The 56506-nt window shown below is 57.3% G+C and carries 57 protein-coding genes, 5 tRNA genes, 2 pseudogenes and 2 riboswitches (2 of these 66 only partly in view); of the genes and pseudogenes, 6 read left to right on the plus strand and 58 right to left on the minus strand.

The genetic code is table 11. The annotated features are described in order from the left end of the window. The 22 genes from HMPREF9334_RS07325 to motA form a co-directional block, all read right to left on the minus strand. A protein-coding gene (locus HMPREF9334_RS07325) for a FliO/MopB family protein (protein ID WP_006692843.1) crosses the window boundary here: on the minus strand, positions 1–365 show its 5' portion. 148 nt of this gene lie to the left of the window's left edge; only the first 365 of its 513 coding nucleotides appear in the window; its start codon is at positions 363–365; its stop codon lies off the left edge, out of view. Next, positions 365–727 (minus strand): response regulator, encoded by a 363-nt coding sequence (locus HMPREF9334_RS07330; RefSeq protein ID WP_006692844.1) that lies wholly within the window; start codon positions 725–727, stop codon positions 365–367. The genes HMPREF9334_RS07325 and HMPREF9334_RS07330 overlap by 1 nt, the downstream gene beginning before the upstream one ends. Before the next feature lie 160 nt (positions 728–887). Beyond that, positions 888–2105: a flagellar motor switch phosphatase FliY gene (gene fliY / locus HMPREF9334_RS07335; protein WP_006692845.1), complete on the minus strand. Its 1218-nt coding sequence runs from the start codon at positions 2103–2105 to the stop codon at positions 888–890. Beyond that, on the minus strand, positions 2098–3099 hold the full coding sequence (gene fliM, locus HMPREF9334_RS07340; protein WP_006692846.1) for a flagellar motor switch protein FliM: 1002 nt from the start codon (positions 3097–3099) through the stop codon (positions 2098–2100). The genes fliY and fliM overlap by 8 nt, the downstream gene beginning before the upstream one ends. A gap of 39 nt (positions 3100–3138) precedes the next feature. Further along, the gene (locus HMPREF9334_RS07345; protein ID WP_006692847.1) at positions 3139–3663 is read right to left on the minus strand and encodes a flagellar basal body-associated FliL family protein; all 525 of its coding nucleotides are present in this window, start codon (positions 3661–3663) and stop codon (positions 3139–3141) included. Positions 3664–3782: 119 nt separating this feature from the next. Then, a complete protein-coding gene (locus HMPREF9334_RS07350; protein ID WP_006692848.1) occupies positions 3783–3983 on the minus strand; it encodes a flagellar FlbD family protein in 201 nt (66 codons plus the stop codon). 153 nt (positions 3984–4136) lie between these two features. Beyond that, on the minus strand, positions 4137–4868 hold the full coding sequence (recO, locus tag HMPREF9334_RS07355; protein WP_006692849.1) for a DNA repair protein RecO: 732 nt from the start codon (positions 4866–4868) through the stop codon (positions 4137–4139). After that, the gene (locus tag HMPREF9334_RS07360) at positions 4869–5525 is read right to left on the minus strand and encodes a DUF502 domain-containing protein (RefSeq protein WP_156792926.1); all 657 of its coding nucleotides are present in this window, start codon (positions 5523–5525) and stop codon (positions 4869–4871) included. 34 nt (positions 5526–5559) lie between these two features. After that, a complete protein-coding gene (era, locus tag HMPREF9334_RS07365) occupies positions 5560–6456 on the minus strand; it encodes a GTPase Era (RefSeq protein ID WP_006692851.1) in 897 nt (298 codons plus the stop codon). Then, positions 6453–6914, minus strand: a complete 462-nt coding sequence (ybeY, locus tag HMPREF9334_RS07370) for an rRNA maturation RNase YbeY (RefSeq protein WP_006692852.1) — start codon at positions 6912–6914, stop codon at positions 6453–6455. Before ybeY ends, era begins: the two co-directional genes overlap by 4 nt. Further along, the gene (locus tag HMPREF9334_RS07375) at positions 6904–7884 is read right to left on the minus strand and encodes a PhoH family protein (RefSeq protein WP_006692853.1); all 981 of its coding nucleotides are present in this window, start codon (positions 7882–7884) and stop codon (positions 6904–6906) included. Before HMPREF9334_RS07375 ends, ybeY begins: the two co-directional genes overlap by 11 nt. A gap of 20 nt (positions 7885–7904) precedes the next feature. After that, positions 7905–8534, minus strand: a complete 630-nt coding sequence (locus tag HMPREF9334_RS07380) for a hypothetical protein (protein WP_006692854.1) — start codon at positions 8532–8534, stop codon at positions 7905–7907. Next, the gene (locus HMPREF9334_RS07385) at positions 8531–9436 is read right to left on the minus strand and encodes a DMT family transporter (RefSeq protein WP_006692855.1); all 906 of its coding nucleotides are present in this window, start codon (positions 9434–9436) and stop codon (positions 8531–8533) included. The genes HMPREF9334_RS07380 and HMPREF9334_RS07385 overlap by 4 nt, the downstream gene beginning before the upstream one ends. After that, a complete protein-coding gene (gene glmM, locus HMPREF9334_RS07390) occupies positions 9436–10791 on the minus strand; it encodes a phosphoglucosamine mutase (protein ID WP_006692856.1) in 1356 nt (451 codons plus the stop codon). Before glmM ends, HMPREF9334_RS07385 begins: the two co-directional genes overlap by 1 nt. A 40-nt stretch (positions 10792–10831) precedes the next feature. After that, positions 10832–12430: an NAD(P)/FAD-dependent oxidoreductase gene (locus HMPREF9334_RS07395; protein ID WP_006692857.1), complete on the minus strand. Its 1599-nt coding sequence runs from the start codon at positions 12428–12430 to the stop codon at positions 10832–10834. After that, positions 12427–13359, minus strand: coding sequence for a CdaR family protein (locus HMPREF9334_RS07400; protein ID WP_006692858.1), 933 nt, complete (start codon positions 13357–13359; stop codon positions 12427–12429). The genes HMPREF9334_RS07395 and HMPREF9334_RS07400 overlap by 4 nt, the downstream gene beginning before the upstream one ends. Further along, complete coding sequence (cdaA, locus tag HMPREF9334_RS07405; protein ID WP_039957413.1) at positions 13356–14195, minus strand: diadenylate cyclase CdaA; 840 nt, start codon at positions 14193–14195, stop codon at positions 13356–13358. Before cdaA ends, HMPREF9334_RS07400 begins: the two co-directional genes overlap by 4 nt. Before the next feature lie 214 nt (positions 14196–14409). Continuing rightward, positions 14410–15435, minus strand: a complete 1026-nt coding sequence (locus HMPREF9334_RS07410; protein WP_039957415.1) for a branched-chain amino acid aminotransferase — start codon at positions 15433–15435, stop codon at positions 14410–14412. Between the two features lie 89 nt (positions 15436–15524). Further along, entirely contained in the window at positions 15525–17081 is a 1557-nt protein-coding gene (locus HMPREF9334_RS07415; RefSeq protein WP_006692861.1) for a bifunctional ADP-dependent NAD(P)H-hydrate dehydratase/NAD(P)H-hydrate epimerase, read from the minus strand. Beyond that, complete coding sequence (acpS, locus tag HMPREF9334_RS07420) at positions 17078–17455, minus strand: holo-ACP synthase (protein WP_006692862.1); 378 nt, start codon at positions 17453–17455, stop codon at positions 17078–17080. The genes HMPREF9334_RS07415 and acpS overlap by 4 nt, the downstream gene beginning before the upstream one ends. 78 nt (positions 17456–17533) lie before the next feature. After that, positions 17534–18454: a flagellar motor protein MotB gene (locus HMPREF9334_RS07425; protein ID WP_006692863.1), complete on the minus strand. Its 921-nt coding sequence runs from the start codon at positions 18452–18454 to the stop codon at positions 17534–17536. A gap of 1 nt (position 18455) precedes the next feature. Further along, positions 18456–19253, minus strand: coding sequence for a flagellar motor stator protein MotA (gene motA / locus HMPREF9334_RS07430; protein ID WP_006692864.1), 798 nt, complete (start codon positions 19251–19253; stop codon positions 18456–18458). A 223-nt stretch (positions 19254–19476) separates the two neighbouring features. Between motA and HMPREF9334_RS07435 the strand changes: the two genes are divergently transcribed. Next, on the plus strand, positions 19477–20373 hold the full coding sequence (locus tag HMPREF9334_RS07435) for a LysR family transcriptional regulator (RefSeq protein WP_006692865.1): 897 nt from the start codon (positions 19477–19479) through the stop codon (positions 20371–20373). 60 nt (positions 20374–20433) lie between these two features. On the opposite strand, the gene HMPREF9334_RS07440 is transcribed toward HMPREF9334_RS07435, so the two are convergent. The 10 genes and pseudogenes from HMPREF9334_RS07440 to HMPREF9334_RS07480 all read right to left on the minus strand — a co-directional run bounded on the left by HMPREF9334_RS07440 (position 20434) and on the right by HMPREF9334_RS07480 (position 31810). After that, positions 20434–21777, minus strand: a complete 1344-nt coding sequence (locus HMPREF9334_RS07440; protein WP_006692866.1) for an anaerobic C4-dicarboxylate transporter — start codon at positions 21775–21777, stop codon at positions 20434–20436. Between the two features lie 182 nt (positions 21778–21959). Next, positions 21960–23996, minus strand: coding sequence for a flagellar hook-basal body complex protein (locus HMPREF9334_RS07445; RefSeq protein ID WP_006692867.1), 2037 nt, complete (start codon positions 23994–23996; stop codon positions 21960–21962). Positions 23997–24168: 172 nt separating this feature from the next. Continuing rightward, positions 24169–24546, minus strand: coding sequence for a TIGR02530 family flagellar biosynthesis protein (locus tag HMPREF9334_RS07450; protein ID WP_039957417.1), 378 nt, complete (start codon positions 24544–24546; stop codon positions 24169–24171). 84 nt (positions 24547–24630) lie between these two features. Next, positions 24631–24778, minus strand: a pseudogene (locus HMPREF9334_RS12835) (secretion protein HlyD); the annotation flags it as partial. Positions 24779–24801: 23 nt separating this feature from the next. Further along, entirely contained in the window at positions 24802–25605 is an 804-nt protein-coding gene (locus HMPREF9334_RS07455; RefSeq protein WP_006692869.1) for a class I SAM-dependent methyltransferase, read from the minus strand. Beyond that, complete coding sequence (mutL, locus tag HMPREF9334_RS07460; protein WP_006692870.1) at positions 25602–27479, minus strand: DNA mismatch repair endonuclease MutL; 1878 nt, start codon at positions 27477–27479, stop codon at positions 25602–25604. Before mutL ends, HMPREF9334_RS07455 begins: the two co-directional genes overlap by 4 nt. After that, positions 27476–30070, minus strand: a complete 2595-nt coding sequence (mutS, locus tag HMPREF9334_RS07465) for a DNA mismatch repair protein MutS (RefSeq protein WP_006692871.1) — start codon at positions 30068–30070, stop codon at positions 27476–27478. The genes mutL and mutS overlap by 4 nt, the downstream gene beginning before the upstream one ends. A 195-nt stretch (positions 30071–30265) precedes the next feature. Further along, positions 30266–31579: a tRNA (N6-isopentenyl adenosine(37)-C2)-methylthiotransferase MiaB gene (miaB, locus tag HMPREF9334_RS07470; RefSeq protein WP_006692872.1), complete on the minus strand. Its 1314-nt coding sequence runs from the start codon at positions 31577–31579 to the stop codon at positions 30266–30268. 76 nt (positions 31580–31655) lie between these two features. After that, positions 31656–31729, minus strand: a tRNA-Cys gene (locus HMPREF9334_RS07475). Between the two features lie 6 nt (positions 31730–31735). Next, positions 31736–31810, minus strand: a tRNA-Gly gene (locus HMPREF9334_RS07480). Between the two features lie 166 nt (positions 31811–31976). On the opposite strand from HMPREF9334_RS07480, the gene brnQ reads away from it, so the two are divergent. Then, positions 31977–33380, plus strand: a complete 1404-nt coding sequence (gene brnQ / locus HMPREF9334_RS07485; RefSeq protein WP_211204850.1) for a branched-chain amino acid transport system II carrier protein — start codon at positions 31977–31979, stop codon at positions 33378–33380. Between the two features lie 41 nt (positions 33381–33421). Here the strand turns inward: brnQ and HMPREF9334_RS07490 are convergent, their stop codons facing one another. The 5 genes from HMPREF9334_RS07490 to codY form a co-directional block, all read right to left on the minus strand. Continuing rightward, positions 33422–34033: a DedA family protein gene (locus HMPREF9334_RS07490; protein WP_006692874.1), complete on the minus strand. Its 612-nt coding sequence runs from the start codon at positions 34031–34033 to the stop codon at positions 33422–33424. 85 nt (positions 34034–34118) lie between these two features. Beyond that, positions 34119–34194 (minus strand) — tRNA-Phe (locus HMPREF9334_RS07495). Between the two features lie 11 nt (positions 34195–34205). Further along, positions 34206–34282, minus strand: a tRNA-Asp gene (locus HMPREF9334_RS07500). 5 nt (positions 34283–34287) lie between these two features. Beyond that, positions 34288–34362 (minus strand) — tRNA-Glu (locus tag HMPREF9334_RS07505). A 145-nt stretch (positions 34363–34507) separates the two neighbouring features. Beyond that, on the minus strand, positions 34508–35335 hold the full coding sequence (codY, locus tag HMPREF9334_RS07510) for a GTP-sensing pleiotropic transcriptional regulator CodY (protein ID WP_006692875.1): 828 nt from the start codon (positions 35333–35335) through the stop codon (positions 34508–34510). Positions 35336–35623: 288 nt separating this feature from the next. Here codY and rpmB point away from each other — a divergent pair, with 288 nt between their 5' ends. After that, positions 35624–35815, plus strand: a complete 192-nt coding sequence (gene rpmB, locus HMPREF9334_RS07515; protein WP_006307492.1) for a 50S ribosomal protein L28 — start codon at positions 35624–35626, stop codon at positions 35813–35815. A 64-nt stretch (positions 35816–35879) separates the two neighbouring features. Beyond that, the gene (locus HMPREF9334_RS07520; RefSeq protein ID WP_006692876.1) at positions 35880–36428 is read left to right on the plus strand and encodes a beta-class carbonic anhydrase; all 549 of its coding nucleotides are present in this window, start codon (positions 35880–35882) and stop codon (positions 36426–36428) included. Between the two features lie 50 nt (positions 36429–36478). Here HMPREF9334_RS07520 and HMPREF9334_RS07525 read toward each other — a convergent pair whose 3' ends face one another. The 13 genes from HMPREF9334_RS07525 to HMPREF9334_RS07590 all read right to left on the minus strand — a co-directional run bounded on the left by HMPREF9334_RS07525 (position 36479) and on the right by HMPREF9334_RS07590 (position 48715). Next, a complete protein-coding gene (locus HMPREF9334_RS07525) occupies positions 36479–37204 on the minus strand; it encodes a M48 family metallopeptidase (RefSeq protein ID WP_039957420.1) in 726 nt (241 codons plus the stop codon). Beyond that, the gene (gene hslO, locus HMPREF9334_RS07530) at positions 37201–38106 is read right to left on the minus strand and encodes an Hsp33 family molecular chaperone HslO (RefSeq protein WP_006692878.1); all 906 of its coding nucleotides are present in this window, start codon (positions 38104–38106) and stop codon (positions 37201–37203) included. The genes HMPREF9334_RS07525 and hslO overlap by 4 nt, the downstream gene beginning before the upstream one ends. An 8-nt stretch (positions 38107–38114) precedes the next feature. Further along, complete coding sequence (gene yfcE, locus HMPREF9334_RS07535) at positions 38115–38678, minus strand: phosphodiesterase (RefSeq protein ID WP_006692879.1); 564 nt, start codon at positions 38676–38678, stop codon at positions 38115–38117. A 4-nt stretch (positions 38679–38682) separates the two neighbouring features. Continuing rightward, positions 38683–39147, minus strand: coding sequence for a 6,7-dimethyl-8-ribityllumazine synthase (gene ribH / locus HMPREF9334_RS07540; protein ID WP_006692880.1), 465 nt, complete (start codon positions 39145–39147; stop codon positions 38683–38685). Between the two features lie 12 nt (positions 39148–39159). Continuing rightward, positions 39160–39777 carry a DJ-1/PfpI family protein gene (locus HMPREF9334_RS07545; protein ID WP_006692881.1) on the minus strand — a complete coding sequence of 206 codons (618 nt, stop codon included), beginning with the start codon at positions 39775–39777 and terminating at the stop codon, positions 39160–39162. 17 nt (positions 39778–39794) lie between these two features. Next, positions 39795–41009 (minus strand): bifunctional 3,4-dihydroxy-2-butanone-4-phosphate synthase/GTP cyclohydrolase II, encoded by a 1215-nt coding sequence (locus HMPREF9334_RS07550; RefSeq protein ID WP_006692882.1) that lies wholly within the window; start codon positions 41007–41009, stop codon positions 39795–39797. A gap of 70 nt (positions 41010–41079) precedes the next feature. Further along, positions 41080–41715 (minus strand): riboflavin synthase, encoded by a 636-nt coding sequence (locus tag HMPREF9334_RS07555; protein ID WP_006692883.1) that lies wholly within the window; start codon positions 41713–41715, stop codon positions 41080–41082. 9 nt (positions 41716–41724) lie between these two features. Then, entirely contained in the window at positions 41725–42828 is a 1104-nt protein-coding gene (gene ribD / locus HMPREF9334_RS07560; RefSeq protein ID WP_006692884.1) for a bifunctional diaminohydroxyphosphoribosylaminopyrimidine deaminase/5-amino-6-(5-phosphoribosylamino)uracil reductase RibD, read from the minus strand. A gap of 310 nt (positions 42829–43138) precedes the next feature. Continuing rightward, positions 43139–43279, minus strand: a riboswitch (FMN riboswitch). 37 nt (positions 43280–43316) lie between these two features. After that, positions 43317–43703: a dihydroxyacetone kinase phosphoryl donor subunit DhaM gene (gene dhaM, locus HMPREF9334_RS07565; RefSeq protein ID WP_006692885.1), complete on the minus strand. Its 387-nt coding sequence runs from the start codon at positions 43701–43703 to the stop codon at positions 43317–43319. Between the two features lies 1 nt (position 43704). After that, positions 43705–44376 carry a TerC family protein gene (locus HMPREF9334_RS07570; RefSeq protein ID WP_006692886.1) on the minus strand — a complete coding sequence of 224 codons (672 nt, stop codon included), beginning with the start codon at positions 44374–44376 and terminating at the stop codon, positions 43705–43707. A gap of 9 nt (positions 44377–44385) precedes the next feature. After that, positions 44386–46335 (minus strand): molecular chaperone HtpG, encoded by a 1950-nt coding sequence (gene htpG / locus HMPREF9334_RS07575; protein WP_006692887.1) that lies wholly within the window; start codon positions 46333–46335, stop codon positions 44386–44388. A gap of 106 nt (positions 46336–46441) precedes the next feature. Then, positions 46442–47485: a CgeB family protein gene (locus HMPREF9334_RS12885; RefSeq protein WP_006692888.1), complete on the minus strand. Its 1044-nt coding sequence runs from the start codon at positions 47483–47485 to the stop codon at positions 46442–46444. Between the two features lie 51 nt (positions 47486–47536). Next, a complete protein-coding gene (locus tag HMPREF9334_RS07590) occupies positions 47537–48715 on the minus strand; it encodes a glycosyltransferase (RefSeq protein WP_006692889.1) in 1179 nt (392 codons plus the stop codon). Between the two features lie 187 nt (positions 48716–48902). Between HMPREF9334_RS07590 and HMPREF9334_RS07595 the strand changes: the two genes are divergently transcribed. Both HMPREF9334_RS07595 and HMPREF9334_RS07600 read left to right on the plus strand, forming a co-directional pair. After that, entirely contained in the window at positions 48903–49619 is a 717-nt protein-coding gene (locus tag HMPREF9334_RS07595) for an SIMPL domain-containing protein (protein ID WP_006692890.1), read from the plus strand. Beyond that, positions 49606–50742 carry an acyltransferase gene (locus tag HMPREF9334_RS07600; RefSeq protein ID WP_006692891.1) on the plus strand — a complete coding sequence of 379 codons (1137 nt, stop codon included), beginning with the start codon at positions 49606–49608 and terminating at the stop codon, positions 50740–50742. Before HMPREF9334_RS07595 ends, HMPREF9334_RS07600 begins: the two co-directional genes overlap by 14 nt. A gap of 77 nt (positions 50743–50819) precedes the next feature. On the opposite strand, the gene metK is transcribed toward HMPREF9334_RS07600, so the two are convergent. From metK to dapF, 8 genes and pseudogenes are all read right to left on the minus strand, one after another. Further along, positions 50820–52004 carry a methionine adenosyltransferase gene (metK, locus tag HMPREF9334_RS07605; RefSeq protein WP_006692892.1) on the minus strand — a complete coding sequence of 395 codons (1185 nt, stop codon included), beginning with the start codon at positions 52002–52004 and terminating at the stop codon, positions 50820–50822. Between the two features lie 254 nt (positions 52005–52258). Beyond that, positions 52259–52368: riboswitch (SAM riboswitch) on the minus strand. 69 nt (positions 52369–52437) lie between these two features. Continuing rightward, positions 52438–52563, minus strand: a pseudogene (locus HMPREF9334_RS12615) (secretion protein HlyD). Between the two features lie 39 nt (positions 52564–52602). Further along, a complete protein-coding gene (gene coaBC / locus HMPREF9334_RS07610) occupies positions 52603–53892 on the minus strand; it encodes a bifunctional phosphopantothenoylcysteine decarboxylase/phosphopantothenate--cysteine ligase CoaBC (RefSeq protein WP_006692893.1) in 1290 nt (429 codons plus the stop codon). 1 nt (position 53893) lies between these two features. Then, the gene (rpoZ, locus tag HMPREF9334_RS07615) at positions 53894–54124 is read right to left on the minus strand and encodes a DNA-directed RNA polymerase subunit omega (RefSeq protein ID WP_006692894.1); all 231 of its coding nucleotides are present in this window, start codon (positions 54122–54124) and stop codon (positions 53894–53896) included. A 17-nt stretch (positions 54125–54141) separates the two neighbouring features. Then, positions 54142–54735 (minus strand): guanylate kinase, encoded by a 594-nt coding sequence (gene gmk, locus HMPREF9334_RS07620; RefSeq protein ID WP_006692895.1) that lies wholly within the window; start codon positions 54733–54735, stop codon positions 54142–54144. After that, on the minus strand, positions 54732–54980 hold the full coding sequence (locus HMPREF9334_RS07625; protein WP_006692896.1) for a DUF370 domain-containing protein: 249 nt from the start codon (positions 54978–54980) through the stop codon (positions 54732–54734). The genes gmk and HMPREF9334_RS07625 overlap by 4 nt, the downstream gene beginning before the upstream one ends. A 3-nt stretch (positions 54981–54983) precedes the next feature. After that, positions 54984–55865 carry a YicC/YloC family endoribonuclease gene (locus tag HMPREF9334_RS07630; RefSeq protein ID WP_006692897.1) on the minus strand — a complete coding sequence of 294 codons (882 nt, stop codon included), beginning with the start codon at positions 55863–55865 and terminating at the stop codon, positions 54984–54986. Continuing rightward, positions 55862–56506, minus strand: partial view of a diaminopimelate epimerase gene (gene dapF, locus HMPREF9334_RS07635; RefSeq protein ID WP_006692898.1) — the 3' portion only. The gene runs 195 nt beyond the window's last position; the window shows 645 of its 840 coding nt (coding positions 196–840); its start codon lies off the right edge, out of view; it ends in the stop codon at positions 55862–55864. Before dapF ends, HMPREF9334_RS07630 begins: the two co-directional genes overlap by 4 nt.

Here is a 56506-nt window from a genome sequence, read left to right on the forward strand (position 1 = left end):
GTATCCGTCACGCCGAGTACAAAGACACGCTCGAAAAGCTCCACCACACAGACCGAACGGTTCGGTCCGAGCGGCAGCTGCAGATAGACCTGACCGCCCCGTGCCGCGAGACGCTGCATGGATTGTTTGCCAAAGGCGCGTGCCACAATATACGCGAGCAAGACGACAAATGCAAAGACAGCAAAAAGGCTGACCACGTATGCGACCGTCGACCACCATGACACGGCCGACGGGCGCGGGTCAGCCTCTTCATATCCGGCTAAGTATCCGCCGCCCGTCTCACCTGCGGCAGACACATCCCCCATGCACACGAAAAGAAGGAAGCATCCCAGCAGCAAGGACAGAGAAAATATTCGTCCGTTCATCAGCCGACGGCTTTGCGAATGGCCTCCAGCACGCGATCCGCCTGGAACGGCTTCACGATGAAATCACGTGCACCTGCCTGAATCGCCTCAATGACCATCGCCTGCTGTCCCATCGCACTGCACATAACAACCTTGGCAGCGGGATCGACTTTCTTGATCTCCTTCACAGCGGTGATACCGTCCATCTCGGGCATTGTAATATCCATCGTCACGAGATCCGGCTTGAGTTCCTGGTACTTCTCCAGCGCCTTCATGCCGTTCTCAGCCTCACCAACGATTTCATAACCGTTCTTCGACAGGATGTCCTTCACCATCATTCGCATAAATGCTGCATCATCAACGACCAGAACGCGAGTTGCCATTTTCTCATCTCTCCTTAAATCCGTCAGAACATCCCTCATCCAAAGGGTGCGAATCAGGCACATAAAGAGTATGTGCTTTTTTTCGTTACTCATTATAACGAAAAGTCCCCTTTATGACAAGGATTTTCTACACTACTCCCAAAAGTTCCATTACCTTCCGTTACTGGAGGCGTGCAGCACGCTCCAGCGGGCTGACAATCTCCGTAATGCGAACGCCGAAGTTCTCGTCGATGACGACAACTTCTCCCTTCGCCAAATACTTGCCGTTGACCATGATGTCCACGGGTTCTCCGGCGAGCTTATCCAGTTCCACGATAGACCCCTTCGTCAGGTCGAGAATGTCCTTGATCGACTTCTTCGTGCGACCAAGTTCCACGTTGACCTGAAGGGGGACATCGAGAATAAGACCGATATTGGCATCGTTGACCTGTACCGGAGAAGAACTCAGCGGCGTAAACTGTGCCGACTGTACCGGTACATTGGATGCGACATGTGGCTGCATAGGCGGTGCTCCATATCCATAGTTTGCAGGTGCAGCAGCTGCAGCCGGAGGCGCAGCCGGTGCCGATGCCGGCGCGGGTGCGGCGGCAGGCGGCGGCGCAGCAGCAGCCGCCACGACAGCTTCTTCCTCGTTGTCGACATCCGCTGACTGATTCATCAGCGCATCGACCATATCCCTTGCGACATCGAGCGGTAGGAGCTGCATGATCTCGCTGTCAATGAGACCATCCACTTCCATGCGGAACGATGCCTGAATGATCGGATCTGCTTTATCGAGGAGTTTAGAGACAACTTCCTCTGTCCCGAGGTCAACCAGAGTGACAGCAGGCGGAGTAATATCCACCTTTTTGTTGAACATTGAGGAAAGCGAGGTTGCAACACTGCCCATCATCTGGTTCATGCACTCGCTGACCGCACTCATGTGGAGCTCGTTCAGCTCCGTGTCGGGATTGGTACCATCGTTGCCCATCATCAGATCGGCGATAATTGCTGCATCCTTTGCCTGGATACAGAGGACATTGTTGCCCTCGATCCCAATGCTGTAGCCGACTTCGACCACGAGGAATGGTATGGGATATTTTTCTTTAAGCGCACGCAGATTCGACACCGAGACGGTTGGGGTCGTGATCGACACCTTGCGCCCGAGAAGGACGGACAGCGTCGTCGCCGCACCGCCCATCGAGATATTGCCGATTTCGCCGAGCGCGTCGCGCTCCAGATCAGTAATACCGGCATCACCGGCAGGAGACGAATCGTCTGCAGCAGCAGCGTCGGCAGGAGACGATTCGCCCGCAGCTTCCTCAGCAGGAGGGTCACTCGATGCTCCCCCGTTCAGGAGGGCATCGATCTCCTCCTGCGAGATCATTTCATCACTCATTCGCGTCGTCATCTCCTTCTATAATGCCGGATATTTGCACAGCCATGCGCTTTCCGGAGGTTCCCGGATGTGCGCGGAACTTTGCGTTTGTGCCGACGTAACAGATTAGTTCATCCTTCGTCAGCGTATCGAGCTGGAGCACATCACCGAATCCAAGTGTGAGAAATTCGTGGATTGTGATATTGACCGAACCGAGCTCCACCTTGAACGGCACATGTGTGCGTTCGATCTTGCGCTGAAGCTCCGCCACTTGCTCGGGCGAACTCTCCTTATCTACGGAGGATGCCACCCAGAACGAGGTGGTCAGCTTCGACATGACCGGCTCAAGCACCAGATACGGGATACAGATGTTCATCATGCCGTCCACATCCCCAAGCTTGACATGGATTGTGACGAGCACAACCATGTCGCTGGGCGGAACGATCTGTGCAAACTGCGGATTCGTTTCCATCGTCTCGAAGTTCGGACGGAACTCCACCACATTGCTCCATGCTTCCCTGAAATAATTTGTCACCGTATCAATGAAACGGCGCATAACCGCCGTCTCAATATCCGTCAGCGCACGCGACTTGATGCCGGATTTCCCTTCTCCGCCAAAGACGCGGTCGACGTAGGCAAACGCCAGACCCGTGCCGACCTCAATGATGATATTCCCCTTCAGCGGCGGCAGCGCAAGGATGCCAATCACCGAGGGATTCCCCATGGACTGGACAAACTCCTGATAGGTCACCTGCTCGACCGACATCACCTCGATCTCGACCATCGTACGCAGACTCGCCGACAGATACGTATTTAAGAGACGCGAAAAGCTCTCATGCAGCATGAAGAGCGTTCGAATCTGATCCTTGGAGAATCTATCCGGGCGCTTGAAGTCATAGACCTTGACCTTGCGTTCCTCTTCTTCCGCCTTGACTTCCTCGGCGGAAACCGAGCCATCCGAAAGAGCCGAAAGCAGCTTATCTATTTCGGATTGAGACAGTACGTCCTCAGCCAAGACTCTTCCCCCTTCCCACTATGCAGTGATTCATCTTACTTACTGCAGCAGGAAGCTCGTGATGTAAACATCATAAACAGAGCCCTGACCCAGGCGCTCGTTGAGCGCATCCTTCAGCTGCTTCTTGAGCGCATCCTGGTTGGATGCGTCGAATTCCTCGAGCGGTGCGGCACGCAGGAACTGCATCGTCGTATCGAGGATCTTCGTCTCTGCAACGGAGCCGACCTTGCCGTCCACCACGTTGTCAGACTTGCCCGGATTCAGTTCGAGGACGATGCCCGCCTTCAGGAACTTGCCCGCACGACCACCGCCAACATTGACGAGGATACCTTCCTTTGGATCACCGAGCTTATAGAACACGCCGGGGTCATGATTTGCCCTGCCCCCGCCTCCATCTTCAGCGTGTGAAGGCGTTTCCGCCTGCGAGAAGATGTAGTACGAGATTCCGCCGGCTGCTGCCACCGCGACCAGAACCGCCACAACAACCACCACAATCATCATGAGCATAGGTGATTTCTGCTTGGGCTGCTCCACCGCCGCCTGTTCTTCCTTTTCCTCCGCCATGAGTTATTTCCCTCCCTAAAAATGACCACGAAGCCGCAGCGGCTCCACACACAGGCACTCCCTTGCCATGTAGAGGAACACCGTCCTCCCATTATACCAAAGGAATGGAATTTCGCCAACTAATTTTGATGAAGCGCACGGCGATACTTGATCGTGCGCCGCACAATCTCCTCCATTGGTTCCTCGACGATCAGTTTTTTCCCATTGGTAAGTGTCACCACGGTATCCGGTGTCTCCTCAATGCTCTCGATGATCTCTGCGTTGAGAACGAACTCCCCCCGTTTGTTCGTCTTGGAGTTGAACTTCGTCAGCATGATCATGACAGGCTTCCCCTCCGTTCCCTTTCCGTCTTTCTCAATGCGCAGAAAAAATCATGCGCACATTACTACCTGATATTATTTCGCCGTCGTCATCACTTTTCCTTTTTTTCGGGACTATTTTTTTCATCATATCTTAAATATTTCACAAAAAATTTATCCAAGCTGAGATAAAAAGGCAAGGGAGCGCAGCGGCTGACCGGCGAGTTCCTGTATATGCGCGAGCACGAGCGCCTCTGCAGCCATCAGTGTTCCGCCGCGCAGCTGCATGGGTACGGGGTGTGCCCAGTCGAGCTGTTCGAGTGCGACGAGGAGCAGCCGCAGCTCCTCCGAAAAATCTGTGGCATCTTCCGTACAGCAGTCCGCACAGAGAGCTCCGCCCTCGCGTGTGTGAAAAAAGGCATCGCCCGTGATCTTTGCGCCGCAGTGAAGACAGTTTGCGTAACTCTGTCCGAGCCCCGCCGCCGCGAGTGTCTGGAGTACGGCGGCGAGTGCTGTCACGCGCGGGTTACGCGTCTCGAACGCCGTGAGGATCGCCGCGAGTTTGTGAAAAAACACTTCATCCGCAACGCCCTCGGGCAGCAGCGCACGGATTACCTCTGCAACAAACGTCGCGTATGCGAGTGCCGTGAGATCAAGCGAGAGCTTTGCATGGTGCGCACGTACGCTTGCTGTCTTGACTGTCTCCAGACGCGCCCCCTCGGCGAGCTGCAGATCAGCGTGCACGAACATCTGCATCGCGCCTGCGAGGGGGCTGCGCGGACGACGACAACCGAACGCGGCGGCGCGCAGGAGTCCGCGCTCACGCGTGAAGATCGTCATGACCTTATCCGCCTCACCCCAGCTGCGCGTGCCGAGTACGATGCCCTCCGCCGCATAGAGAGCCATCTACACCTCCGTCCCCCGCCGCTCCTCGGCAGGCTGAATATCGGCAGAAGCCTTTTTCTGCGGCGGCTTCTTTTTCACCTCGTCAAGCGGCATCACCGCCCCCGCCGTCAGCATATACTGCAGAGCCTCCTCCTTTGGGATGTCGATCGTCACAGCATCCTCCTCCCGGACGAGCAGCGTCGTCCCCGAGGTCATGTTGAGACTCCACGGAACAAAAACACAGATGTAGCCGCCGCCCATCGCCTCCTGAAAGCGCGGCGGCAGATCCGCCATCACAAAGCCGAGCGCACGCCCGCCCTGATAGGGTATATGGACGACGCGCTTGAAGTTGCTGCTCGAGTCGAGCACCGCCTCCGAGAGACGCTTGACGCTCGTATAGATGAACTTCACGAACGGGATCGTCCCGATCAGCGTCTCGCCGAGCGAGATGATCTTTGCAAGTGCCCAGTTTGTCGATGCCCAGCCGACAGCGTAGATCACAAGGATGAGCGTAATGATGCCCATGCCGGGGAAATAAAAGGGCAGATACTGCCCGAGCACACCTTCGGTAAACCGCAGCGTCCACTCGATGACGAACAGCGTGATGATGACGGGCACGAGGACGAGCAGCCCATTGACAAAGCGGCGTGACATACGATTAAGCTCACGCTGATACATCCGATCAAATGTCGGTGTCATGACCGCTGTTTCTTCAATCGGTTTCATAGAACCCAAACTCCCGCAGGGCAGTTGCCCGATTACGCCAATCCTTGCGCGTCTTGACCCAGAGGTCGAGGTAGACCTTTGACCCGAGCAGTGTCTCCACATCGGTACGCGCCTGTGCGCCGATTGTCCGCAGGAGCGCACCTTTTGTGCCGATGACAATTCCCTTCTGCGATTCACGTTCGACATAGATCACAGCACGGATGTAGACATCGCCCTTTTGCCGTGTTGTCATCTCCTCAATATCGACCGCGACCGCATGCGGGATCTCATCGCGCGTCAGTGCGAGCACCTTCTCGCGCACAAGCTCGGCAACGATCAGCCGCTCCGGCTGATCCGTCACCATGTCGGCAGGGTAGTACTGCGGTCCCTCGGGCAAATGAGCTTTGATCTCCGCGAGCAGCCCGTCCAGATTTTCCCTCTCACGCGCCGAGATGGGCACAATTCCTGCAAACTGATACGCCTTCGCATAGCTTGCAATAATCGGCAGTGTCTGCGCACGCGGGATACAGTCCACCTTGTTCACCGCGAGCAAGACGGGCACGCGGACATTTGCGAGCTGTTTCAGAATGTACTGCTCGCCCGCTCCCATCTTCTCCGTCACATCCACGACAAAGACAATGACATCGACACCGTGAAGTGCCCCCTCCGTTGCCTTCGCCATATAGGCACCGAGCTTGTGCTTCGGTTTGTGTACGCCAGGCGTATCAAGGAAGATAACCTGCGCATCCTCCTCCGTCAGAATGCAGAGGATACGGCTGCGCGTTGTCTGCGGCTTGTCGCTCATAATGGCGATCTTCTGCCCGATGAGCGCATTGATTAAAGTAGATTTGCCGACATTCGGCCGCCCGATCACGGCGGCGAATCCGGATTTATGTGCATTCATCGTGCGATCCCAAGCTCCTCCATAACATGACGCTGCTCCTCCTCCATCTCCTGCCGTTCCGCCTCCTCCATATGGTCATAACCGAGGAGGTGCAGCATCCCATGTACTGTGAGAAAGGAGAGTTCGCGCAGCGGACTGTGCCCGTACTCCTCCGCCTGTGCCGCCACATGATCAAGCGAGATGACGAGGTCGCCGAGCACATCATGCCCCTGCGCCCCGACGATCTCCGGCTCCTCGCTCTCGGTGAGAGCAAAGGAGAGCACATCCGTTGGGCGGTCGACAGCACGGTAGATACGGTTCAGTTCATGAATATGCGCATCGTCCGTCAGCGTCACACTCACCTCGGCATCTTCTGCGCCGTAGAGCCGCCCGACTGTTTCGATGGCACGGCGTACGGCTGTGATGTCCGCGTCAGATACCGCGAGCATCTCCGGCTCCCGGCGAATCTCAATCTCCATGTGTGCGCCCCCGCTTCTTCTCCCATGCACCGTACGCCTCGACAATGCGCGTCACGACCTCGTGACGGATGATATCGACCGGCTCGAGCCGTACGATGCCAACGCCCTTCACACCGCGCAGGATCTGAGACGCCTGCTTCAGCCCCGACACCGTACTGCGCGGCAGGTCGACCTGCTCAAGGTCGCCCGTCACCACCATGCGCGAGCCGAAGCCAAGGCGCGTGAGGAACATCTTCATCTGTGCGCCCGTCGTATTCTGTGCTTCGTCGAGGATGATGAAGGCATCCTCGAGCGTGCGCCCGCGGATATAGGCGAGCGGCGCAACCTCGATGAGCTGGCGGCTCATCATCTTCTGATAGGCTTCCGCGCCGAGGATGTCTTGCAGGGCATCGTAGAGCGGGCGCAGATACGGGTTGATCTTCTCCGTGAGATCGCCGGGCAGGAATCCCAGATGCTCGCCCGCCTCGACGGCGGGCCTCGTGAGGATGATGCGGCTGACCTCGCGGTTGCGGAGTGCCGCGACCGCCATCACGACCGCAAGGTACGTCTTTCCCGTGCCCGCAGGACCGACACCCAACGTCACGGCATTGCGGCGAATCTTGGCGAGGTAGTCGCGCTGTCCGAGCGTCTTGGCACGCACTTCCCTGCCCTTTGCCGTCACGAGCAGCACCTCGGCAAAGAGTGCGTGCAGCTCTTCCACCTTCCCCGCGCGGACAAGCTGTGCTCCGTAGGTCACCTCATGCGTCGTCAGCTTTGCCCCCTGCCGCTGATAGAAGAGGAGTTCCTGCACGAGTGTCCGCACGTCGGCGACATCCGCCTCCGCCCCCGTCACGGAAAGCGCCGTTCCACGGCCAACCATGCGGCAGGAAAAAACCTCCTGCATACATTGGAGCAGCGCATCGCGCTCCCCGAGCAGGGCAGCCGCCTCGTGCATATCCCGAAACTCAATCGTATCCGTCATCTCCTGCAAGAACAAACCTCCTGTCTCTGTCAGATAAAGTATTCAATCGTATCGTCCGCCGTGCGCCGCGTACGTACGTCAAAGAGAACGACTGCCTCACGGTTTTCCACCGCTCCGAGGGCGTAGATCTCACGCGTCTCGCGGTTAAAGCAGTCAAACGGTACAATGCGGTTGTAGCTGTGCGGATGGGCACAGGTCACGCCGATGCCTGCACGCACAAACTCCGGCTCTGCCTCCGCGAGATAGTAGGGATCGAAGAGGTAGATATGATCCTTCGAGGTACCCGTCAGGAGCGCATAGTGCTCCACCTCGTAGAAAAGCCGCACGACCGCGACGCCGCCGCGCACAAGTGCATCGTTGATATGGCTGTGCGTTCCGATGTGCACGGCGCGTCCCGCAAGATACTGACAGGTGAGCGGAAACTGTGTTGCACGCGAAAAGCCTTCGAGCCAGTTCGCGGGATACATCATCGCCATGCGCGACGTGCCCGCCTTGCACGGCGCTCCATCCATCCCGTAGCAGTCCAGCGTATAGAGCATGACGCTGCGAACGATCTCGGGCGGCACCTCTTGCCGCGGAAAGAGATAACTCACCGCATTCAGCAGCGCCGTTGGACCGCAGTCATACTCCGACATCTGATAGCGCAGGGGGATCTTCATGTGCAGCCCCATTTCCTTAAAAGATTCGGTGTCAGAATTGCCGCAATAACGAGCATAATTCCGACCATCTGCAGAGCAACGAAATGCGTGTCAAAGATGAGCCACGCAAAGAACACACTTGCCACGGGCTCAATCGTCGCCGTGATCGCCGTCTCCTCTGGGCTCAGCCAGCGCAGCCCCGCATTGAACGCAAAGAACGCAACCACCGTCCCCAGCACGATAATGACGAGGAGATCAAGCCATGTCCCCGCCGTAAAAAACGAGTCAACGCTGAAAATCACCTGCGTCACAGGCAGCAGGGAAATCCCGCCCATCAGCATACAGACAGCGAGCAGAAAGAAGCGGTCAAAGAGCCGCAGGAGATGCACCGGATAGACCATCGCAAAGACAAAGACAATCGCCGAGACGAGGCTCCACACAATGCACGCCATCGGTACAGAAAGCCGCGCGATATCGCCGCCCGTGACGAGGAGGAATACCCCCGCGACCGCGACGACAACCGTCCCCGCTTCCGCTGCCGACGGCAGCCGCCGCCATCGCACAGCAAGATAGAGGATCATCATCGCGGGGCTCGTGTATGTGATAACCGTCGTCGCCGCCGCATCGCCCGCCGCAATCCCCTCAAAGTAGGAATACTGCACGAACATAATGCCGAGGATGCCATGAATCGCGAGCTGAAGAAGAATGCGCGGATTGCGGCGCACAGACCGTAATCCACGTCTGAGCCCCCCGCTCCACCACGCAAGCATAAAGAAAAGGCTGCTTGAGAGGAAAAGACGCACCTGCGTCAGCTCGATCGGAATGTGATCGGACAGTGTGTAAAAATGCTGTGCCGCCGTACCGCTCGCTGCCCACGCCGTCCCGGCGAGCAGAACAAAGAGAACGGCGGAGAGATGTGACATTATGCCTCACCCTGCTCCCGTTTGACAACCTCCACAATCGCCCCGCAGACCTCCTCGAGCTGTGTATGATCGCTGCCCTCCGCCATCACGCGAATGAGCGGCTCCGTACCCGAGGGGCGTACGAGTACGCGTCCGTCGCTCCCGAGGATGCGCTCCCCCTCGGCAATGGCGGCGCGGATGGCGGTATTTTCCGCCCAGCCCTCCTTCGTCTTGACACGCACGTTGACGAGCAGCTGCGGATAGGTTGTCATCATCGCATTCAGCTCCGACGCCTTCTTCCCGCTGCGGGAGAGCGCCGCAAGCACCTGCAGTGCCGTGATAAGCCCGTCGCCCGTCGTTGCGTACTCGGCAAAGATGATGTGCCCCGACTGCTCGCCGCCGATCGTATAGCCGTTTGCACGCATGGACTCGAGGACATAGCGGTCCCCGACTGCCGTCACCTCAACGCGTCCGCCAAGCTCTGCGATCGCCTTGTGGAATCCGATGTTCGCCATCACCGTTGTCACAACGGTTTTGTGCGGCAGCCGTCCCGCATGGATCATCTCGGAGGCGCAGGCGACGAGGATGTGGTCGCCGTCGATCAGCTCACCTTTTTCATCGAGGCAGAGACAGCGGTCGGCATCCCCGTCATGTGCGATGCCGATGTCCGCACCGCGCTCGAGTACCGTACGGCGCAGCGAGTCCAAATGTGTCGAGCCACAGCCGTCGTTGATATTCACACCATTCGGCAGTGCATGGATCACCTTCACCTCTGCGCCGAGACGGCGGAGCACTTTCGGCATCGCCTCATAGGCGGCACCGTTCGCGCAGTCGAGCACAATCTTCATCCCGTCGAACCGCTCCCGGCAGGTGCTCACCACATAGTCGATATACTGGTTGAGGAGATCGTCTCGATACTCCACGACCCCAATGTCCTTGCCCGTCGGGCGCGCGGCATCGTCATTCGTTTGGAGGCGACGCACGAGTATTTCGAGCTCATCTTCCACCGCATCGGGCAGCTTGTAGCCGTCCCCGCCAAAAAACTTGATCCCATTGTCCGGAAATGGATTGTGCGAAGCGGAGATCACAATGCCCGCCTGCATGCGGTGTTCGCGCGCAAGATACGCGACCGCAGGGGTTGGAACAACGCCCGCAAGGATCGCAATGCCGCCCGCCGAGCAAATTCCCGCCGTCAGTGCCGCCTCGAACATCTCGCCCGAGATACGCGTGTCACGTCCGATCAGAATGCGCGGGCGCACCTCCGACTGTGCACCGAAGTAAAGCGTCGCCGCACGTCCGAGATGATATGCCAGCTCTGCTGTCAGCTCCGTATTTGCCTCACCGCGTACGCCATCCGTACCAAAAAGTCTCATCATGAACAGCCCCCTGCTTATTGTATCGTATTATCTCTATAATCTACTTGATATTATCCAAAAATGCAAGTGCCGCTTTCAGCCCGTCGAGTGCCGCGCTCATAATGCCGCCCGCATACCCCGCGCCCTCGCCGATCGGGTACAGCCCGGCTGCCGAGACCGACTCCATCGTCGCGCCGTCGCGTACGATACGGCACGGTGCAGATGAACGCGACTCCACACCCGTCATCGGCACATCTGCTGCACCAAAGCCGGGCACGCGCTCCTCCCAGAACCGGAGTGCACGCGCGAGCGGTTCCGTACACATCTCCGGCAGCACTGTGCGCAGATCGGCAGTGTGCACGCCGGGCGCATACGTCGGCGTGACGGCAAAGTCGCGCGCCCCCGTTTTCCCCGTGAGGAAATCCCCGACGGACTGCACAGGTGCACGATAGTTGCCGCCGCCCGCACGAAATGCACGCTCCTCCATCGCACGCTGAAACGCGATGCCGCCAAGCACCGATCCGCCCCAGTCTGCGGGGCTTACCTGCACGAGCAAAGCACTGTTCGCCACACCCGAGTTTCGCTGATAGTTGCTCATCCCGTTCGTCACGAGGCGCCCCACCTCCGATGCCGCCGCGACCACCATCCCACCGGGGCACATACAGAACGAGTAGACACCGCGCCCGCCCGCCTCGTCGCGGTACGTCATCGCGTAGTCCGCGACGGGCAGATGCGGACTGCCCGCCGCTGCGCCGTACCGCATACGGTCGATGAATGTCTGCATATGCTCGATGCGCACGCCGACCGCAAACGCCTTGGCCTCCATATGGACATCAGCTGCCTCCAACATCGCATAGGTGTCACGTGCCGAGTGTCCAATCCCCAGAAATACGGCGGAGGCGGGAATGCGCTCCGCATCGTTCACCACGACCGCAGCAATCCGCCCCGCGTGCAGCTCCACGCCCGTCACCCGTGCGCCGAAGCGCACCTCGCCGCCCATGCGCTTGATCTCCGTGCGCAGATTCTTCACCACGCTCCGCAGGATGTCCGTACCGATGTGCGGCTTCTGCAGAGAACGGATCTCCTCGGGTGCGCCCGCCGCAACAAACGCCTCGATGATCTCGTGCATACGCGGATCGCTGCTGCGCGCCGTCAGCTTCCCGTCCGAAAACGTCCCTGCACCGCCCTCGCCGAACTGCACATTCGACGCAGGATCAAGCACGCCCGTCTGCCAAAAGCGCGCGACATCCGCCGTGCGCCGATCCACATCCTGTCCGCGCTCCAGGACAAGCGGCGCGAGCCCTGCACGCGCAAGTACCCATGCAGCGAAGATCCCCGCAGGGCCGAACCCCACCACCACGGGGCGATATACGGGTGCACTGCCAACGAGGGAGATCTCCATCGGCACATATTCCTGCGCGGCTGAGACATCCTTGTCCCGCCGAAATTGTGCCAGTACCGCATGTTCCTTTTTGAGTGCGACATCCAACACATAGACCCAGACAATCGGCGCACCGTTTCTGCGCCGCGCATCCAGTGCCTTATGAACAACAAACACCCCGTGCACAGCACAGGGTGATGTCTTGAGCCGTTCCGCCGCGAGTTCCGCGAACGGTCGCACTGTATCGTAGGGAACACGCAGATTTTTTATGCGAATCATGGCATTGCCCCCACCTTGATCTCCACCGTTACATGGGGATTTGTCACCGTCACGCCCTCGGGCAGTTGGAGACGCACCTCCCGCTTCTCCGTCGCCCGCACGTCTGCGAGCGAAAACTCCTCCGTCCCGATCACACTGATCTTGCTGATTACATCTTCCGTGCCCGCAATCTCGATGCGCGCAGGTGTCACCGTCACGCCCTCGAGCTTCAGATTCGGCGCAAGGTCACTGCGCGGATGCGGCTGCACCTCAACCACCTTGCGTGTAAGACCGCGCGCCAACTTCACCGTCACCGCGGTCGAAGACGGTACGAGTGTGACCCCCGCTACCTCACGCCCATCGGTGTTCAACGCGACGAGCGTCACCTGCGCGACATCGTCACGCGACTGCCCACTCAGATTGATATGTCCCGCGACGTGCACAACCTGGTCCACCAGGCTGCGCGGTCCCTGTACCTTCACCGCCTCGTCTTCCGGTATGACCTTATCCACCGTATACCCTGTCGCCGGTGTGCCGCTGATTGTCAACGATGCTTTCAGCGTCTTTTCGACCATGCGGTCAAGGTTGATCATTATTTTATCGGGAGAAATATTCACCAACTCAAAGCCATACGGAATCGAAGTCTCAACCGTATACGCCCGTTCTCCCTCCACGAAGTCCGCAAGGTTCACGCGCGCATGAAAATCCGAGGCATCCGCCGAAACGAAGAGAGAGCGCGGCCCGCGTACGCGGATCGTCACCTTATCCGTATCGCTGCCAAGCTGATACCCCTCCGGGGCATTCTCAATTGTCACCGGCACCTGATAGCTGCCGTCAATCGCGGGATTCTGATCGTTCATCACATAGAGCCAGAGTACAACAGCCACAATGAGTGCGGCAATCTTAATCGGCAGATTATGCTGTACCATGCCCCGAAGGCTTGTCATCATTTCTTCCTCCAGCTCCGAACGAGTTCCCAAATGGATGAGCGTGAACTGTATGCAAATGCGGGCGATAGAATATGGGTCAGCTGATCGCCGTCCAGATGACGGTGAATGCGCCCGTTCTCCGCAATCGAGATCGTTCCCGTCTCCTCACTTACCACAACAACCAGCGCATCGCACTGCTCCGAAAGCCCGATCGCCGCACGGTGACGTGTGCCGAGCTCCGTCGAGAGGCTGCGGTTCTCCGTCAGCGGCAGGAGACAGCCCGCAGCAATCAAGCGCTTGCCGCGAATGACCGCCGCGCCGTCATGCAGCGGCGTATTCGGAATGAACACATTCATGAGGAAGTCCGACGTGATGAGTCCATCGATCTGAATTCCCGTTGCACTGATATCGTTGAGCCCCATGTCGCGCTCGATGACAAGCAGCGCACCAATCTTGTTCGCTGAGAGGATCTTCACTGCACTGCGGATCTCGCGAATCGTGCTCTGTGCCTCCTCGTCGTCGAGAAGACCGCCTGCACGGAAAAACCGCCCCTGCCCGAGATGCTCGAGCGCACGCCGCAGCTCCGGCTGGAACACAATCGGCAATGCAACAAAGAGCAGTGTCACGGACTTTTGGAGCAGCCATGAGATCACATGCAGTTCAAAGTAACTCGCAACCACCGTGATGCCAAGGAGCACGAGAATGCCCTTTACGAGCGTGATCGCACGCGTATCCTCGAGCATGACGTAGACGCGATAGAGCAAAAAAGCCACAATCAGGATATCAACAATGTCGAGCAGCGTAATGGTCGACAGGATGCCGCGAAACTGTGTCGGCATCGTAAAATCAAGCGGCATAAGAACCCCCATGGAAACGATTCCCTTACGTCTTTTCCCTCATACATCCCCAGCGGCAATGCACGCGCAATACCGTCATATATATTTGTTTTCTCTCTGAATATCGAAAATCCTTGTGACCTCCCCCACCCTTTCAAAAAAAATTTCGCCCCCTCGACGAAAGTCTTCCAAATGTACTGGAAATGCCTTCGTAAAGGAAGCGAAATTGGAAGCATCAGCAGATCTTACGAATCCAGCCCTCAGGTGCCTCGACCGTTCCGAGCTGAATGCCGCGCAGCGTGTCATAGAGCTTTTGGAGAACGGGTCCCATATGCTCCATCCCGCTCGGCAGTATGACGACTTGATCGCCGTGCGCCACCGAACCGACAGGCGAGATCACCGCAGCGGTTCCACACAGACCGCACTCGGCAAACTCCGCAAGCTCCGCAAACGGAACAGGACGCTCCTCCACCTTCATTCCGAGAATATGCTCTGCAATGTAGATCAGGGAACGGCGTGTGATCGACGGAAGAATCGATCCCGACTTCGGTGTCACAATCGTTCCGTCCTTCGTCACAAACAGGAAATTCGCGCCGCCCGTCTCCTCGACATGGGTGCGCGTCGCCGCATCGAGGAACATATTTTCATCGAAGCCCGCCGCGTGTGCCGTCATATAGGCATGCAGGCTCATCGCATAGTTCAGCCCCGCCTTGATGTGCCCCGTACCATGCGGTGCCGCACGGTCGAAGTCGCTCACGCAGAGCCGCACAGGCTTTGCACCGCCCTTGAAGTAGGGTCCGACGGGCGTGGCAAAGAGACGGAACTGATACGCATCCGCCGGCTTTACCCCGATCACCTCACCCGTCGCGAAGATCAGCGGACGCAGGTAGAGCGACGCATCCGAGCCGTACGGCGGAACGTAGTCCCGATTCGCCGCAACCACCGCGTCCACCGCCTCGAGGAAACGCTCCTGCGGGAACGAAGGCATCTCAAGATACGCCGCCGAGTGATACATGCGCTCCGCGTTGAGATCGGGGCGGAACGTCACAATATCACCGTTCACCGTCTCATACGCCTTCAGCCCCTCAAAGACCTCCTGGCAGTAGTGCAGAATGCCGGCGCACTCACTGAGCGTCACCGTCGCGTCGGATGTCAGTCCGCCTGCGTCCCATGTGCCGTCCGCATAGTTCGCCACATAGCGCTCGGGCAATGCACGATAGCCAAACCCCAGATTTCCCCAATCAATATCCGCCTTTGCCATAATATGCCCTCTTTTCAAATACAGATTTTCCCTATCATAGTACGATGGAGGGATGTTGTCAATGTCACGAGGGAGGTTCGACGGCAAAGTCATACCGGTATATTGACCAGCTCCCCCAATGCCTGCGGCAAACGACGTAAAATATCCCCTGCCAAAAGCCCGTTGCCGTGCGCCTCATATGCGAGATCACCTGCACGGCCGTGCGCATAGACCCCGACGAGCGGTGTCATCCCGCTCTCCATCTGCCGCATCAGCCCCGTGATCGCACCCGCGAGCACATCGCCCGCGCCCGCTGTCGCCATCCCCGCATTGCCGACCGTCGTAAAGAACGCATCCCCGTCGGGGTAGACCACAATCGTACACGCACTCTTGACGACAAAGACCGCCTGATGCTCCTTCGCCGCCGCACGCGCCATGTTCAGCAGATCGCCCGCCGCCTCGTCCGCCGTCTTGCCGAGCAGTCCTGCGAATTCCCCGAGATGCGGCGTGAGGATCGGCACTTGCGGCAGATCGCGCAGCGCGTCAAGATGGCTGCGGAATGCATAGATCGCATCCGCATCCATCACGAGTGGTGCCTTTACATCGGCGGCAAAGAGACGAACGAACTCACTCGTCTGCGCCGTCCGTCCGATCCCTGGGCCGATCAGCACTGCATCTGCATTTGCCGCGAGGGAGAGCACAGTCTCAAGAGCCTTGATTCCACCGAAATATCCCGTTCCCTCATCGGGTACGGGAACGACCATCGCCTCGGTCATCTTCGCCGCGAGCACAGGATAGAGCTTTTCGGGAACGGCAAGTGTCACCAGCCCCGCACCGATTCTGAGTGCAGCCTCCGCCGCGAGAGCTGCCGCGCCTGTCATGCCAAGTGAGCCCGCAACCACAAGAACGCGTCCGCACGTTCCCTTGTGTGCATCGTGCGCGCGTGCCGGCAGCAGTTTTGCCGCCGCCTCTCGTGTGATGAGCGACTGACGCAGTTCCTCGCCCTCCAGCAGCGCATGGGGGATTCCGATATCGTCAACCAGCAGTTCACCGGCGGCATTTGCACCCGCTCCGATGAGATGCCCCACCTTCGGCAATCCAAGCGCGAGTGTTCGCACCGCATTCACAGCACACGACGAGATGCGCCCCGTATCTGCCTCCACACCGCTCGGAATATCAATCGCCATCACAGGCTTTCCCGCAGCATTGATCTCTCCGACGAGACGCACAATCGGCTCACGCAGTTCTCCATGCACACCCGTTCCGAGCAGCCCATCTACAATACCATCCGCAAACCGCAGCGACACGCGCAGGCGATCCCAGTCGCGATCACTCACGAGAGGTCGTATTTCTACGCCCATTGCGTGCAGCGCATCGTGCATCGCACGCGCCGCATCACCGAGACGATTCACCTCTCCCGTGAAGAACAGCTTCACCCGCGCCCCCATATTCATGAGATGGCGCGCTGCGGCAAAAGCATCTCCGCCGTTGTTGCCGCCGCCGGCAAAGACAGCAAACACCTTGCCGCCCGCCCCGCCAAGCATCTCTGCCGCTTCCTCCGCCGAGCGGCGTCCCGCGTTCTCCATCAGAGCAAGTGCGGGTAATCCGTATGTCTCCGTCACACAAGCATCAATCTGTCGCATATCCTCTGCAAACGATATCTTCATCGCTGACCCTCCAAAATACAATAGGCGAGCGCATAGTCGCGCTCATGGCTGAGTGTGATCCATACGTTGGTCACCCCCATCTCAGCCGCACGTACGGCAAAATATCCACCGAGATGCACCTTTGGTGCGCCGAGCACATCGGGCAGAATCTCCACATCCTGCATCGTGCCGTCACGCAACCCTGTCCCGAAAGCCTTGAGAACTGCCTCCTTACCCGCAAAGCGCGCGGCAAGACTTGCAGTCCCCCCCCTTCCTCTGCTCTTGGCATAGGCACGCTCCCGCACCGTATAGACGCGCTGCAAAAAGCGTTCGTTCAAAATCGCACGCGCTACGCGCGGGATATGGATGATATCGCTGCCGATGCCCAGAATCATAATGCCTCCTGTCAATGACAGAAAAAGGAGCCATTGCCCCCGCAATAGCCCCTTCCAATTCCTTTTTCTCTTAGCAAATCAGCGCTGCAGCGGCGCAGGTACAAGCCCCGGCGTATTCGGGGTTGGACGCACAGACGCGCCCATCTCAGGCGTACCCGTCGGTGCAGCGGGTGCACTCGCCTTCGGCATCGTCGCTGACGATGCGTTCGCGCTCGTCTTCACCTGCCCGTCGGACGCACTGATCGTGTCATCCTGGCTGAACCGCATACTGCGTGCAATAAACACCTCAACACGGCGGTTCTGCGCACGCCCCTCCTCCGTGTCGTTCGATGCAATCGGACGGTACTCGCTGTATCCAAGTGCGCTGAACCGCGCGGGGTTCAGCGACGGCTGTACCCCCATCAGCCCGCGCATCAGATTCACCGCACGCGAGGAACTGAGCTCCCAGTTCGACGGGAACTGCGCCGTCGAGATCGGCACATTATCCGTGTGCCCCGAGATCGTCACACGCTCCGGCAGAGATGCGAGCAACCCCGCGATGACGGGCACAATCTGCTCTGCCTGTCCCTGCAGTGCCGCAGAGCCGGAGGCAAAGAGTGCCTTCTCCTTCAGGCGGATCATCAGGCCCTCTTCGGAGAGCTCTGTCGACACCTGATCTTGGAGATTGTTCTCCTTGATATACTGTTCGAGCTTTTCCTGTGCCTCACGCAGGTTCTCATTCTCCTGCATATAGGCAGAATTCGTACTGTCAGCCGAGGTCGTCGGTGTGTTGGGCATCGACGTGGAGGGCCCCATTCCCGAGAAGAACGAGGGACCGCCCATGTTGAACGCCGCCGTAAACGCCTGCGCAAGTGCCTGCATCTTCGAGGAGTCCGTCTGTGACATCGCAAAGAGTGCGATAAAGAGCGCGAGCAGCAGCGTCATCAGATCGGAGTAAGGCAGGAGCCAAGCCTCGCCCGCTTCCTCTTCATGCGGTTTCGCATGTTTTTTACGCGCCATATCAGCCCTCTCCCTTCAGTGCCTCACGCTCCGTCTGCGGGATAAAGACCATGAGCTTCGCCTCAATCGCCGTCGGGGAATCACCCGCTTGGAGAGAGAGAATCCCCTCGATAATCATGCGCTTCTGGCTGACCTCCTGCTCGGACATGATCTTGAGCTTGTTCGCGAACGGCATCCAGAGAACGTATCCCGTAAAGATACCGAGAATCGTTGCAACGAATGCAGCCGCGATCGAGTGGCCGAGCTTATCGATATCGTTCAGGTTGCCCAGTGCCGCGATCAGACCGACAACCGCGCCCAGAACGCCCAGTGTCGGCGCATATGTACCCGCCTGTGTAAACATCGAGCGCCCCTCGGCGTGACGCTCCTGCATGATCGCCAGCTCTGCGTCCAGCACATCGCCGACGAAATCCGGGTCCATTCCATCGATGACCATGCCCAACCCCGTGCGGAAGAACGGATCCTGAATCTCCTGCGCCTTGCTTTCAAGTGCGAGAATTCCCTCACGGCGCGCGATCTGTGACAGCTCGATGAACTGCTGCACGAGCTGCCCCTTCTCCTGCAGCTGTGGGACTCGACAGGTTTTCTTGATCAGGTTGACGAAGTTCCCCAGCTGCTCCATACGGAATCCGATGAACAGACACGAGAACGTACCGCCAATGATGATCAGGAACGCCGCAGGATTATTGAGCGCCGTCAGCGGTGCCCCCTTCAGGATCATACCAACAAAGATCGAGATAACCCCCATGATAAGCCCGATAACCGTTGATTTTTCCAAAACAAAAGCCCCCCAATCCATTTCTCTCGATCAATGGACGCATACATATCTGATCCGTCAGACACACATCCACATCTTCCTATATTATTCCATAACTCCCCGAAAAATCCTACCTCTTTTTGAAAAAAACTCTTAAAAAGATACAAAAAATTTTTCAATAAATTTATATTATCCTATCATATATTCATCGAAAATATGATATAATAGAGAGCGCATAAAGAAAAGTTATTAGGAGGATGGTCACATGGAACTACGGCAGTTGGAATATTTCCAGATGGCGAGCCGGCTCAAAAACATTACGCGTGCCGCCGAACGCCTCCGCGTCTCACAGCCCAACATCACCGTTGCCATCAAGAAACTCGAGGGCGAGCTGGGCATTCAGCTCTTTGACCGCAGCCAGAAACAGCTCTCCCTCACCCCCGAGGGCGCAGTCTTTCTCGGACGTGTCGAGATTGCCCTGCGCAGCATACAGGATGCCGTGCTTGAGGTCAACGACTACAAGCAGCTGCAGAAGGGCACGATCAAGATTGGTATTCCGCCGATGATGGGCGCGTACCTCTTTCCAAAGATCTTCTCGAGCTTTCAGCGGCGCTACTCACATCTCGATGTCTATCTGCACGAGGAGGGTTCCGTCGCGATCCGCGAACAGCTTGAGCGCGACGAACTCGACTTTGGCATCATCATCATCCCGGAGAGCTCGCCGAACCTTCAGCTTCTCCCCATGGCACGCAGTCAGATCGTCTGCTGCGTGCCCGAGGACAGCGACCTCGCCGCACGCAAGGCGATCACCTTGCAGGACGTTGAGGCGCACAGTCTCATCATGCTCAAGGAGGGCTCATTCCTGCGTCAAATGATGCTGCAGAAGATGAAGACAGCAAGTGTCACGCCGAACATCGTACTCGAGTCGAATCAGGTCGTCACCATCATGGGGCTCGTCGCGAGCGGCGTCGGCATCGCCTTCCTGCTCGACATGATTGTGCGCGACACACCGGGCATCCGTGCGATCCCCCTTGCAACCCCCGTCTACGTCGACGTCGGACTCGCGTGGAAGCGCGACCGCTACATCTCACGCGCCGCTCAGTCCTTCATCGAGTTCAGCAAGGACATCCTCAGCCACCAACCCGATCATACCATACTCTGAGAGCACAAAAAAAGGATTGCCGCATTTTTGCAGCAATCCTTTTTGCATACAATCAATCGCTCAGAAAATCAAATGTGCGATGAGATAGCCTACACAGCAGCCAGAACTGACACCGATAAGCCCTGGAATCATGAACGAATGATTCAGAATGTACTTGCCGATGCGCGTCGTACCCGAGCGGTCAAAACCGATGCACGCGAGGTCGGAGGGGTACGTCGGCAGGAAGAAGTATCCGTAGCACGCCGAGATGAACGAGAGCACGAGGATCGGGTCCATTCCAACATTCAGTGCCATCGGCACCACGATTGCGATCGCCGCTCCCTGCGAGTTCACGAGCTTCGATGTGAGGAACGCGAGCACTGCGTACGCCCACGGATAGTTCTGCACGGCAGAGCCGAGGAATTCCTTGAGGAAGCCCATGTGGTTCATAAAGTAGGTGTCTGCCATCCACGCCACACCGTAGACGGAGACGAGTGCAACCACACCCGAGCGGAAGACCTGTGAGTTGCCAACATCCTTTGCCTTGACCTTGCACGCGAGCAGAATCGTCGCACCCACAAGCAGCATGACCATCTGGATCACGACCACCATTGAGATCGCCTTCGGTGCAGCATCCGGCTTCGGCGGGAACTTCGGCAGCAGTTCGGGGAAGTTGCCGAGTACTGCGATTGCAATGATACCGACAAAGAAGATATACATTGCACGGTAGTACTCTGTCGGGAGCTCCTTATCCATGAGACTTTCGGTATCACCGTAAACATACTTTTTGTTCTCGGGGTCGCGAATGAACTCTTGGAAACGCTCATCCTGCTCGAGATCCTTGCCGCGTCGATAGCTCCACAGTGCCGCAAAGAAAACACCGAGTCCTGTCGCCGGAATCGACACAGACAGCACTTGAAACACGGAGAATTCATGCCCCGAGACCGAGAGAAACGCGACCATCGAAACAACCGCAACCGACACCGGCGAAGCACAGATGCCCATCTGCGAAGCAACGGACGAAACCGCCATCGGACGCTCAGGACGGATGCCCTGCTTGATCGCGATGTCGTAGATGATCGGGAACATGGTGTAGACAACATGCCCCGTACCGCAGAGCACCGTGAGGAACCACGTCGTCAGCGGTGCGAGGATCGTGACGTGCCTGGGATTGTTCCGCAGGAACTTCTCCGCATACTTCAGCATGACCGTGAGGCCGCCCGACGTCTGCAGGAAGCCCGCGCAGGTCACAACCGCAAGGATGATGAGCATGACATCGATCGGCGGCTTGCCCGGCTGATAGCCGAAGACGAACGTGTAGATCACAAGGCCGAAGCCGCTGATGACCGCGAGCCCAAGCCCCCCGTGCCGCACACCGACAATCAGGCAGACGAGAAGGACAATAAAGCCCAAAATCATTTCCATAGAACAATTCCCCCATTCTACGCAGAGACCCCACCCTGCACAGTCATAATAGCAACGTGTACTATTATACATCACGAATAGATTATTAGTAAAGCCTAGGATATATAAACAGAAGCTATCCAAAACAAAAGAACCGCCTGAGGGCGGCTCTTTCAAATAAGGTATGTGTTTGATATTTACGCTTAGCGCTTCATGTTGATCAGTGTCTCAAGCATCTCGTCCGACACCGTGATGATCTTCGAGTTCGACTGGAAGCCGCGCTGCGTGATGATCATGTCGGAGAACTGGTCGGCGATGTCGACGTTCGACATCTCAAGCGCCGAGGTCGTCAGCTCCGAACCGATATCCGACGCACCGCTGATGGTGCGCGTACCGGAGTTGTTCGACTCCTGATAGAGGTTGCCGCCCATCTTCGTGAGACCCGATGGGTTGTTGAACTGCGCCATCGCAATCTGGGCTTCTTTCTGGCGGACACCGTTCGTGTACGTGCCCGTGATGACACCCGAGCTGTCGATATCAACGCTTGCAAGCGTACCCGCCGCGTTGCCATCGGAGGTTGCCGAAATGGTCGACGTACCCGAATACTGTGTGATCGCCGCAAGGTTCATGCTGACTTGCTGCGGTGCCGCGCCGTTTGTGTACTTGAGGTTCAGCGAGGCAGATCCGCTCACATAAGAGCCTGCCGTGTCAAAGGTGAGCTCGGTTTTTGTGAGGGAAACAGTCGTCAGCGTCCCGTCTGCTTCCTTGATGGTATAAGAGTCGCCACCGCTGCCGAGCGAGAGCTGCCATTTGTTGTTTGCTGTCTTCGTATAGACAACGGGGATAGAGTGCTTCGCACCGAGCGAATCATAGACCGTGACTGTTGTCGCCACCGACGGATAGAAGGTATCGCCCTGAGCGTAGGTCTTTGCTACAAGCCCATCAATCGCCGTGCCGCTCTTCGTATTGAGCACAACCCCCGAGACCGTCTTGTTATTGTGCTCATATACAGAGACACGCGAGGTTGCCACAACGTTACCATCTGCAGCCGTAGCTGTACGCGCAAATGTCTGTGTCGCACTCGTAACGGTCACAGCAGAGGCAAGCTTCGCCTTATTTCCATCGGCTGTCGCCAATGTCGCTCCGGCATTGCCTTTTACCTCTTTGATCTTGAGCTGCCCGTTATAGGTGTCGCCAACCTTGTATGTAAAGGTCGTCGGACTTGGAACAGTGACTTTTATCGGAGCCTTTGGGTTGGTAAAGTTGTTGTCTGCAGCCAGCTCCAACTCGACTTCATTCGTACCGACCGCCGTCACCTTCGTGATTGTTCCGCTGATGTTGTACGTCCCACCGAAGGTATATGTTCCGCTTTCAAGCCCCGTAAGAGAGATATCGGTTGTTGCGCCCGCAATCTTTTTGGGACTGGAAGCGTTGTCGGTATCAATCCCCAACTTGAGATCAACCTTGCCGGTAGGCGAAGCCGTAACATTGGAGATCTTAGACGTGTAGAGTGTCTTACCTGCTACAGCAGTCGCGGTATCGAATGGATAGGTAGCCGTGCCGTCCAATGTGACCGTCTCACCTGACGAAAGGGTCAGGGATATCTTTCCTGTCTCGGTCGGAGTATAGTTCGCTACCGTCTCAGACGTACCGTCCGCATACTTTACGAGGGTATTCGCGACCTGATAGCCCGGCGTCGATGCATTGAGGTTCTTTGTATAGGATGCCGTCGCGGTGGTCTTTGCCTCCATGGACTTGCCCGCAGGGATCTGAATCTTTGTCGTGTTGTCGCCTGCGACATTGAGAACCCCGTTGTTCGCCATATAGCCTTGCACGTAGAGACCCGTACTCGGGATGGTAAGGTTGCCTTCCGCGTCGAATCCGAATGCGCCGTTGCGCGTATAGAACTGCTGATTGCCGCGCTTGACGACAAAGAGCCCGTCGCCGCGCGAGATGGCGACATCCGTGTTCTTGCCCGTCTGCTGCACAGAGCCGTTCGTGTAGATGAGGTCAGTGCTTGCAACACTCATGCCGAGACCGACCTGCTTCGGGTTCACGCCGCCGATGTTCCCCGTCGGCGAAGACGCCCCCGAGAGGTTCTGCGAGATCATGTCCGCGAACGTAACGCGGCTTGCCTTGAAGCCCGTGGTATTGACGTTCGCAATGTTGTTACCGACGACATCCATGCGGGTCTGATGACCCTTGAGTCCCGAGACACCCGAGAACATGGAACGCATCATAATGAATCTCTCCTTTGCCATGTGTGACAGTGCAAAGGAAAGCCATATCTGTATGGGAAACACGCCCCCGCAGGGGTGTTCTGTGCTCCCCGTGCTTTGGGAGACGATCTCCGTCTCTCTGCTGACCGCACCAGTCGCGCGCGGTCAAAAGCCTCCCGTAGGTCCGGCTTCGTCAGATGATGGCTGCACTGTCAATGTTCGTAAAAATACTGTCTGCCGCGGTCACGTCGTCGAGCGCTGTGATCACGGTACGGTTCGTCACTGAGACGACCATCGCCGTACTGTCCTTCATATAGATCAGGGCTTCCCTTGCACCCTTCTCCCGCATACGGTCGATGGTGGAGCCAAGTTTCTCAAGCTCCGTGTTCGTGAGCATGACACCGCGCCGCTGCAGCCGCTCCTCTGCGTGCTGCGAGAAACGAACGCGCTCCCGTGCTCCCTCAAGTACCTGTGCAAACGACGCTCCGCTGCTGTCCATTACTTTTCGTCCGTGGCCGGCCCCCCTGCATCCCTGCCCGACCAGCGCGATCGAATCGTCTGCAATCCTCATCGCCTCACCTCCTCTCTTTGGTGTAGAATAAAACATTCCACCGTGTATATCGGTGGAATGTGAGATAAACTTAAATGGAAATAAAGGAAGCACTGATAAATTCAGCCACGCCATCTTGACGTATCTTTTTTGCCCGCACTGTGTCGACAAATCCTCCACATAGCCCTTGCTATGCGTCCGGTTTGTCTCCTTGTTCGGACGAAAAAATCTACGCCAATCTGACGGACTTCATTTTATCAGCGATTCCTAAAGATTTTAGAGTTCCATCACACCGTACGCGATGCGGCTGTACTTTCCTCCCGTGATGTGCGTGAAGCCGAGGCGTTCAAATTCTGCGCTCTCACGGCGTTCCTTCATGACGACGCGGAGGCGTGCCACACGGCGCGCCTCCGCAATGGTCTCCTCCGTAAGCGCACGCGAATCGGCAAGCACGCGCAGCGCGTTCATGCCCGCGCTCTCGTGGAGCGGACGGCGAAACATGGGGTCGAAGTAAACGACATCACAGCTGTCCGTCTCCGCCGCACGCAGATATGTGAGAGCATCTGCGTGATGCACGGTAATGCGGCGCATTGCCGCGTGCATCTCATAGTTGTCGCCTGTCGCGTGCGCGAGCCCGTCTGCGATGACTGCCGCAATCAAGGGGTTCGACTCAAGTGCCGTGACCGTTCCCTGCGCCCCGACGGCAAAGCTCTCGACAATCGCATCCGCGCCCGTACCGAGGGTGCAGTCGAGGACGTGCATCCCCTCCACAAGCCCAAGTGCAGAGACGAGGTGGTCGCCGTGACCGAGCAGCAAATTTTTGATGCGCAGATGCGACATGCCCGGATGAAAGAAAAGTTCCCCCTCCGCCGTAACGAGCGTCAAGAGGCCGCGCCGTGCGACAAGCGCAGCATCCACACCGTATGCCGCACGCAGTTCTTCGAGCGAATCATTGCCGCGTGGGACGTTCGGTATGCCGAGTGCCGCCGCCGTCCGTGCCGCAAGCGTACGGTTCGCCTCCGTATATTTCTGTCCGCGCCGCACCGTCGTCACAATCGCGCTGATGGTGTTCGTTCTCATAGGTTGAACCCCGTGCGCTTGAACATCTTCGCGAGGTCATGGGTATCGAATCGGAGGATGGTCGGTCGCCCGTGCGGACAGGTGAACGGGAACGGCGTCACACGGAGTTCGTCGAGCAGGATCTCCATCTGCCGCACACTCAGCTCCTCGCCCGCCTTGATCGCCGCGCGGCATGCCATCGTTGCAAGCCCCGCCTGACGCAGGTTCGCAGGGGTTGCCGCGTGCAAATCGCCAAGGGACATCAGGATCTCGCGTATCGTGTCCTCTGCCTCGTCCGTCGGGATATCGGCAGGTGCCTCGGTCAAGCGATATTCGCGCTCTCCCGCAGGTTCGAGGTGGAACCCGAGACGGTCGAACAGCTCCGCATTCTCCTCGATGTACTGCGCCTCACGCGCGTCAAAGGAGAGAATCGCGTGCACGAGCATCTGTTGGGACGGAATTCCGTCCGCCTGTGCGGAGAAACGGTCAAAGAGGATGCGCTCGTGCGCCGCATGCTGATCGACGATGTAGAGACTCTGCGCACTCTGGGCGATGATGTAGGTGAGATCAACCTGTCCGATGGGGAGAAGGTTTCCCTCCATCTCTGCGCCCTGCTCCACATTGGAATGCGAACCTGTGGCAGAAAACGCCGCGCGTTCCTCACTGCGCACGGCAGCGACGCGATCCTGCGCGGCACGCAGGTCAACGCTCTGTCCGCGCCACTGCACCGCCTCATGTACGGTCTGTGGACGCACGGGCGGCATCGCGTAGGTATTTGCGGGAGCGGCGGCATTCCGTGTGTATGGAGTCGCATCAGCAGGTACACCGACGTTCAGCGGGACGGCTTCGTAGTGAAATTTCGGCTTTTCGACCGACGACGCAATTGCCGTACTCTCCCCCGCCGCTCCTCGAATCGCGTCGAGCACAGACTTGTAGACCGCCTTGAAGATGCGCCCCTCGTCCTCGAATTTCATCTCCGTTTTCTGCGGGTGCACGTTCACGTCAATGGTTCGCTGCGGCACCTCGATGCGAAGAACGGCAAGCGGAAAGCCCATCTTCGGAACGAGCGCACGGTAGACGTTGTCAATCGCCTTCGCAATCGCACGGTTCTGTATCGTACGCCCGTTGACGATGTACGTCTGCCACGCGCGGCTGCTGCGGATCACGGACGGTTTCGAGATGTAGCCCGTGATACGGATCTCCGCCTCCTCATCGTGGAAGTCGAGTGGGATCAGCGCCCCCGCCGTATCGCCGCCGTAGATGCTCTCGATGGCGCGGCGCAGGCTGTCATCTCCCGCCGTCATGATCGTCAGCCGATTATTGTTAATGAAGCGAAATGCGATATCGGGGCGCGAGAGCGCGAGCCGAATCACATAGTCACTGATCTTGCCCGCCTCGGTCGTATTCGTCTTGAGAAATTTCTTGCGTGCGGGCGTGTTGAAAAAAAGCTCCTCGACGCGTACACTCGTCCCGATCTCGCAGCCCGCATCCTCAATCTCGGGCATTTTGCCGCCGAGGATGTCAACGCGCGTACCGAGGTCATCCGATGCCCGCCGCGTGAGGAGGGAGAATCGCGAGACGGATGCGATGGTCGGCAGAGCCTCACCGCGAAAGCCGAGCGTCGCAACGGTCTGAAGGTCGGATACGGAGGAGATCTTACTGGTCGCATGGCGCAGGATCGCCGTCTGCGCATCCTCGCGCGTCATGCCGCGCCCATTGTCCGTCACGCGGATGAAGCTGACACCGCCGCCCATGATTTCGATCTCAACCGCCGTCGCGCCCGCGTCCATCGCGTTTTCGACAAGCTCCTTGACGACGGAGGCGGGACGCTCCACGACCTCGCCCGCCGCAATCTTGTTGATGGTGCTGTCGTCCAGTATATGAATCTGCGTCATGCCTGCCCTGCCTCCTTCCGCGCCTGTTCCTGCAGACGATAGAGTGTATTCATCGCCTCAAGCGGCGTCATGGTCATGATGTCCAGTGTTCTAAGCTCATCGAGGGTACCGTCCGCAAAGAGGGATGCCATTCCCTCGGCAGGCGGCATTTCCTGCGTGTTTGCGGCGGGTATCTCTGCGCCGGCAGACGCGGATTCCTTCTGTTCGAGTGCGTGCAGGATCTCCTCTGCACGCGCCGTCACCTTCGGCGGCAGTCCCGCGAGGCGAGCAACGTGAATACCGTAGGACTTGTCCGCCGCACCTGCGACGATGCGGCGCAGGAATGCGACATTCTTCCCCTTTTCGCGCACGGCGATGCAGTAGTTGCGGATGCGCTCGTTTTCCATCTCCGTGAGCTCGTGGTAATGCGTTGCAAAGAGGGTTTTGGCATGAATATATTTGTCAATATGCTCCACAACAGCACGCGCGATGCTCATGCCGTCGAACGTACTCGTACCGCGCCCGATCTCATCGAGGATGACGAGACTGTCCTTCGTTGCCTCGCGCAGGATCTGCGCGACCTCGTTCATCTCCACCATGAAGGTGCTCTGCCCGCTCACGAGATCGTCGCTCGCGCCGATACGCGTGAAGATGCGGTCGACGGGTGCGATCTCTGCCGCGCGTGCGGGGACGAAGCTGCCGATCTGCGCCATGAGTGTAAGCAGTGCAACCTGCCGCATATAGGTGGACTTGCCCGCCATATTCGGCCCCGTAATCAGCATTGTCTCCGTCCCGCCGTGGCTGAGGTCGGTATCGTTCGGGACGAATACCTCGCGCTGCAGCAGTCGCTCTACGAGCGGGTGACGTCCGTCCCGTATGAGGATCGCGCCGTTTGTCGTTACCTGCGGGCGCACATAGCGATAGTTTGCCGCCGCCTTGGCAAGGCTCTGGAGGACATCGACACGCGCAATCGCACGCGCGACGTTCTGGATGGGAACAAGCTGCGCCCGCACCTGCTCGCGCAATTCCGTGAAAATATGATACTCAAGCGCGGTGATCTTCTCCTGCGCTCCGAGGATCTTCGCCTCAAAGGCCTTCAGTTCCTCGGTGATGAAGCGTTCCGTATTGGCAAGCGTCTGCTTGCGGATGTAGTCGGCGGGTACTTGGTCGCGCCCGCTATGGCGCACCTCGATGTAGTAGCCGAAGACCTTGTTGTAGCCGATCTTGAGCGTCTTGATGCCCGTGCGCATGCGCTCGCGCTCCTCCATCTCCTGCAGCAGGGCTTTGCTGTCGTGGGAAAAGGCGTGCAGTTCGTCGAGCGCCGCATCATAGCCCGCGCGAATGATGCCGCCATCCCGCACGGAGAGTCCCGGCTCGTCCACAATCGCACGTTCGAGTGTGTTGCGGAGGTCGTCGAAGGTCTCAATGGATGCGTGCGCACGCGTGAGGAGACTGGTCGCCGCCGTACCGAGGATTTCGCGGACGGCGGGGAGTGCCGCAAGGGAAACGCGCAGAGCAACGAGGTCGCGTGCGTTCGCCGTCTGCGTCTCGATGCGCGTGAGCAGACGCTCAAAGTCATAGACTGAGCGCAGGTGCTCACGCAGACTGCCGCGCAGCGGTGCGTTCTCCACGAGTTCCGCAACAGCACCGAGCCGCGCATCAATCCGATGCGGGGTCAGAAGCGGATGCTCAAGCCACGCCTTGAGGAGACGGGTTCCCATCGGCGTGCGCGTAAAATCGAGCACGTCGAAAAGCGTGTTCTTCTTGCCGCCGTCGCGCAGACTACGTGTGATCTCAAGGTTGCGCAGCGTGTAGGTGTCGAGCTGCATCGTATCCGCTGCATCGAGGAAGGAAAGGCGGTTCAGCTGCGAGAGATCCGCCATTACCGTATCGTGGAGGTAGCGCAGGAGGGTTGCGACTGCCGTCCGTGCGCCCGCATCCGTCGGAATCTCGGCAGCGGGAAAATGCTGCGCGAGGAGCTCATCGCTTTCTATCGTCGGTACAGTCGCGACAGCGCAGTGCGGAAGACGCTGTGTGAGAAACGCTCGCACCGTGTCCGCGAGGGAGAAGCCGTCCGTCATCAGAAGTTCTGCCGTCATACGACGGTAGAGTTCGTCGAGAATCTGCTGCGCCGCCGTCTCACCCGCATAGGAGGCGTAGAATGTCTCACCCGTAGAGATATCTGCTCCCGCAAGGAAGAACGTCCCGTCGTTCGTTTCGTGAAGCAGCGTGATATAGATATTCGATGCGTCGCGCAGCACCTCGTCCGAGAGTGCCGTGCCGGGGGTCACGACCTTCACCACCTCGCGGTGCGTCAGCCCCTTTGCCTTCGGGTCGCCAATCTGCTCGGCGATTGCGACCTTGAACCCCTTTGCGACGAGGCGTGCGATGTAGCTGTCCGCCGCATGATAGGGCACACCGCACATGGGACTTTTGTCGAGATCGCCGCTGCGGCTCGTGAGCGTCAGTCCGAGCTCCTTTGCCGCCACCTTTGCATCGTCAAAGAACATCTCATAGAAGTCGCCGAGACGAAAGAAGAGCAGTTCGTTCGGATGTGCCTGCTTCGCGGAGAGATATTGCTGCATCATCGGCGTGACGTTCTGCGCGTCCATAACGAACCTCCTAAATTATGTGATAGAAACAAAAATAACAGTGCATTGTTCAAAGCGCCCCCACCGTCACGCTGACGCGTGCCACCTCCCCCGCTGTGGCAGGGGAGGCTTTGGGGCATGCGGCAATTACGCCATATTAGCTTCCCTCGTCGATACGGGGGAATTAGTGAGTGAACCGATCCGATAGAGGTACTCCTATGAAATGATCTCGCCCTTCAGCACCCATGTCTGAGGCTGCGTGATCTTCACCTGCACAAAGTCACCTTCACACTCCGCACCGTGCGGAAAGAGCACAATCTTGTTCGTGCGCGTGCGTCCGCTCCAAACGGTCGGGTCGTTCTTGCTCGCCCCCTCGACCATAACCTCAAGCGTCGCACCGCGAAGACGGTCATTGATCGCGCGGCTGATCGCATTTTGCTCCTCCATGAGGGCGTTCAGGCGTGCGTGCTTCACATCATCGGAGACTTGGCACTCCATGGTCGCAGCAGGCGTGCCCGAACGCTTCGAGTAGAGGAAGGTATATGCCGAGTCGTAGCGCATCTCACGCAGGAATGCAAGCATCTCCGCAAAGTCCTCATCCGTCTCCCCCGGAAACCCGACGATGAGATCGGTCGTCAGGCTCGCGTTTGGCAGCGCCTCACGCACGCGCTGTGCACGCTCGCGGTACTTCTCCACCGTGTAGACGCGGTTCATCGCCTTGAGAATGCGGTTGCTGCCGTACTGTACGGGCAGATGGATGTGCTCACAGATATGCTGTCCGTTCTTGATGGTATCAATCAGCTTGTCGCTGATGTCCTTCGGATGTGAGGTCATAAAGCGCACGCGGCGAATGCCCTCCACCTCGTCCACCATGCGCAGGAGGTCGGCAAAATCCGCCTGTTTGTGGTCTTTGCCGTACGAGTTCACATTCTGCCCGAGCAGCGTCACCTCGGTATAGCCCTCCGCGACCGCACGGCGCACCTCCGCCACGATCTCCTCGGGCGCACGGCTGCGCTCACGTCCGCGCACATAGGGTACGATGCAGTAGGTACAGTAGTTGTTGCAGCCGTACATGATGGGCACCCACGCAGAAAACTTGCCGCCGCGTGCAACGGGCAGATTCTCCGCAATCGTCTTGTCTGCAAGTGTCACGTCCACCACAGGCGAATGCTCTGCCTCGATCTCCGCGACGATACGGGCAAGCTCCTGCACCTTTCCCGTCCCGAGCACGAAGTCGATGTGCGGTGCGCGGCGCATGAGGTTATCCCCCTCCTTCTGTGCCATGCAGCCCGCAATGCCAAAGATCAGCTTCGGATTTTTTTCCTTGATCTTCTTGATCTCGCCGATCTTCCCATAGACCTTGTCCTCTGCCGTCTCGCGCACGCAGCAGGTGTTGATGAGGATCACATCCGCCGTCTCCATCTCCTCCGTGCGCTCATAGCCCGCGCCCTGCAGCTGTCCCTCCATGCGCTCCGCATCAGCAATGTTCATCTGGCAGCCATAGACGAGTATCTTGTAACGTCCCCGCATTCGTTTCCTCTCATTTACACAGTCATACAGATAGTAAAAAAGTCTGGAAGAAATCCTTCCAGACCGCATTTCATATTGGAGGCGACACCCAGAATCGAACTGGGGATAAAGGTTTTGCAGACCTCGGCCTTACCACTTGGCTATGTCGCCGAAAGATGGAGCGGAAAACGAGGCTCGAACTCGCGACCCCCACCTTGGCAAGGTGGTGCTCTACCACTGAGCTACTTCCGCACAAAATCTTCCTGTGCCGCATGAGCGATACTTAGATATTATATCTGCACGAGGAGGTTCTGTCAAGGAGAAAATTCCCGCAATGAACCGCCTTTCCACAAAAATCGACAAGATTTTTTTCATAAATGGGCGTAAATATTTGACAGGTACATCTACTTCTGCAATAATGAAAGATAATACTTTTTATGCTGTTGTATGTGTATTTTTATATTTGGAGGGAACTGCCATAAACGCACTCAAAAAGAAAGACCTCTTGACGCTTGGATTTATGATGTTTTCCATCTACTTCGGCGCAGGTAATCTGATCTTCCCGCCCGCACTCGGACAGGCGGCGGGCGATCACACACTGCTTGCGATGCTTGGATTTATGACAACGGGCATCGGACTTCCGCTCCTCGGCATCACGGCGATTGCGCTCGCGGGCGGGGAGTACGTTTCCCTTCTGCACACAAAGACATGGCCGCTGTTCGCGACAACACTGCTCGTCATTCTCTATCTCATCATCGGTCCGCTCTTTGCAATGCCGCGTACGGGTGCGGTCTCATTCGAGATCGGTATACGCCCCTTTCTCGCCGAGGACAATCTCGCGCTCGGACAGCTGATCTATACGGCGATTTTTTTCGCGGCATCCTACTATCTCGCACTGAATCCGAACAAGATCATCGATCGCGTGGGCAAGATGCTGACGCCGGCACTCCTGCTCGTCCTGCTCATCCTCTTTGTGCAGGCATTTCATGCGCCGCTCGGGAATGTACTTGAACCGACCGGGAACTACATCGACGCACCATTTGCACAGGGATTCCAAGACGGTTATCAGACGATGGATCTGCTCGCCTCCATCGCCATCGGCGCACTCGTGACGAATGCCGTCCGTCTGCGCGGAATCACGGACAGCCGCGCCATCGGAGCTGCGTGTCTCGTCTCCGGTCTCATCACCGTTACTCTCATGGCAATTGTCTACGGCTCGCTCGCCTACATCGGCACGACGAGTGCCTCGGTACTCAGTCACTCGGAAAACGGCGGGCAGATTCTCTCGGGCGCGGTTGGTATCTTCTTCGGCTCTGCGGGAAATCTCCTGCTCGCCGTCATCATCGCGCTCGCGTGCCTGACTACGTGCTGCGGCATCACCTCAAGCGCGGCGATGTTCTTCAACAAGCTGCTGAAGGGACGCATCTCATACGAGCGGCTGCTGCTCCTCTCGATTCTGTTCAGCTTTGCGGCATCAAATGTCGGTCTGACGCAGATCATCGCACTCGCCATTCCCTTCCTCGTTGTGATTTATCCGCTCGTCATCGTCTTCGTCATCCTCTCGCTCTTTGACCGCGTCATCGGCTGGCGCAGAAGCATCTATCAGGGAGCAATGGCGCTGACGCTCGTGTTCTCGCTGATCGACGGTCTGCATGCGGCAGGTCTGTCAAATGCCCCAATGCACGCGCTGCTCGTAGAGTACATTCCGTTCTACGCGATTATGATGGGCTGGATCTGTCCCGCTGTTGTCGGAGCAGTTCTCGGCTTTGCCATCTCACTGTTTCAGACTGCGCCTGTGCCCGCAGAGGAGGCACATACATAAAAAATGGGTTGCCGCATGAACTTCATGCAGCAACCCATTTTTTAATGCAGGTGACGCTTCTTTTTCTTCTTCCATTTAAGATAGAAGTAAATAATGGCGATGGCGGAACAGATGACGAAGATAAGGCTCGCCTCGTGACCGTACTCCATGAGATCCGTCCAGTTCTCGCCGAGCATCATGCCGGCATAGAGAATCGCCGCCGTCCACGGAAGTGAGCCCGCGATGGTGTAGGTAAAAAATCGCTTTGGATCGACGCGTGCAAATCCCGCCGGCAGCGAGATGAATGTGCGGATGACGGGCAGCATACGGCTGAAGAACACAGCCTTGAGCCCGTAGCGGTCAAACCAGTCCTGTGCCGTATCGACGTGGGATTTCTTGATGAAGAAGTATTTCCCGTATTGATCTACGAACGGGCGACCGCCGCGTGCACCGACCTCGTAGGCAAAAATCGAGCCGAGCAGCCCGCCGACCATGCCCGCAAGCAGCGCTCCCGAGAATGTCATGTGCCCCGCAGAGACAAGGCAGCCCGCAAACCCGAGGATGAGCTCACTCGGAATCGGAATGCAGGCGTTTTCTGCCGCCATGAGTACGGCGACGGCGACGTAGCCCCACGACGCGATGAACGAGAGAAACATCTGAGAGAAATATTCCACAGCAAAATCTCCTTCGTGTATACACAAGAACTTCCCTACAAAAAAATCCCCAGTGCACTGCTGTACTGGAGATTCAAATCCAAGGTGGTGCCTCAGAGCGGAATCGAACCACTGACACGGGGATTTTCAGTCCCCTGCTCTACCAACTGAGCTACCGAGGCAAAAGGAAAAATGGCGACCCGGATGGGACTTGAACCCACGACCTCCGCCGTGACAGGGCGGCATTCTAACCAACTAAACTACCGGGCCATATCTGGTGACGCGTACGGGATTCGAACCCGTGAAGCCGCCGTGAAAGGGCGGTGTCTTAACCACTTGACCAACGCGCCGAACATCATGAGAAACGGCGGAACACCCGCGGGGGTATCCGCCGCTCACTCACGAAGGCAATTATATGAGATTTTTGACCGCTTGTCAACATCTTTTATTTGCGCTATAATCATATGGTTTTTGAGCTGCAACGTCACCCATTCCTTAGATGTTGAGGCTGCTGCCGAGGTTCGCCCACTGAACATCTGCGGCGTACTCCTCAAGTTCGGGCAGCTTCTCCATGAGATAGGAATTCGTGACGCGCACGAATGTCCCTTTCATGCCGAGCGACTTCGACTCGATGACACCCGCAGACTCGAACTTACGCAGCGCATTGACGATAACCGAGCGCGTGATCTTCGCATCGTCGGCGATGCGCGAGGCGATCAGTCTGCCCTCGAACTTCCCCTGGCTTGCGAGTTCCTGCAGAATCGCGTGTGCAGCCTTGCGTTCGGAGTACGAGAGTGTTTCCACAGCGATGCGTACCGCCTCGCGCTGACGCGCCTCGATCTCGCTCTTCTGTGCCGCATCGCGCAGCATCTCCATGCCGACGACGGTTGCGCCATACTCGGAGAGCAGGAGGTCAGGATCTCCAAACTCCTTTTTGCCGCTTGCCACAACGAGAGTCCCCAGTCTGCGTCGCGGACCGTAAATCGGCGTGATAACAATGTTCTGCCCGCGGAACAAGTCCGCCATCTCTTTTTCGTAGGGCGCCCCCTCTGCATCCACGCGGATGTTTGCGTGCGTCTCCTCCAACCGATTGAGCCAATCGACATACTTGCGCGGGAACTGTCCCAGCTCAATCGCCTCGTTCATCATGAGGTCGTCATCATCAAAGAGCGCGTATCCGCAAATTTTACCGCTCTCATCCGTGATATAGACGTTCGCCTCAAGTACATTGCTCAACACGCGCGATATTCCGTCGTACTCAACGCTCTCCGAGCGCTGGAGCAACCGATTGATCTGCCGTGTCTTTCCCAACAATGACAGCATCTGAATCCCCCTCTTTCTCAAGCTGTCCGCACAGCCTGAAACAAATAACCACACCCCGTATAAAGACATTTTTCCTTCTATAAATATAATACTACTTTTTTTCCAAATTTCAAGAAAAACTTGAATGTTTTTCATCTTTCAGCGATAAAATCCTACTATCATCCCATAGCCTCATGCGATAGTTTGTGAAAAAATTTTTTCAGTGTCTTGCCTAATGGATGGAATCATAGTATAATATCACGGTATTGCGCGTGACTTGAGTGAAGTACGCGTCGAGGAGGTGTAGCAATGGCAAGTGTATGCGAGGTCTGCGGCAAAGGGCCGATGAGCGGCAACAATGTGAGCCACTCCCATGTGAAGACGAAACGCAAGTGGAAGCCGAATATTCAGCGTGTCCGCGCCCTTGTGAAGGGTGAGGTCAAACACGTCAATGTGTGCACGCGCTGCCTGCGTTCCGGCAACGTCGAGCGTGCCGTGTAAGCAAGTGCATAGAGGAAGCCGTCCGACAGTCGGGCGGTTTTTTCTATAAAGAAGGGATGATTTGATGGACAAGAATGTAAAAGAGATTCATGCGGCAAATGCACGTTACGTCGAGGGATTCGGCGACAAGGGAAGTCTGTCGCATCATCCGGCGCGAAACATCGCCATTGTCACCTGTATGGACTGCCGCCTTGATCCTGCGAAATTTGCAGGACTGGCAAAGGGCGATGCACACGTGATCCGCAACGCGGGCGGGCGCGTGACGGACGATGTCATCCGCTCCCTCCTCATCTCCTACAAGATGCTCGGAACAAAGGAATGGTTCGTCATCCAACACACACACTGCGGAATGATGGGCTTTACAAACGAGGATGCACGGGAACTCTTCGCCTCGGATGCCCATGTGCACGGGATTGACCCAACGGAGGCACACTACATCGACTTTATGCCGATCAGCGGCACGATCGAGGAGAACCTTGTGCGCGATGTGCGCCGTCTGCGAACCCACCCGCTCGTCCCTGCCTCCATTGTCATCCACGGCTATGTCTACGACGTACATACGGGACGGCTGATCGTCGTCGAGGAGGCCGAAAAGATCGGCGCAGCAAAATAACCTCTTCGTACAAAAAAAGAACGCTTCACACGGAGCGTTCTTTTTTGTCGTCAAAGGTCTGCTTGCGCCCACGCATTCAGTTCTCGCCGCACGTTCTGCCAGTTGGGGAAATACCGATCCATGCGTGCATAGAATCGGCCATCATGCCCGCGTACCCAGAGGTGCGTGAGCTCATGCGTGATGACGTAGCGGAGAGCACGCACGTCATACTGCGCGAGCTGAAGGTTCAACGTGATTGCTGCCGTGCGGACGTTGCAGCTGCCCCAGCGCGTCTTCATCGCGCGGATACGCCAGAGAGCGGCGTATTTGCCGACAACGGTCTCACAAGAGGGGGCTTCGCGCTCGATGGCCGCCACGAGTTCCGCACGGTAGAGTGCCCCGATTGCCGCACGGCGCACATTGACATCTGCCGTCTGCGCAGCATGAAGTACAATCGTCCCATTAGCATACTCAGCATAGGCCTTTCCACGTGTAAGCGGCACACATACAATCGGATATTCCTGCCCCCAGAGCCGTATCCGCTCGCCCGCTGCATATGTGCACACAGGTCGTTCTGCACGCGCGCGCAAAAGCCGCAGACGCTCGTCAATCCAGGCACGTCTGCGGCGGACAAAATTCTCCAGATCCCTCTGCGCCGTCCGCTGCGGCACGCTTAGCTCGATGTATCCATCACGAACGCGAAGGTAGAGGTTCTTGATATTCTTATAGCAAATCTGCGCAGGAATCCCATCCAATACGGTACGCTGCTCCCGCACAGCGCGCACATGCTTCCTCACAGCTGCCCATGCGCACGCATATCACGCATCTTCTGTGCGACGTTGTAGATGACGCTCAGATCCTCACGGTCAAAGGTATATGCCTCGTTGCAGAAGTGACATTTCACCTCTGCCGTTCCATCGTCGCGCAGCGCACGCAGATCTTCCTCACCGAGCGTCAGCAGTCGATCGGTGATGTAGTTCTTCGAGCAGTTGCAGCGAAACGCAAGGTCGGTGGTCGAAAGGATCTTCACATCGTCGAAGCCGCCGAGGATTTTTTCGGCGATGCCCGCAGCGTCCAGCCCCTCCAGAGCCATGTGCGAGACAGAGGAAATCCCCTTCAGGTTCTCCTCAAGACGGTCAATCGTCTCATCCGACGCGCCCGGCAGTGGCTGGATGAAGAAGCCGCCCGCGCCGAGACATTTCAGATCAGGGCTAACGAGAACGCCGAGCCCAATGGAGGACGGTGTCTGCTCGGAGGTGTAGAGGTAGTTGATGAGATCCTCCGCAATCTCTCCGTTCGTGATGTCGACACTGCCTGTCACAGGCTCTTTCAGACCCGTGAAGCGCGTAACTGAGAGAATCCCCGCACCAATGCCGCCGCCCACGTCGATCTTGCCGTGGGAGTTCAGCGGTATATTGACGTGCGGATGATCAACATAGCCGCGCACAGAGCCCTCCGCCGTCGCATCTGCCGTCACCGTGCCAAGTGGTCCATCTCCCTTGAATTTGATCGTAACAGATTCCTTGTTCTTGAGATTCGCAGCGAGGAGCAGTGCGCCCGTCATCGTGCGCCCGAGTGCCGCCGCCGCGACGGGATAGCAGTCGTGCCGCCGCATCGCCTCGGCGACCACATCCGTTGTCACCGCCGCAAACGCACGCACCTCTCCATTTGCCGCCGTCGCCTTAATCAGTTGATCCATATGTATCCTTACCAATCGAGCGCGAGCTCATGCAGAACATCGCCCGTATCTATGTCAAAAATCCGTATCGTACCATTCTCAAGAACTGCGACGGTGTTGCGTCCGTCGGGGCGCTTCGAGAGCGCAGCAGAGCCGGGGTTGAGGAACACGGTATTGCCGCGTTTTTCGAGCACGTTGATATGGACGTGGCCGCTGATAAAGAGGTCTGCCCGCAGATGCTTTGCCATTGCGTCCTTTTCCGCATCGGTCATGACGGCATCGCCGTGCGTGACGATGATGCGCCGTCCCTCCCACACGACGTAGGCGTAGGGGGACATGACGGGCAGTTCGAGACAGCTCGCATCCACGTCGGAGTCGCAGTTTCCCTTGGCGATGATGACGGGAATTTCCGAGCCATTGATGCGCTCGATCAGCCCCATCGGATTGTAGTCCTCCTTCATCGGATTCCGCGGTCCGTGGTAGGCGACATCGCCCGCATGGAGAATCAGATCCGCGCCCGTGAAGAATTTTTCACACGCGCGTACCCACGCGCCCTCATGCCCGTGCGTATCGCTGAGTATGCCGATCTTCATCTGCTCACAGCTTTCCGAGGAGACTTGCCATCTCCATCGCTGCCATCGCGGCATCCGCGCCCTTGTTGCCCGCCTTCGTACCCGCACGCTCAATCGCCTGCTCGATGTTCTCCGTCGTCACCACGCCAAAGATCGTCGGAACACCCGTCTGGAGGCCAACCTGTGCGACCCCCTTCGACACCTCGCTGCAGACGTAATCGTAGTGTGTCGTCGAGCCACGAATGACCGCCCCGAGGCAGAGTACCGCATCGTATTTGCCACTCTCCGCCATCTTCTTCGCCGCAATGGGGATCTCGAATGCGCCCGGCACCCATGCCACGTCAATATCGCTGTCTGCCGTCTCGTGGCGGTGGAGCGTATCGAGTGCGCCGCCGACCAGCTTGCTGACAATAAATTCGTTGAACCGTGCGGCAACAATGCCGAATTTGAGATTTTTTCCGCTGATATAGCCCTCAATGATGTTCGCCATATTATTCGCTCCTTACTCCTCCATCATCTTCACAAAACGATTGTGCGCCGATGTATTATAATATCCCAGCTTATGCAGGACATACCAATCCTCAATCATAGTTTCCTCAGCGACATGAAGCGCGGTCAGAACTGCTCCGGCAAATTCCAAAGGTGCAGAACCATTTGCCGTAATGATGTTCTGATCGAAAACCGCCTGCCTCGCCTGATAGTTCTCTGCGCCCTTGTATTTTGTCCCCTTCCACTCTTGCAGTGCAGACAAGCGGTTGCCGGTATGCTTAACCGAGTTGAGTACACCGATGGATGCTAAAAATGCCGCCGCATCACAAATACCGCCAAGCACTTTGCCGCTGTTCACACAGTGCTCGACCAGCGGGATTATCTGCTGTGCACGTTCTTCACGCCAACACAGCCCACCGATGAGAAGCAGAGCATCGTAATCCTTCGGTACAGAATCCACCGTATAATCCGCCGTCGCATGAATGCCGCCGATGGAGGTTACAGGATCTTCCGAGAGGGAAACTGTCTTGACCACGATTTTTCCCTGCCCAAGCATATGAATCCCCGTCGATACATACGCCGCTTCCCAATCCGCATACTGTTCAAGAAGTGCCAGTAAAACCGTCTTCATCCCTCGCACCCTCTCACTCATTTCCCCAATTCCTCATCACTGAGGATATGTCCCATCTTTTCCTTCTTCACCGTCATATACTTGCGGTCAAAGTCATGTGTGCTCATGACGATCGGCACGCGCTCGACAATCTTCAGCCCGTAGCCCTCAAGTCCCGCACGCTTCGCGGGGTTGTTTGTCATCAGGCGAATGGTCGAGAGTCCGAGGTCGGCGAGAATCTGCGCACCGAGCCCGTAGTCACGCAGATCCGGTGCAAAGCCGAGCTCAACGTTCGCCTCGACGGTGTCGCGCCCCTGATCCTGCAGTGCGTACGCGCGCATCTTGTTCGCGAGACCGATGCCGCGCCCCTCCTGCCGCACATAGAGGACGACGCCCTCGCCCTCCGCCTCGATCTGCCGCATCGCCGCCGCGAGCTGGTCGCCGCAGTCACAGCGCATCGAGCCGAGCGCATCGCCCGTCAGACACTCCGAGTGCACGCGCACGAGCACGTTCTCCTTGCCGCGCACATCACCCTTGACAACGGCGAGATCACAGCGGCTGTTGAGCGTGTTCTCATACGCAAGCAGACGGAAATGCCCATATTTGCTTGGGAAATCCACGTCCGAAATGCGATGGACAAACGTCTCTGTGTGCTTGCGGTACTCGATGAGATCGGCGATGGTAATGATGTTGAGCCCGTGCTTTTTGGCAAACTTCTTGAGCTCGGGGGTACGCATCATGTGCCCGTCGTCCGCCATGATCTCACAGCACATCCCCGCAGGATACAGCCCCGCAAGACGCGCGAGATCCACCGTCGCCTCCGTATGTCCTGCGCGGCGCAGCACACCGCCCTCGACCGTCCGCAGGGGGAAGATGTGCCCCGGGCGGCGGAAATGCACGGGCTTTGCCTGAGGGTCAATTAGCATCTTCACCGTATGGCATCGCTCAAACGCGGAGATGCCCGTCGTCGTGTCGTAGGCGTCGACGCTGACCGTGAAGGCTGTCTCGTGATTGTCCGTATTGTTCTCCACCATCTGACCGATCTCGAGTTCATCGAGACGGCTGCCCGCGATCGGCGTACAAATGAGTCCGCGTGCGTGCGTCGCCATGAAATTCATATGCTCGGGTGTGAGCGTCTCGGCAGCGACGATAATATCGCCCTCGTTTTCGCGATCCTCATCGTCCACGACAACGAGCATCTTGCCGTTCTTAATATCCTCGATTGCCTGTTCAATCGTTGCAAAATCTGACATACTATCTCTCCTAAGAATTTGACTGTATTCCCGCAAATGCCTGCGGTGCAATGTCCCTAAGCGAACTCCTCTAAAATCCATGCTGTAAAAGGAAATCCCGTGTAAGCCCTGCGCCCCGTGCAACAACATTTTCGCCGCCGAGCAGTTTCAGCGCGTATTTCCCGAGAATATCCGTCTCGATGTTCAGCGGGCTGCCGATGCGCTTTGCACCGAGATTCGTCACCGTGCGCGTGTGCGGAATCAGGCTGACGGTAAAATCCACCGCCCCCACCCGCGCAACTGTGAGGCTGATACCGTCAAGCGCAACCGAGCCCTTCTCAACAATCCCGCGCAGAATTGCAGCATCTGCCGCAACCGTCATCAGAATCGCATTGCCCTCCTCGCGCATCTCCGTGATCTCGCCCACACCGTCGATGTGCCCGCTGACAAAGTGTCCGCCGAGACGCGTTGTCGGAAGCAGCGCACGCTCGAGATTGAGCGGCGCACCGTGCATGAGCCCCGCGAGTGACGTGCGACGCACGGTCTCGGGCATGACCGCCGCACGAAATCCGTGCGCATCGAACTGTGTCACCGTAAGGCAGATCCCGTTGACGGCAATGCTGTCACCGATGTGCGCATCCGATTGGACGAGCTTTGCCCCAATCATGATATTGCCGCCCAAAAGTCCACCAAAGGTGCCGACCTCCTCGATAATTCCTGTAAACATGCCGTCCCCTCACTCTGCATCCGCACACAGATAGCCCGTGACAAGAAAGTCCGCGCCCAGCTGTTCGACGGTCACATCATGCAGGTGCAGTGCCGTCTGCGGACTGTCAAAGCCCGTGCCGCCCACAGGTGTTTTTGCTGCCGTGCCCCCCATCAGCATGGGGGCGATAAAGGCGTGCACCTTGTCCACATAGTCACCTGCAAGGAACGACCAGTTGACCGTTCCACCGCCCTCGACAAAAAGCGATGTGATCTCACGCGCACCGAGATAGTCGAGCAGAGCGGCGATGTCCACGCGCTCCGCACCAAGAGTCAGCGTTTCCACACCGCACGCATGAAGAAGCCTGACGCGCCGCTGGTCGGCACGCTCACTCACGACAATCAAGGTCGGTGCTGCGCAGTCCGTCACAAGTTTTGCATCGAGAGGCGTGCGCGCCTCACTGTCGAGTACAATGCGCAGAGGATTGTGTCCCGTACGATCCGGCAGGCGCGTTGTGAGGCTCGGATCATCCGCAAGCACCGTACCAATGCCGACCAAAATCGCATCATACGCGTTGCGGTACTCGTGCACGCGCCTCCGTGCCGCCTCCCCTGTGATCCACTGTGACGCACCCGTATGGCTTGCAATCTTGCCGTCGATGGTCATCGCCGTCTTGAGCGTGACAAAGGGGCGTTTCTGTGTCACCCACTTGAGGAACACCTCGTTCTGCCGCCGTGCCTCTGCCTCGCACACACCCGTTACAACCTCGATGCCCGCCTCCTTGAGAAGGGCAAGCCCCCGCCCCGCAACGAGCGGATTCGGATCGCACAGGGCAATGACGACACGCGCAATGCCCGCCGCAATCACCGCCTCGGCGCAGGGACCCGTACGCCCGTGATGGGCGCACGGCTCGAGCGTCACATAGAGGGTCGCACCTCGCGCGAGTTCTCCCGCCATCCGCAGCGCGTGAATCTCCGCGTGCGGCTCACCTGCCGCGCGATGCCACCCGCTCGCGATGATCGTACCATCCCGAACGATGACCGCGCCGACGAGCGGATTCGGTGCAGTTCGCCCGCGCGCATGCTCCGCGATCCGCAGAGCCTCGCGCATATAGGATTCGTCAATGTCGTTCATAGCAATCCCGTTCTGTTCTTTACAGTCTTGAGAAGGTTATCTTGTGCTCACTGAGTGAACCCTAGTGAAACAATCGGGAAAAGCGCACGGTACGCCCCTGCGGATTTCTTGCGTTCAAGCGAAGCGCGTTTAAGAAGTCCGCAGGTATTTAAGCGTACAAGGGCGCGACCGATTGTGTAACGAGGCGTTCGCGAGGGAGCACAGAATACCTCAGATAAAACAAAAAGCCGCCGGAAGAATTCTCCTCCGGCGGCACATAAATCGTCCCAAGAACGCACTGATAACATCATATCAGTGTTTCCTTTCATAGACGCGCCTTTTCTCATCCAGACTGCGAAGGCAGCTACCTTCTTCACTGTCGGCTTCGGAGTTTCACCGAATCGTGCCACTCTCACGAATGGCTTGCGGGCTGTACCGCCGGTGGGGATTTGCACCCCGCCTCAAAGAGCATCGTTCGTATGCTATTGTAACACTATGGATTCGCGCTGTCAATCGTCAATCTTGACCGCGCCGCGCGTCTCCTCCGCACGTCGGACAACCTCGTCGAGGCTGCTTCCGCAGACCGCAGCAATTGCCGCCACAACACTTCCCTCGACAACGGGACAGTCCGCCATGCGCAGACGACGCTCCGGCATCTCCTCAAGGATCGTCTCGACCGTAAGGATGGAGCTGCCCGTGTCCATGAGAATGACAACACCATCCGCGCCATATACCGCATCGATCGCCGCAACGATCCGCGCATAGCTCGTCCCGAAACCGCCGTCCTCCATCCCGCCCGCAATCGCAATGCGTGCGTCCTTTGCCATCATACGGCAGGTCTCCGCAACACCGTGGGCGAGCGCAGCACTGTGCGTTACAATCACAAGTCCGACCATATTATTTTCTCCGCTGCAAATAGCCGCCGATGCCGCACACCGCCCCCGCGAGTGCTGCGGGCAGGAGATAAGCCGCCTGTGGTGCCGTCTCCAGGAGCATGACACCAATCGTGCGGTCATGTACAATCATCGTGCCGCCCGTCCATCCGAGAATTGCCGTGCCGAGCACCACAAGCACAGGATATTTGTCCATCAGCGTGCCAATCAGCTGACTTCCGCCCACAACGATGGGGATGCTGATGAGAAGCCCCAGAACGACGAGCAAAAAATCACCGTGCGATGCGCCCGCAATCGCAATCACATTGTCGATCCCCATTGCTGCATCAGCGATGATGATCGTCTTGACCGCTCCTGCAAACGTCTCTGCCGCCTCAATATGTTCCTCGCCGCCCGACGGCTTCATCAGCTTCACCGCAATCGGCAGCAGCACCAGTCCTCCGAGTGCCTGCAAATAGGGCACAGAGAGCAGCTGCACGGCGAAATACGTCATGATCAGACGGATGATAATTGCACCCGCCGTACCGACGTAAATCGCACGCTTTCGAAGGTGCGCAGGCAGACGGTTGGATGCCATTGCAATGACGACGGCATTATCCCCCGCGAGCACAAGATCGAGCACGATGATCGAAAAGAGCGCCACAAAGAACTGCGATGAAAAGAGTTCGACTTCCACAGCTTCTCCTTATTTTGCCATCATCTTTGCGAGCTTCTGCGCAAAGACAACGGGATTCTCCGGCAGGATGCCCTCAATCAGCAGCGCCTGCGTATAGAGCAAGTCGCAGTAGTCCTTGAACTCCTCGCTGTCCTTGCCCGCCGCGTGCACCTCTTTCAGCTTCGCAAAGAGGTCGTGATGCGGGTTGATCTCGAGAATGCGCCGTGCCTTGAACATCGGATTGTTCATCTCGGCAAAGGTCTGCTCCATCGACAGCGACGGCCCTGCCTCATCCGCGACCAGACAGACCGCGCTCGAGCGCAGACGCCGTGAGATCTTGACCTCGGCGATCTTATCCCCGATGGCTTCCTTCACATCCTTGATGAGATCGTCGTTCGCCTTCGCGATATCCTCGGTCTCCTTCTTCGCCGCCTCGCTCTCCGCATCGCCGAGGTCGAGGTCGCCGCGGCTGATCGAGTGGAAATTCTTCCCCTCGTACTCATGCACCGTCTCAATCGCGAACTCATCCACGGGGTCGAGCAGGAACAGTACCTCGAGCCCACGCTCGCGCAGCTGCTCCATCTGCGGCAGCTGTTCAATCGTCGCCTGATCCTTCGCCGTCGCGTAGTAGATGCTCTTCTGGCTCTCGGGCATACGCGCAACATACTCCTTGAGAGAGACAAGCGCCCCCTCCTTCGAGCTGTGGAAGAGCAGGAGATCCTTCAGCTTGTCCACCGTGTCGCGCCCCGCATACATGCTGTTGTAGATGCCGATCTTCAGCATGCGCCCGTATTCGTTCCAGAACTTCTCGTAGTCCTCACGGTTTTTCTCAAGCTTCTTGCCGAGTGCCTTGAGCACATTTTTCTCAAGCGCACGTCCGATGGTCTTGAGCTCGCGGCTCTGCTGCAGGAGTTCACGCGAGATGTTGAGCGAGAGGTCGGGAGAGTCCACGAGCCCCTTGACGAAACGCAGATAGTCCGGCAGGAGATCCTTGCACTTGTCCATGATGAACACATGGCGCGAGTAGAGCTGAATGCCCGGCTCATAGTCTGCCTGATAGAGGTTGAACGGCGCACGCGCGGGAATCTCAAGGAGTGCCGTGTACTCGACCGTCCCCTCCGCCTTCGTGTGGAACACCTCCATCGGTGCTTCCCACTCGTGGAACTGGTCACGGAAGAAATCGTTGTACTCCTCCGGCTTGATCTCGGACTTTGCACGCGTCCAGAGCGGCTGCATCGAGTTCAGCGTGCGGAGCTCCGTCTTCTTGATCTTCTCCGCGCCCTCGATGACCTTGCCCTCATCGTCACGCGGCATCTCCTCCGTCGTGACGTTCATGCGAATCGGATAGCGAACATAGTCGGAGTATTTCTTTACGAGGCTTTCCAATGTGAACGTATCCGTGTAGTCCGTCTCACCCTCCGTGAATTCCTTCGCGAGGTGGATCGTGACCGTCGTGCCGCGCGTCTCCTTCTCCGCGTCCTCGATCGTATAGCTGCCGTCGCCCGCCGACTCCCAGCGCGTCGCCTGCTGCTCACCCGCACGGCGCGTCACAATCGTCACACGCTCCGCGGCCATGAACGCCGAGTAGAAGCCCACGCCGAACTGCCCGATCAACTCCTTGTCGGGCGTGCCGCCGCTTTCCTCCTTCGCCTTTGCGAGCTGCTCCATGAACGCCTTCGTGCCCGACTTTGCAATCGTGCCGATGTTCTCCACGACCTCCGCACGCGACATGCCGATGCCGCTGTCCGAGATCGTCAGCGTCTTGCTCTCCTTATCGGGCACGAGGAAAATCTCGTAGTTCTCATTGCCCTCAAGCATATCGCGGTTCGTCAGGCTCTCGAAATGCAGCTTGTCCATTGCATCCGATGCGTTGGAAATCAGCTCGCGCAGGAAAATCTCGCGGTTCGTGTAGATCGAGTGGATCATCAGATCGAGCAGTTGCTTTGTCTCCGCTTGAAACTCAAACGTTTCCTTTGCCATAGTATCGTTCTCCCCTTGTATTCGATTATTTTGCATAGTTCGCTAAAGTATGCAATTCCAAACTGTGAATATAGTACACCAAAAATGACAAAAAGTCAAAGGTAAGTTATTCGCTGCAACAATTGAGTATCCGATTCAAAGACGCCTCCATACTGTACCGACCGAGAACGGCAGCGTGACCGTGTGCGGCAATGCGCTCACGCTCGTCTTCGTGCGCGAGGTAATATGAAATCTTTTCGATCAGTTCCTCCGTCGAGCGAAAAATCACCATATCCCGCTCAGGCACGAGCCCTGCATAGTCCTCGCGTTCGTCAATGAGCTGAAAACTACCTGTCGCCATGATCTCGAACGTGCGCGGATTGACACCTTTGTGTGCGGGGAGATGAATGTTCAGGCAGATTTTTGAGCGCACATAGAGCTCCGCAGCCGCCTCCGGCAGCACCATGCCATTTGTAAGATATTTTGTGATGTATGGATATTTTCTCTGAAAGAGCGGCTTCTTCCAAAAATATTGATCCTCATAAAACGGACCATAAATTGCCATGCGCCATCCATTGCTCACTGCATGGGCAGCCACTTCCTCTAAGATATGCAGACGATTCCGAAACGGAGCTCCCATAAAGGAGATATCAACATCTTTGTCTTGCCCTCTCTCCAGTCTCGCATACGCAGCATTGTAACCAACAGGACAGTATTCGGCAGTGATATGACAATGTTCCTGCAAAAATGGAATATCCCGTTTTTCAAAAACATAGACATGATCATAATACGGAAACAGGGATTCCTCCCCTTCGCGCGTGATGATACTGTCAACGAGCCAACACAGAATTTTCGGAAACGGGGGGGTAAACAAGTGTTTGATTTTCTTTATATTCTCGGGGTGCAAAACGGCGTTCGGAGCGTTGAGGAATAAAATCACATCCGGCTGAAACTCCTCGATCGTGTTGAAAAAATTTTCCCTCCAATGAGTAAGGTAACGCTCCCGCCCTTGATGAAATCCAAGTTTATCCAGTTTCTTATCGGAATAGGAACATATTTCCCGATACTGCTCAGTTGGAAAGAATCGCACGCTATGCCCCATTCCCTCCAACGTATCTGTAATATGCAAGGATACATTCATTTTTGTCAGAGTTCCACATATGATATTCATTCAGATATACTCCACCCCTAATGTCTTGACTAATTTTAGATTTTAGAGGAATCATGTGGGGGCAACAACCTCACGCATCAAATTTTCCCATTGTTCCCAGATGATCTCGGGGGCGTAGACACGCATGGATTCCCGTGCCGCATTCCCCATCTTCGTGCGCAAATTACGGTCACGCATAAGGATTGCCATTTTCTCTGCAAGAGCCTCTGTTCCATCAACTGCAAGCAACCCATTCACACCATCATCAATCAGTTCGGCGATTGAAACGCAGTTCTTATAACCAACCATCGGCAGCCCCATACTCATCGCCTCCGTATGCGCGAGGCTGAACCCCTCATAGGCACTCGGCGCAACACAGAGATCAGCGCCCTGTAACACGCGCGGGATTTCCGTCGTCGTCCCGCAAAACGAAATACGATCTTCCAGACCTGCCGCCGCGATCATCCGCAGCATTTCCTTCTGATAGCTTTTGCTATCCTCTGCTCCCCAAAGTTCGAGCATCCAGTCGGGGAACTCTGCCGCAATCTTACTAAATGCCTCAATCAAGAGATGCGGGCGTTTGTGATTGCGCACCATCCGCCCGACAAAGACAATTTTGTACGTCTCTTTTTCACGCGCTAAATCCGCCTGCTGCGCATACTGCGGAACAACGTTGCCAATTGAAATGATTCGCACATGAGGGATATAGTTTTTCAATCGCTCCGCATACCCCGGCAGGAGGACTTGGAGCACGGCACAGCATTCGAGTGCGGGCAGCTCCTCCTTCGGATGGGTCTGAAACAGATCGACGGGATCGCCGTGCGACATGATAATGACGGGCGTTTCGATCCGAAGGTCACAGAGGAGCATCTTTGCCGAGCTCGTTTGAAAACAGATAATGACATTGGGCTGTATCTCATCTAGTACCGTCGCCATATTTTTTTGGATATATTTCGAAAAAAAATCATCGTTAACGCTGCGTCCATATCGCTGTCCGAATGCACGCAGCACCTCACGCTTGATCTTGAGAGCAGTTGGGAACGTGCAGTGCGTCCCGCGAAAATGCTGGAGATTGTACGCCGTCACGCGTTCGTCCAACGGATAGAAAAAAGCCCCCTCGCGGTCGTCTGTATAGACTGTCGTCACCGTATGCCCGCGCCGCACCATCTCGTTCGCAAACGCGACATTCACCTTCGCCGCTCCGCCCGTATCTCCGACCATTTTTGAAAAATTCGCGAGCAGTATCCGCATATGACGCTCCCATCCGATTCATTTCCATTCAATTAAGATTTATTGTAACAAATCCTAATGTCTTTCGCAAACATCTCCACACGTTTCCACATCAAAATCTTTTACCTCCGCATAATCTATTTTCGCACACTCTATGCTATAATGGACACAGTTTTAGGCATTCTGCTCTAAAGAACGGAGGGGTTCCATGAAGCATTTTTCACTTGGCACACTCGTATGCGCGGCTGTACTTGCGCTCGCGCTTGTGATTCCGACGGGCACGGCATCCGCGGAGGAAGCTGTGCCGACGCTGACGGTGAACGGGGTCGGCTCGGCTCAGATCGCGCCCGATATGGCGGAGGTCACGCTTGGCGTTGTAACGGAGGCAAGGGACGCGGCAAAGGCGCACGCGGACAATGCCGCACAGGCGGCGCGGGTGCAGTCTGCTCTAAAGGCGCTCGGCATCGCAGAGCGCGATATTCAGACGACGCGCTATGATTTTTCGCCGATCTACGATGTAAAGGACAACGGGCGCAGCGTCACGACTGGCTACACTGTGACGAATGCAGTTGTCGTCAAGGTGCGTAATCTTGCGAATGTGGGCAAGGTGATCGACACTGCGCTCGCAAACGGCGCGAATCGCGTAGACTCCCTCGAATTCTCTGCGAGCGACCCGAGTGCCGCAAAGAATGCCGCGCTTGCCGATGCCGCGCGTGACGCACGCAGCAAGGCGGATGCCGTAGCACGCGCGCTCGGCGTACGCATTGTCCGCATTCTGAACATCTATTCGGATGCACAGTCACACACACCGCGCAACTTCATGCCGATGATGATGGCAAAGGAGGCGTACGATGCCGCAACGCCGATCTCGGCAGGTGAGCTTTCGTTTGAGGCCTCGGTGAACATCGCCTATGTCATCGAATAAGCGGGGGCGGGTCTCCGCTGTCGAGGCAATCCGTGGCATCTCCATGATGGGCGTGATCGGCATTCACATCGGCGCGGAGTATCTCGCGAATCCATCGCCCAACATTCATCTTGTGGCGCTTTTTGACATCGGTACGCGCTTTGCCGTACCGATTTTTTTCTTTATCTCGGCGTTCGGTCTCTTTTACGGGCAGTCGCCATCCGCGCCGTTCTCCTACCGCGATTTCCTCGTCCGGCGCGGACGCGCGGTCATGATCCCCTACCTCGTATGGTCGCTTTTCTATCTCCTCCATGACGCATACGTATATGGGGTTGGTTTCCCACCACTGACGGCACTGCCGGGGATTCTCTTCTTCGGCAATGCAAAGTACCAACTCTATTTCATGGTGATCCTGATCTGGTTCTACCTGCTGATGCCGCTCTGGCGCGTCCTGCTCGCGCGTATGACCCTGCCGCTGCTTGCGGGGATTCTCGTCCTGCAGATTGCATTCGACTATTGGTCGAGTTTTGATACAGCGTTTAATCTCTATGTCTACGGGCTGCCCGAGGGGACGCTGCTGCGTGCACTGCTCTTCTATCGGCTGAACTACTGGGTCATACACTACGTCTTTATCTTCCTGCTCGGTGGGTATGTCGCGCTCCATTTCGATGCGTTCCGTGCATGGATGGAGCGCAATACAGCGCGGCTCTACGCGTTCGGTATCCTCAGCCTCGCCGCACTCCTCGCGTGGTACTACAAGCTGCTGCTTGTGGATGGATATACACCGCTTGAGGGGATCTACACTGCGCATCAGCTCTCGCCGCTCGGCATTTTCTACACGGTCGGCGCAACGCTCGCACTCTTTGCATTCTTTACGCGGCTGGGGACAAAGAATGTTCTTGGGCACGCATTTCAACTGCTCGGAAAGCACTCATATTTTATCTATCTTGGACATCCGATTGCAATCACCTATCTGCTCATGGCGATTCATGGAAGCGGGCACGTACTCACTGCGCCGCTTGCGCTCGCGATGTATGCGGCGACGCTGCTGCTAACGCTCGCAGGGGCAATCCTCATGCGGAGAATTGGCAAGAGCGTGCCGATTTTGAATGAGCTGACGATCGGGCTGAAGCCGAAAAAGTAGATTGATCGCACAAAAGGCTGTTATACGAAGTTGAAAAACCTCGTGTAACAGCCTTTATCTTTATGTATCTATGTAATTTACAGACCGGCTTCCTTCTTCAGCAGCTCCGCCTTATCTGTCTTCTCCCACGGAAGATCGACATCCGTGCGGCCGAAGTGCCCATACGCCGCCGTCTGGCGGTAGATGGGACGACGCAGGTCGAGCATCTTGATAATGCCCGCAGGACGCAGATCAAACGTCTTCTGTACAAGATCGACGATCTTCTCCTCGTCGATCTTTCCCGTGCCGAACGTGTCGACCATGATGGAGACGGGATGTGCGACACCGATCGCATACGCAAGCTGGATCTCAACGCGATCCGCAAGTCCCGCTGCGACGATGTTCTTCGCAACATAGCGCGCCGCATACGCCGCACTGCGGTCAACCTTCGTGGGATCCTTGCCCGAGAACGCGCCGCCGCCGTGGCGTGCCCAACCGCCGTAGGTATCGACGATGATCTTGCGCCCCGTGAGCCCCGAGTCGCCGTGCGGGCCGCCGATGACGAACTTGCCTGTTGGATTGACGAAGTATTTCGTCTCCGCACGCAGGAGCTCTGCGGGGACGATCTCCTTGATGACCTTTTCGATCATGTCCTTGCGGATCGTCGCAAGGTCAACCGCCTCGTCGTGCTGCGTCGAGATGACAATGGTGTCGACGTAGACGGGCTTGCCGTCCTCGTACGCTACCGTGACCTGGGTCTTTCCGTCGGGACGCAGATACGCGAGCGTGCCGTTCTTGCGTACGTCCGTCAGGCGGCGTGCAAGCTTATGCGCGAGTACGGTCGTGAGCGGCATATACTCGGGCGTTTCGTTCGTCGCATAGCCGAACATCATGCCCTGGTCGCCCGCACCAATCGCCTCTGCTGCGTCCATCTTCCCTTCGCGCGACTCGATTGCCTGATTGACGCCCTGCGCGATATCCGGCGACTGCTCGTCGAGCGAGACAAGGATGCCGCAGGTGTCCGCATCGAAGCCGTAGCTGGCGTTTGTATAGCCGATCTCACGCACTGTCTGACGGATGATCTTCGGGATGTCGACATAGCAACTGGTTGAGATCTCACCGACGACGTGCGCCTGTCCCGTCGTGACGAGTGTCTCACACGCAACGCGCCCCTGTGGATCCTGTGCGAGGATGGCATCAAGGATACTGTCCGAGATCTGGTCGGCAAGTTTGTCCGGATGCCCCTCGGTGACGGACTCGGACGTAAAGAGCATTTTCTTCATTTGGAACCTCCCTTAGTTCGTAAAAGATTTGTAGAAAACCTCATTTCCATAAGAAAAACCTCCCTGCAAGATAAGGGAGGCTGTGACTGCCGCTCTCATCTCATAGGCACTTTAGGAAGCACTGATAAATTCAGCCGCGCCATCTTAGCGTATTTTTTTTGCCCGCTTTTTGTCGGCAAATCCTCCGCATAGCTTTGGCTATGCGTCCAGTTTGCCTCCTCAATCGGACAGAAAAATCTACGCCAATCTGACGGACTTCATTTTATCAGCGATTCCTTTACCTAAAGGAATTGGCACCGTTGGCAAAGTCGCCATGGTTGCCGCAGCTTCATCGGGCCATTCCCTCCACTGCTCTGGATGAGGTATATTCTCTTCTATGTTTCGCATTGTAACGAATGAGCGCCGCGTTGTCAAGGACTATTTTCACAGATTCTTAAGGAAGCACTGATAAATTCAGCACCGCCATCTTGACGCATCTTTTTTGCCCGCACTGTGTCGGCAAATCCTCCACATAGCTTTAGCTATGCGTCCGGTTTGCCTCCTTGTTCGGACGAAAAATCTACGCCAATCTGACGGACTTCATTTTATCAGCGATTCCTTAAGATATTTCGTCGCACGAGTTTCGTGATTCGCCCCTTTCACCATGCTGCGCATGGTCCCCCTTCCCCGCAAGCGGGGCAGGCTTTAGGGAACTCTTCAACACGTCCTCAAGCCGATCGAGAATCACGCCCGCAAGCTCTGCCTTCGGCATGAGCGGATGATCCTCAGCACGTCCGTCCGCATAGAAGATCTGCACATGATTCGTCGCTACACCGAAGCCCGCATCCTTCTCCGCAACGTTGTTCGCAACGATAAAGTCGAGGTTCTTCTTTGCGAGTTTCCCGCGTGCATATTCCGCGACATTCTGCGTCTCCGCCGCAAAGCCGACGAGAATCTGATGACGTTTCCTTTGCCCGAGTTCATAGAGGATATCGGGATTGCGCACGAGCGTCAGCGTCAGCTCGCCGTCCGACTTCTTGATCTTATGCTCTGCCGTCTCTGCGGGGCGGTAGTCTGCGACCGCCGCCGCCTTGATGACTGCATCCACAGCGTCATATTCCGCGCGTACCGCCGCGTGCATATCACGCGCACTCCGCACATTCACACGCTGCACGCCCGCAGGTGTTGCGAGCGGGGTCGGCCCTGCGACAAGGATCACCTCCGCGCCGCGCCGCGCCGCCTCGGCGGCGACTGCAAAGCCCATGCGCCCTGTCGAGCGGTTGCCGAGGAAGCGCACGGGGTCGAGTGCCTCCTCCGTCCCCGCCGCCGTCACAAGGATACGTCGCCCCGCAAGACTCTGCTCATGAGAAAAATGTCGTTCCACGATGGCAACAATCTCCGCCGGCTCGGGCAGACGTCCCGCCCCCGTTGTGCCACAGGCAAGCTGTCCCACTGCAGGTGGAATGATGGTCACACCGCGCTCCTGGAGACGAGCGACGTTCTCCTGCGTGATGGGATTCTCCCACATCCCAGTATTCATTGCGGGTGCGATGAGGAGTGGCGCACGCGTCGCGAGAACACAGGTCGTCAGCATATCGTCCGCCATACCCGCCGCCGCCTTTGCGATAAAATTCGCCGTTGCGGGCGCGACAAGCACAAGCTCCGCGAACTCCGCAAGTGCAATGTGCTCGACGTGATGATGCGGCTCGCCCCACATTGTTTCCGCAACGGGTTGTCCTGTGATTTCGCGGAACGTGAGCGGCGTGACAAAGGAGGTCGCCGCCCGCGTCATGATGACGCGCACATCCGCCCCCGCCTTTTTCAGGCGGCTCGCAATTTCCACCGCCTTGTATGCGGCGATGCCGCCCGTCACACCGAGGACAATGCACCGCCCCGCAAGAGCCCCCACGTCAGACGCTCTCTGTGCAGAGGTCATAGCTGATCTTGCCCTCGGCGATCTCCTCAAACGCATTTGTCACGTTCTTCGTCGAACGCGCACGCTCGGACTTCACGGGATCGCCCTCGAGCAGCTGGCGTGCACGCTTCGCCGCAAGGACGACCACACCGTAGCGGCTGTCCACCTTCGTCAGCAGCTCGTCCGTCGAGGGGTTGACCATGCCGATTTCCACATTTGTCTTCATTGTTGTACCTCTATCTTTCAAAGTTCAAACTGCGCCGGATCCATATCTGCACGCAGGCGCTCCGCTGCGAGGATCGTCTGAATCCGATCCGTCGCAGCCTCCACCGTATCGTTGAGCACGGCGTAGCGATAACGCTTTCCGAGCCGAATCTCATCGCGTGCCGCCGCAAGGCGACGCGCAATGCTCTCCTCCGTCTCCGTCCCGCGCCCCGTAATGCGACGCTGCAATTCTTCAAGTGAGGGCGGCAGGAGAAAGATGAACGTCCCGTCGGGGCAGCGTTCCATCACGTTCAGTGCGCCCTGCGTGTCGATCTCAAGCAGGATGTCCTCGCCCGCAGCGCGCCGTTCCTCAATTGGGGCAAGCGGCGTACCGTAGTAGTTGCCGTACACATCCGCGTACTCAAGAAACGCCCCTGCGGCGATCATCTGCTCAAACTCCTCGCGCGTGCGGAAATAATACTCGCGTCCGTCCTGCTCCCCCGCACGCGGTGTGCGCGAAGTCGCGGAGACGGAGTAAGCAATGCCTGTCTCACGTGTGAGCAGTTCTTTGCAGACCGTCCCCTTGCCCGTGCCGGATGCACCCGAGATCACAATGAGAAGCCCTTTTTTCACTCTGCCGCCTCCTTCGTCGTCATGCGCCCCGCAATCGTCTCCGGCTGAAGTGCCGAGAGCACGATGTGCCCGCTGTCTAATACGATGACGGCACGCGTCCGCCGCTTGTACGTTGCATCGATGAGCCGCCCCGCGTCCCGCGCATCCTGCACCATACGTTTCACCGACATGGAGTTCGGCGCAACGATAGCGACCATGCGTCCCGCGAGGACGATGTCACCGAATCCGATATTGACCGTCTCCATGCGTCACTCCAAATTCTGTACCTGCTCGCGCAGCTTCTCGACCTCGTTCTTCATCGCGACAACAATCTGCTGTGCGGCGGCATTGTTCGCCTTCGACCCGATCGTATTCGTCTCACGATTGATCTCCTGCAGGAGGAAGTCGAGCCGTCGCCCAACGGGCTCCTCCTCGATGAGAATCGCGCGGAATTGGGCGAAATGGCTCGCAAGCCGTACGAGCTCCTCCGTGATGTTCACGCGGTCGGCATACAGTGCCGCTTCCTGCACAAGGCGCGTCTCATCGGGCATGACCTCTTTAAACTCCGCAAGCACCTCTGCAAGATGCGCACGGTAATCCGCCACGATCTGCGGTGCAATCTCCTTCACCTGTGCACGCTGCTGCTCAAGCCGTGCGAGACGCTTCTCAAAGTCGCGTGCGAGATGCGCCCCCTCGGCAAGCCGCATCGCATCAAGTGCCGCAAGAGCCTGCTCGACGGCGTTCAAAAAGACTGCACGCGCTCCCGTGATATCCGCCTGCTCACGCACGGAGATCACGCCATCATACTCTGCAGTCATCCGCACGCCGTCATTCAGCGGCGCATCCACCGCGCGGGCGACCTTTCCGAGGGCCGCATAGTACGCACGCGCCAGACCCTCGTTGACATGGACATCGTACTGCTTTTCACTGCGGTCCTCGAAGTTCACATAGACATCGAGCTTACCGCGGGCGACACGCGTGCGGATGAGATCGCGCAGGTCATTCTCCCACGCACCGAACGCACGCGGCATATGCGGCGAAATCTCAAGAAACCGCTGATTGACCGCCTTGATCTCAACCGTAACGCAAAACTCCGTTGTCTCCGCTGTGCCCGCGCCATAGCCCGTCATGCTCCTGCGCAGTGTACTCATAATGTGCCCTGCCATACGCCCGTGAATACAGGCTCTGCGGGACCTGTCATAAGGATATGCCCATCTGCACGCCACTCCACATGAATCACACCGCCATCGACTTCGATATCCGCCGTACGGTCAAGCACATCGTTCAGCACGCCCGCCGTCAGCGTCGCACACGTCCCCGTGCCGCAGGCGAGCGTAATGCCCGCGCCGCGCTCCCAGACACGCATACGCGCATGCGTGCGGCTCTTTACCTCGACGAACTCCGTATTGATCTTGCACGGAAATGCGGGATGATTTTCGAACTGTGCGCCAAGTTCCGCGAGTGGAAAATGCTCTGCATCGTCCACAAAGATCACACAATGGGGATTGCCCATCGAGACGCACGTCATCTTGTACTCCGTACCGTCCACCATGAGCGGCTGTGCAATAACACGCTCCGCACCAAAGCCCGCTACGGGGATTTTATCTCCTTCGAGCACAGGCACGCCCATATCCACCTCGACCGCCGTCACTGTACCATTCTGCGTGATCACGCGCGGCACCATCGTCCCCGCCAACGTCTCGATTGTGAACTGCTGCGTTTTCATACGCCCGTAGTCATAGAGATACCGCGCGAAACAGCGAATGCCGTTCCCGCACATCTCCGGCTCCGA

Origin of the sequence: Centipeda infelix ATCC 43532, assembly GCF_000234095.1 — a bacterium.
GTDB lineage: Bacteria > Bacillota > Negativicutes > Selenomonadales > Selenomonadaceae > Centipeda > Centipeda infelix.

Bases quoted from the DNA above. Each gene is read 5' to 3' on its own strand.
- HMPREF9334_RS07330 (WP_006692844.1), bottom strand. From the start codon at position 727: ATGGCAACTCGCGTTCTGGTCGTTGATGATGCAGCATTTATGCGAATG.
- fliY (WP_006692845.1), bottom strand. From the start codon at position 2,105: ATGAGTGATGAAATGATCTCGCAGGAGGAGATCGATGCCCTCCTGAAC.
- HMPREF9334_RS07345 (WP_006692847.1), bottom strand. From the start codon at position 3,663: ATGGCGGAGGAAAAGGAAGAACAGGCGGCGGTGGAGCAGCCCAAGCAG.
- HMPREF9334_RS07350 (WP_006692848.1), bottom strand. From the start codon at position 3,983: ATGATCATGCTGACGAAGTTCAACTCCAAGACGAACAAACGGGGGGAG.
- recO (WP_006692849.1), bottom strand. From the start codon at position 4,868: ATGGCTCTCTATGCGGCGGAGGGCATCGTACTCGGCACGCGCAGCTGG.
- HMPREF9334_RS07360 (WP_156792926.1), bottom strand. From the start codon at position 5,525: ATGTATCAGCGTGAGCTTAATCGTATGTCACGCCGCTTTGTCAATGGG.
- era (WP_006692851.1), bottom strand. From the start codon at position 6,456: ATGAATGCACATAAATCCGGATTCGCCGCCGTGATCGGGCGGCCGAAT.
- ybeY (WP_006692852.1), bottom strand. From the start codon at position 6,914: ATGGAGATTGAGATTCGCCGGGAGCCGGAGATGCTCGCGGTATCTGAC.
- HMPREF9334_RS07380 (WP_006692854.1), bottom strand. From the start codon at position 8,534: ATGAAGATCCCCCTGCGCTATCAGATGTCGGAGTATGACTGCGGTCCA.
- HMPREF9334_RS07385 (WP_006692855.1), bottom strand. From the start codon at position 9,436: ATGTCACATCTCTCCGCCGTTCTCTTTGTTCTGCTCGCCGGGACGGCG.
- glmM (WP_006692856.1), bottom strand. From the start codon at position 10,791: ATGATGAGACTTTTTGGTACGGATGGCGTACGCGGTGAGGCAAATACG.
- HMPREF9334_RS07395 (WP_006692857.1), bottom strand. From the start codon at position 12,430: ATGATTCGCATAAAAAATCTGCGTGTTCCCTACGATACAGTGCGACCG.
- HMPREF9334_RS07400 (WP_006692858.1), bottom strand. From the start codon at position 13,359: ATGATGACAAGCCTTCGGGGCATGGTACAGCATAATCTGCCGATTAAG.
- cdaA (WP_039957413.1), bottom strand. From the start codon at position 14,195: ATGCCGCTTGATTTTACGATGCCGACACAGTTTCGCGGCATCCTGTCG.
- HMPREF9334_RS07410 (WP_039957415.1), bottom strand. From the start codon at position 15,435: ATGGCAAAGGCGGATATTGATTGGGGAAATCTGGGGTTTGGCTATCGT.
- HMPREF9334_RS07415 (WP_006692861.1), bottom strand. From the start codon at position 17,081: ATGAAGATATCGTTTGCAGAGGATATGCGACAGATTGATGCTTGTGTG.
- acpS (WP_006692862.1), bottom strand. From the start codon at position 17,455: ATGATTCTGGGCATCGGCAGCGATATCATCCATATCCCGCGCGTAGCG.
- HMPREF9334_RS07425 (WP_006692863.1), bottom strand. From the start codon at position 18,454: ATGGCGCGTAAAAAACATGCGAAACCGCATGAAGAGGAAGCGGGCGAG.
- motA (WP_006692864.1), bottom strand. From the start codon at position 19,253: ATGGATTGGGGGGCTTTTGTTTTGGAAAAATCAACGGTTATCGGGCTT.
- HMPREF9334_RS07435 (WP_006692865.1), top strand. From the start codon at position 19,477: ATGGAACTACGGCAGTTGGAATATTTCCAGATGGCGAGCCGGCTCAAA.
- HMPREF9334_RS07440 (WP_006692866.1), bottom strand. From the start codon at position 21,777: ATGGAAATGATTTTGGGCTTTATTGTCCTTCTCGTCTGCCTGATTGTC.
- HMPREF9334_RS07445 (WP_006692867.1), bottom strand. From the start codon at position 23,996: ATGATGCGTTCCATGTTCTCGGGTGTCTCGGGACTCAAGGGTCATCAG.
- HMPREF9334_RS07450 (WP_039957417.1), bottom strand. From the start codon at position 24,546: ATGAGGATTGCAGACGATTCGATCGCGCTGGTCGGGCAGGGATGCAGG.
- HMPREF9334_RS07455 (WP_006692869.1), bottom strand. From the start codon at position 25,605: ATGAGAACGAACACCATCAGCGCGATTGTGACGACGGTGCGGCGCGGA.
- mutL (WP_006692870.1), bottom strand. From the start codon at position 27,479: ATGACGCAGATTCATATACTGGACGACAGCACCATCAACAAGATTGCG.
- mutS (WP_006692871.1), bottom strand. From the start codon at position 30,070: ATGGACGCGCAGAACGTCACGCCGATGATGCAGCAATATCTCTCCGCG.
- miaB (WP_006692872.1), bottom strand. From the start codon at position 31,579: ATGCGGGGACGTTACAAGATACTCGTCTATGGCTGCCAGATGAACATT.
- brnQ (WP_211204850.1), top strand. From the start codon at position 31,977: ATGAAAGATAATACTTTTTATGCTGTTGTATGTGTATTTTTATATTTG.
- codY (WP_006692875.1), bottom strand. From the start codon at position 35,335: ATGCTGTCATTGTTGGGAAAGACACGGCAGATCAATCGGTTGCTCCAG.
- rpmB (WP_006307492.1), top strand. From the start codon at position 35,624: ATGGCAAGTGTATGCGAGGTCTGCGGCAAAGGGCCGATGAGCGGCAAC.
- HMPREF9334_RS07520 (WP_006692876.1), top strand. From the start codon at position 35,880: ATGGACAAGAATGTAAAAGAGATTCATGCGGCAAATGCACGTTACGTC.
- hslO (WP_006692878.1), bottom strand. From the start codon at position 38,106: ATGGATCAACTGATTAAGGCGACGGCGGCAAATGGAGAGGTGCGTGCG.
- yfcE (WP_006692879.1), bottom strand. From the start codon at position 38,678: ATGAAGATCGGCATACTCAGCGATACGCACGGGCATGAGGGCGCGTGG.
- ribH (WP_006692880.1), bottom strand. From the start codon at position 39,147: ATGGCGAACATCATTGAGGGCTATATCAGCGGAAAAAATCTCAAATTC.
- HMPREF9334_RS07545 (WP_006692881.1), bottom strand. From the start codon at position 39,777: ATGAAGACGGTTTTACTGGCACTTCTTGAACAGTATGCGGATTGGGAA.
- HMPREF9334_RS07550 (WP_006692882.1), bottom strand. From the start codon at position 41,009: ATGTCAGATTTTGCAACGATTGAACAGGCAATCGAGGATATTAAGAAC.
- HMPREF9334_RS07555 (WP_006692883.1), bottom strand. From the start codon at position 41,715: ATGTTTACAGGAATTATCGAGGAGGTCGGCACCTTTGGTGGACTTTTG.
- ribD (WP_006692884.1), bottom strand. From the start codon at position 42,828: ATGAACGACATTGACGAATCCTATATGCGCGAGGCTCTGCGGATCGCG.
- dhaM (WP_006692885.1), bottom strand. From the start codon at position 43,703: ATGGTCGGACTTGTGATTGTAACGCACAGTGCTGCGCTCGCCCACGGT.
- htpG (WP_006692887.1), bottom strand. From the start codon at position 46,335: ATGGCAAAGGAAACGTTTGAGTTTCAAGCGGAGACAAAGCAACTGCTC.
- HMPREF9334_RS12885 (WP_006692888.1), bottom strand. From the start codon at position 47,485: ATGAATATCATATGTGGAACTCTGACAAAAATGAATGTATCCTTGCAT.
- HMPREF9334_RS07590 (WP_006692889.1), bottom strand. From the start codon at position 48,715: ATGCGGATACTGCTCGCGAATTTTTCAAAAATGGTCGGAGATACGGGC.
- HMPREF9334_RS07595 (WP_006692890.1), top strand. From the start codon at position 48,903: ATGAAGCATTTTTCACTTGGCACACTCGTATGCGCGGCTGTACTTGCG.
- HMPREF9334_RS07600 (WP_006692891.1), top strand. From the start codon at position 49,606: ATGTCATCGAATAAGCGGGGGCGGGTCTCCGCTGTCGAGGCAATCCGT.
- metK (WP_006692892.1), bottom strand. From the start codon at position 52,004: ATGAAGAAAATGCTCTTTACGTCCGAGTCCGTCACCGAGGGGCATCCG.
- rpoZ (WP_006692894.1), bottom strand. From the start codon at position 54,124: ATGAAGACAAATGTGGAAATCGGCATGGTCAACCCCTCGACGGACGAG.
- HMPREF9334_RS07625 (WP_006692896.1), bottom strand. From the start codon at position 54,980: ATGGAGACGGTCAATATCGGATTCGGTGACATCGTCCTCGCGGGACGC.
- HMPREF9334_RS07630 (WP_006692897.1), bottom strand. From the start codon at position 55,865: ATGAGTACACTGCGCAGGAGCATGACGGGCTATGGCGCGGGCACAGCG.